Origin of the sequence: Labrenzia sp. 5N (assembly GCF_012395805.1) — a bacterium.
GTDB classification, from domain to species: domain Bacteria; phylum Pseudomonadota; class Alphaproteobacteria; order Rhizobiales; family Stappiaceae; genus Roseibium; species Roseibium algicola.
Window position 1 is genome coordinate 1 of sequence record NZ_JAAZTM010000009.1, and the last position, 56,025, is coordinate 56,025.

At 60.3% G+C, this 56,025-nt stretch carries 52 protein-coding genes, 1 tRNA gene and 1 pseudogene (1 of these 54 only partly in view); 25 read left to right on the top strand and 29 right to left on the bottom strand.

All coding sequences use genetic code 11. From position 1 onward, the window contains the following. Positions 1-321: 321 nt before the first annotated feature. From HEP89_RS09745 to HEP89_RS09765, 5 genes are all read right to left on the bottom strand, one after another. Positions 322-1,665, bottom strand: a complete 1,344-nt coding sequence (locus HEP89_RS09745) for a DUF5624 domain-containing protein (protein WP_062486544.1) — start codon at positions 1,663-1,665, stop codon at positions 322-324. Between the two features lie 398 nt (positions 1,666-2,063). Beyond that, positions 2,064-2,255: a Trm112 family protein gene (locus HEP89_RS09750; RefSeq protein WP_031270137.1), complete on the bottom strand. Its 192-nt coding sequence runs from the start codon at positions 2,253-2,255 to the stop codon at positions 2,064-2,066. Between the two features lie 41 nt (positions 2,256-2,296). Next, complete coding sequence (locus HEP89_RS09755) at positions 2,297-2,974, bottom strand: LON peptidase substrate-binding domain-containing protein (RefSeq protein ID WP_023002780.1); 678 nt, start codon at positions 2,972-2,974, stop codon at positions 2,297-2,299. An 84-nt stretch (positions 2,975-3,058) separates the two neighbouring features. Then, on the bottom strand, positions 3,059-4,060 hold the full coding sequence (trxA, locus tag HEP89_RS09760) for a thioredoxin (protein WP_168691920.1): 1,002 nt from the start codon (positions 4,058-4,060) through the stop codon (positions 3,059-3,061). Between the two features lie 139 nt (positions 4,061-4,199). Next, complete coding sequence (locus HEP89_RS09765) at positions 4,200-4,721, bottom strand: prolyl-tRNA synthetase associated domain-containing protein (protein WP_168691921.1); 522 nt, start codon at positions 4,719-4,721, stop codon at positions 4,200-4,202. Between the two features lie 244 nt (positions 4,722-4,965). Here HEP89_RS09765 and HEP89_RS09770 point away from each other — a divergent pair. Both HEP89_RS09770 and HEP89_RS09775 read left to right on the top strand, forming a co-directional pair. Beyond that, a tRNA-Gly gene (locus HEP89_RS09770) sits at positions 4,966-5,040 on the top strand. Between the two features lie 495 nt (positions 5,041-5,535). Beyond that, positions 5,536-6,567 (top strand): urea transporter, encoded by a 1,032-nt coding sequence (locus tag HEP89_RS09775; protein ID WP_168691922.1) that lies wholly within the window; start codon positions 5,536-5,538, stop codon positions 6,565-6,567. Between the two features lie 289 nt (positions 6,568-6,856). Here HEP89_RS09775 and HEP89_RS09780 read toward each other — a convergent pair whose 3' ends face one another. Both HEP89_RS09780 and HEP89_RS09785 read right to left on the bottom strand, forming a co-directional pair. After that, the gene (locus tag HEP89_RS09780; RefSeq protein WP_286201042.1) at positions 6,857-7,924 is read right to left on the bottom strand and encodes a Gfo/Idh/MocA family oxidoreductase; all 1,068 of its coding nucleotides are present in this window, start codon (positions 7,922-7,924) and stop codon (positions 6,857-6,859) included. Positions 7,925-7,994: 70 nt separating this feature from the next. Next, the gene (locus HEP89_RS09785) at positions 7,995-8,780 is read right to left on the bottom strand and encodes a ThuA domain-containing protein (RefSeq protein ID WP_168691923.1); all 786 of its coding nucleotides are present in this window, start codon (positions 8,778-8,780) and stop codon (positions 7,995-7,997) included. Positions 8,781-9,144: 364 nt separating this feature from the next. On the opposite strand from HEP89_RS09785, the gene HEP89_RS09790 reads away from it, so the two are divergent. From HEP89_RS09790 to HEP89_RS09795, 3 genes and pseudogenes are all read left to right on the top strand, one after another. Further along, positions 9,145-9,525, top strand: coding sequence for a hypothetical protein (locus HEP89_RS09790; RefSeq protein ID WP_168691924.1), 381 nt, complete (start codon positions 9,145-9,147; stop codon positions 9,523-9,525). 43 nt (positions 9,526-9,568) lie between these two features. Continuing rightward, positions 9,569-9,682: pseudogene (locus HEP89_RS29835) on the top strand (TetR family transcriptional regulator); the annotation flags it as partial. A gap of 12 nt (positions 9,683-9,694) precedes the next feature. Next, positions 9,695-10,084 carry a hypothetical protein gene (locus HEP89_RS09795; RefSeq protein ID WP_286201043.1) on the top strand — a complete coding sequence of 130 codons (390 nt, stop codon included), beginning with the start codon at positions 9,695-9,697 and terminating at the stop codon, positions 10,082-10,084. A 74-nt stretch (positions 10,085-10,158) separates the two neighbouring features. Here HEP89_RS09795 and ggt read toward each other — a convergent pair whose 3' ends face one another. Further along, the gene (ggt, locus tag HEP89_RS09800; protein ID WP_168691925.1) at positions 10,159-11,904 is read right to left on the bottom strand and encodes a gamma-glutamyltransferase; all 1,746 of its coding nucleotides are present in this window, start codon (positions 11,902-11,904) and stop codon (positions 10,159-10,161) included. Between the two features lie 188 nt (positions 11,905-12,092). Between ggt and HEP89_RS09805 the strand changes: the two genes are divergently transcribed. Then, positions 12,093-12,458, top strand: a complete 366-nt coding sequence (locus HEP89_RS09805; RefSeq protein ID WP_286201044.1) for a c-type cytochrome — start codon at positions 12,093-12,095, stop codon at positions 12,456-12,458. Between the two features lie 120 nt (positions 12,459-12,578). On the opposite strand, the gene HEP89_RS09810 is transcribed toward HEP89_RS09805, so the two are convergent. Beyond that, entirely contained in the window at positions 12,579-13,550 is a 972-nt protein-coding gene (locus HEP89_RS09810; RefSeq protein WP_168691926.1) for an endonuclease/exonuclease/phosphatase family protein, read from the bottom strand. Between the two features lie 109 nt (positions 13,551-13,659). On the opposite strand from HEP89_RS09810, the gene HEP89_RS09815 reads away from it, so the two are divergent. From HEP89_RS09815 to HEP89_RS09825, 3 genes are all read left to right on the top strand, one after another. Then, positions 13,660-14,058: a YchJ family metal-binding protein gene (locus HEP89_RS09815; RefSeq protein ID WP_168691927.1), complete on the top strand. Its 399-nt coding sequence runs from the start codon at positions 13,660-13,662 to the stop codon at positions 14,056-14,058. A 430-nt stretch (positions 14,059-14,488) separates the two neighbouring features. Further along, a complete protein-coding gene (locus tag HEP89_RS09820; protein ID WP_209014590.1) occupies positions 14,489-15,910 on the top strand; it encodes a lipopolysaccharide biosynthesis protein in 1,422 nt (473 codons plus the stop codon). Next, the gene (locus tag HEP89_RS09825) at positions 15,900-17,018 is read left to right on the top strand and encodes a GNAT family N-acetyltransferase (protein ID WP_168691928.1); all 1,119 of its coding nucleotides are present in this window, start codon (positions 15,900-15,902) and stop codon (positions 17,016-17,018) included. The genes HEP89_RS09820 and HEP89_RS09825 overlap by 11 nt, the downstream gene beginning before the upstream one ends. An 11-nt stretch (positions 17,019-17,029) precedes the next feature. On the opposite strand, the gene HEP89_RS09830 is transcribed toward HEP89_RS09825, so the two are convergent. Next, positions 17,030-18,658: an AMP-binding protein gene (locus HEP89_RS09830; protein ID WP_168691929.1), complete on the bottom strand. Its 1,629-nt coding sequence runs from the start codon at positions 18,656-18,658 to the stop codon at positions 17,030-17,032. Between the two features lie 413 nt (positions 18,659-19,071). On the opposite strand from HEP89_RS09830, the gene HEP89_RS09835 reads away from it, so the two are divergent. Continuing rightward, positions 19,072-21,078, top strand: a complete 2,007-nt coding sequence (locus HEP89_RS09835; protein WP_209014592.1) for a methyl-accepting chemotaxis protein — start codon at positions 19,072-19,074, stop codon at positions 21,076-21,078. An 86-nt stretch (positions 21,079-21,164) separates the two neighbouring features. Here HEP89_RS09835 and xerD read toward each other — a convergent pair whose 3' ends face one another. Then, entirely contained in the window at positions 21,165-22,088 is a 924-nt protein-coding gene (xerD, locus tag HEP89_RS09840; protein ID WP_168691930.1) for a site-specific tyrosine recombinase XerD, read from the bottom strand. 65 nt (positions 22,089-22,153) lie between these two features. Next, complete coding sequence (locus tag HEP89_RS09845) at positions 22,154-22,297, bottom strand: hypothetical protein (RefSeq protein WP_167579543.1); 144 nt, start codon at positions 22,295-22,297, stop codon at positions 22,154-22,156. 157 nt (positions 22,298-22,454) lie between these two features. Between HEP89_RS09845 and HEP89_RS09850 the strand changes: the two genes are divergently transcribed. From HEP89_RS09850 to HEP89_RS09860, 3 genes are read left to right on the top strand one after another with little or no spacing between them, the layout of a single operon-like run. After that, a complete protein-coding gene (locus HEP89_RS09850) occupies positions 22,455-23,102 on the top strand; it encodes a shikimate kinase (RefSeq protein ID WP_197923189.1) in 648 nt (215 codons plus the stop codon). Between the two features lie 18 nt (positions 23,103-23,120). Next, on the top strand, positions 23,121-24,269 hold the full coding sequence (aroB, locus tag HEP89_RS09855; RefSeq protein ID WP_168691931.1) for a 3-dehydroquinate synthase: 1,149 nt from the start codon (positions 23,121-23,123) through the stop codon (positions 24,267-24,269). After that, entirely contained in the window at positions 24,266-25,606 is a 1,341-nt protein-coding gene (locus HEP89_RS09860) for an HlyC/CorC family transporter (RefSeq protein WP_055659829.1), read from the top strand. Before aroB ends, HEP89_RS09860 begins: the two co-directional genes overlap by 4 nt. Positions 25,607-26,124: 518 nt before the next feature. Here HEP89_RS09860 and HEP89_RS09865 read toward each other — a convergent pair. Further along, positions 26,125-26,388, bottom strand: coding sequence for a BolA family protein (locus tag HEP89_RS09865; protein WP_023002803.1), 264 nt, complete (start codon positions 26,386-26,388; stop codon positions 26,125-26,127). 179 nt (positions 26,389-26,567) lie between these two features. Here HEP89_RS09865 and HEP89_RS09870 point away from each other — a divergent pair, with 179 nt between their 5' ends. The 4 genes from HEP89_RS09870 (at position 26,568) to HEP89_RS09885 (ending at position 31,190) form a co-directional block, all read left to right on the top strand. Then, positions 26,568-27,158 (top strand): DnaJ domain-containing protein, encoded by a 591-nt coding sequence (locus HEP89_RS09870; protein WP_023002804.1) that lies wholly within the window; start codon positions 26,568-26,570, stop codon positions 27,156-27,158. Positions 27,159-27,225: 67 nt separating this feature from the next. After that, positions 27,226-28,212, top strand: coding sequence for a cobaltochelatase subunit CobS (cobS, locus tag HEP89_RS09875; RefSeq protein WP_023002805.1), 987 nt, complete (start codon positions 27,226-27,228; stop codon positions 28,210-28,212). A 7-nt stretch (positions 28,213-28,219) separates the two neighbouring features. After that, positions 28,220-30,130, top strand: coding sequence for a cobaltochelatase subunit CobT (cobT, locus tag HEP89_RS09880; RefSeq protein ID WP_023002806.1), 1,911 nt, complete (start codon positions 28,220-28,222; stop codon positions 30,128-30,130). A gap of 19 nt (positions 30,131-30,149) precedes the next feature. Further along, entirely contained in the window at positions 30,150-31,190 is a 1,041-nt protein-coding gene (locus HEP89_RS09885; RefSeq protein WP_077293317.1) for an esterase-like activity of phytase family protein, read from the top strand. Positions 31,191-31,260: 70 nt separating this feature from the next. On the opposite strand, the gene HEP89_RS09890 is transcribed toward HEP89_RS09885, so the two are convergent. Both HEP89_RS09890 and rpmB read right to left on the bottom strand, forming a co-directional pair. Further along, positions 31,261-31,926 carry a VUT family protein gene (locus HEP89_RS09890; protein ID WP_023002808.1) on the bottom strand — a complete coding sequence of 222 codons (666 nt, stop codon included), beginning with the start codon at positions 31,924-31,926 and terminating at the stop codon, positions 31,261-31,263. Between the two features lie 116 nt (positions 31,927-32,042). Next, complete coding sequence (rpmB, locus tag HEP89_RS09895; protein ID WP_023002809.1) at positions 32,043-32,339, bottom strand: 50S ribosomal protein L28; 297 nt, start codon at positions 32,337-32,339, stop codon at positions 32,043-32,045. A gap of 340 nt (positions 32,340-32,679) precedes the next feature. Between rpmB and HEP89_RS09900 the strand changes: the two genes are divergently transcribed. The 3 genes from HEP89_RS09900 to HEP89_RS09910 all read left to right on the top strand — a co-directional run bounded on the left by HEP89_RS09900 (position 32,680) and on the right by HEP89_RS09910 (position 36,440). Then, entirely contained in the window at positions 32,680-33,513 is an 834-nt protein-coding gene (locus HEP89_RS09900; protein WP_208984624.1) for a DUF3108 domain-containing protein, read from the top strand. Positions 33,514-33,844: 331 nt separating this feature from the next. Continuing rightward, positions 33,845-34,804, top strand: a complete 960-nt coding sequence (locus HEP89_RS09905) for an acetyl-CoA carboxylase carboxyltransferase subunit alpha (RefSeq protein ID WP_023002811.1) — start codon at positions 33,845-33,847, stop codon at positions 34,802-34,804. A gap of 364 nt (positions 34,805-35,168) precedes the next feature. Beyond that, positions 35,169-36,440, top strand: coding sequence for a murein L,D-transpeptidase family protein (locus HEP89_RS09910; RefSeq protein ID WP_168691932.1), 1,272 nt, complete (start codon positions 35,169-35,171; stop codon positions 36,438-36,440). Positions 36,441-36,644: 204 nt separating this feature from the next. Here the strand turns inward: HEP89_RS09910 and HEP89_RS09915 are convergent, their stop codons facing one another. The 10 genes from HEP89_RS09915 to typA form a co-directional block, all read right to left on the bottom strand. Continuing rightward, positions 36,645-37,229: a class I SAM-dependent methyltransferase gene (locus HEP89_RS09915; protein WP_168691933.1), complete on the bottom strand. Its 585-nt coding sequence runs from the start codon at positions 37,227-37,229 to the stop codon at positions 36,645-36,647. Between the two features lie 204 nt (positions 37,230-37,433). After that, positions 37,434-37,865: a nucleoside triphosphatase NudI gene (gene nudI, locus HEP89_RS09920; protein ID WP_168691934.1), complete on the bottom strand. Its 432-nt coding sequence runs from the start codon at positions 37,863-37,865 to the stop codon at positions 37,434-37,436. Positions 37,866-38,060: 195 nt separating this feature from the next. Then, on the bottom strand, positions 38,061-38,663 hold the full coding sequence (locus HEP89_RS09925; protein ID WP_023002815.1) for an HD domain-containing protein: 603 nt from the start codon (positions 38,661-38,663) through the stop codon (positions 38,061-38,063). An 89-nt stretch (positions 38,664-38,752) separates the two neighbouring features. Further along, complete coding sequence (gene iaaH, locus HEP89_RS09930) at positions 38,753-40,234, bottom strand: indoleacetamide hydrolase (RefSeq protein ID WP_168691935.1); 1,482 nt, start codon at positions 40,232-40,234, stop codon at positions 38,753-38,755. 85 nt (positions 40,235-40,319) lie between these two features. After that, a complete protein-coding gene (locus HEP89_RS09935) occupies positions 40,320-41,093 on the bottom strand; it encodes a LuxR family transcriptional regulator (RefSeq protein WP_168691936.1) in 774 nt (257 codons plus the stop codon). Positions 41,094-41,169: 76 nt separating this feature from the next. Further along, a complete protein-coding gene (locus HEP89_RS09940; protein ID WP_062486615.1) occupies positions 41,170-42,222 on the bottom strand; it encodes a MaoC family dehydratase in 1,053 nt (350 codons plus the stop codon). A gap of 157 nt (positions 42,223-42,379) precedes the next feature. After that, complete coding sequence (locus HEP89_RS09945; protein WP_168687431.1) at positions 42,380-42,556, bottom strand: hypothetical protein; 177 nt, start codon at positions 42,554-42,556, stop codon at positions 42,380-42,382. Beyond that, the gene (locus HEP89_RS09950; protein WP_168691937.1) at positions 42,553-43,683 is read right to left on the bottom strand and encodes a YeeE/YedE family protein; all 1,131 of its coding nucleotides are present in this window, start codon (positions 43,681-43,683) and stop codon (positions 42,553-42,555) included. Before HEP89_RS09950 ends, HEP89_RS09945 begins: the two co-directional genes overlap by 4 nt. A 1-nt stretch (position 43,684) precedes the next feature. Beyond that, entirely contained in the window at positions 43,685-44,608 is a 924-nt protein-coding gene (locus HEP89_RS09955) for a rhodanese-like domain-containing protein (protein WP_055659805.1), read from the bottom strand. A 425-nt stretch (positions 44,609-45,033) separates the two neighbouring features. Next, on the bottom strand, positions 45,034-46,857 hold the full coding sequence (gene typA, locus HEP89_RS09960) for a translational GTPase TypA (protein ID WP_023002822.1): 1,824 nt from the start codon (positions 46,855-46,857) through the stop codon (positions 45,034-45,036). 204 nt (positions 46,858-47,061) lie between these two features. Here typA and HEP89_RS09965 point away from each other — a divergent pair, with 204 nt between their 5' ends. Together HEP89_RS09965 and HEP89_RS09970 are read left to right on the top strand one after the other, a co-directional pair. Further along, positions 47,062-47,523 carry a MarR family transcriptional regulator gene (locus HEP89_RS09965; protein WP_152505321.1) on the top strand — a complete coding sequence of 154 codons (462 nt, stop codon included), beginning with the start codon at positions 47,062-47,064 and terminating at the stop codon, positions 47,521-47,523. Next, positions 47,520-48,731, top strand: a complete 1,212-nt coding sequence (locus tag HEP89_RS09970; RefSeq protein ID WP_168691938.1) for a multidrug effflux MFS transporter — start codon at positions 47,520-47,522, stop codon at positions 48,729-48,731. The genes HEP89_RS09965 and HEP89_RS09970 overlap by 4 nt, the downstream gene beginning before the upstream one ends. 213 nt (positions 48,732-48,944) lie before the next feature. On the opposite strand, the gene HEP89_RS09975 is transcribed toward HEP89_RS09970, so the two are convergent. Beyond that, the gene (locus HEP89_RS09975; RefSeq protein WP_168691939.1) at positions 48,945-50,519 is read right to left on the bottom strand and encodes an alkaline phosphatase; all 1,575 of its coding nucleotides are present in this window, start codon (positions 50,517-50,519) and stop codon (positions 48,945-48,947) included. Between the two features lie 294 nt (positions 50,520-50,813). Between HEP89_RS09975 and folP the strand changes: the two genes are divergently transcribed. The 3 genes from folP (at position 50,814) to HEP89_RS09990 (ending at position 53,688) form a co-directional block, all read left to right on the top strand. Next, complete coding sequence (gene folP, locus HEP89_RS09980; protein WP_168691940.1) at positions 50,814-51,650, top strand: dihydropteroate synthase; 837 nt, start codon at positions 50,814-50,816, stop codon at positions 51,648-51,650. Further along, positions 51,647-52,162, top strand: a complete 516-nt coding sequence (gene folK, locus HEP89_RS09985) for a 2-amino-4-hydroxy-6-hydroxymethyldihydropteridine diphosphokinase (RefSeq protein WP_077291535.1) — start codon at positions 51,647-51,649, stop codon at positions 52,160-52,162. The genes folP and folK overlap by 4 nt, the downstream gene beginning before the upstream one ends. Positions 52,163-52,272: 110 nt before the next feature. Then, entirely contained in the window at positions 52,273-53,688 is a 1,416-nt protein-coding gene (locus HEP89_RS09990; RefSeq protein WP_168691941.1) for a sulfatase-like hydrolase/transferase, read from the top strand. Positions 53,689-53,751: 63 nt separating this feature from the next. Here the strand turns inward: HEP89_RS09990 and HEP89_RS09995 are convergent, their stop codons facing one another. From HEP89_RS09995 to HEP89_RS10005, 3 genes are all read right to left on the bottom strand, one after another. Continuing rightward, positions 53,752-54,444 (bottom strand): hypothetical protein, encoded by a 693-nt coding sequence (locus tag HEP89_RS09995; protein ID WP_168691942.1) that lies wholly within the window; start codon positions 54,442-54,444, stop codon positions 53,752-53,754. A 10-nt stretch (positions 54,445-54,454) separates the two neighbouring features. Then, positions 54,455-55,675, bottom strand: a complete 1,221-nt coding sequence (locus HEP89_RS10000; protein ID WP_023002831.1) for an argininosuccinate synthase — start codon at positions 55,673-55,675, stop codon at positions 54,455-54,457. A gap of 166 nt (positions 55,676-55,841) precedes the next feature. Continuing rightward, on the bottom strand, positions 55,842-56,025 hold the 3' end of the coding sequence (locus HEP89_RS10005) for a TetR/AcrR family transcriptional regulator (protein WP_152505326.1). It continues 437 nt past the right edge of the window; only the last 184 of its 621 coding nucleotides appear in the window; its start codon lies beyond the right edge, outside the window — the gene reads right to left on this strand; it ends in the stop codon at positions 55,842-55,844.

The following is a 56,025-nucleotide window of genomic DNA, read 5'->3' on the forward strand; positions in this document are numbered from 1 at the left end:
GATTACATCGCGCGTGCGGCAGAGCGACCCGCCTACAAGCGAGCATTCGACGCGCAGTACGAGGTGTTCCAGCAAGCCTCGTCGAAGTGAGAAAGCGGACGTTGCCCGCGACAATGTAGATGGCAGCTAAGTCCGCTCACTCGCCATTCAAGGCCCTCGGCTTTTATTAGTCCACGGTTCCAGCATGCTGAAACCACTCCGTACGGCAATTGGAGGATCAAGATCGGCGGCGCAGTCTGCGCGGTACTGCAGACCGATACAAAGCGACCGCAGCGATGGCGGTTATGGCATTCACCGCAGTTCCCTTGACCGCAGGATGCTCTAGCTTTTCGGCTTGGGGTATCGCTTGACACCCTTCGGGAACCCGGCGTTCACGCCGGGAATTTTCAGCGTGCTGGTGTCCCACCCGTTGGCTTTCAGCGCGCCTGGCAGCCAGAACCCAACCGAGTTTGACAGCAGCTGGTCACCGTTGATCAGCGAATACTTGAGCCGCATCATGAAGGCATCGATGTCATCCGCCGAGGTCAACGGGTAATCTCCGGGGATTTGCTTCGATAACACGGTTTCAATGTCGTCGACGTTGTAGAACGCATTCCGCGCGATCTGGGTGCGATTGTAGACACCCAGCCAAGCGGTCTGGGAATAAAAACCGTAAGTCGCGGCATTGAGATCACTGGTAAACACTTCAAGCGGGCACTGTGTGATCACCGAAACCTTCGTGCAGGGGGCCACCGCATAGGGCATGATCAGGATGTTCTCTGCCCCGATCTTGCCGTCGCTCAAGACAGGCAGGGCCGCCGCAAGCTGGTTGGTCGACAAGGTCAGCCCCGCCCCATAATTGGTGCCGATGGGCATGTGCACCACAACACGGGCGTCAGCCCAGTTGATTGTATCGGTGTTGTTGGCGATCATCATTTGCAACTCCTGGACACTGTTGAGTGCCGCCAGCATGAAGGTGCCGATCATCACGTTGTTGAACGGCACTTCATAGCGCTTGTCACCGCCATTGTAGAAATCTTCCGCGACCGACTTGGCGTCAAAATTCTTCACCGTCCCGGCACGGACACGTTGGACATAATCCAGCGCCATCCACATCCCATAGGTCATCATGGCGTTGATCTCGTCCGGGCGTTCCTTCCAGGAGGGCGCCTCCAGCTTGCTGATCCAGTCAGGGTCAAGCTTCAGCTGCGATGCAGCATGGGCGATGCGGGTCTCGAGGTCCGACAACAGCTTGTCAAAGAGCGGAGAGTTGTCTGCCTTCAGCGCCGCAAGATAGGCCAGGGCGGGGCCAATGTGCGACAGCGCCGTCGCCTGCACGAAACCTGTGGCCGGGTCGTTGCGGGTGAGCACATGGTCCAGCAGCTTGCCAGCGGAGGCCTGTTTGCCGTCATAAACAAATACACCGTAGCCATTCACGATGACCAAGGGACCATCGGAGGCAATAGGGCCTGCCCCGCCGTTCTTGGCCACCACCTGCGCCAACGCCCAGCCGATGCTGGGGTTGTCTGCACTGCCTTGGCTGCGAGGGAAGATGTTGAAAAGGCAGGTGAACGTGGAATCCACGCTTGGCGGGGCGGCACAAGGATCGGTGCTTTGCGCCCTGAGCGGCAGGGCCAGGCCAAGGATCAAAACGAGGGCGAGCACGGGAACCGAATACAGACGCATATCAAAACCCCTTTGGCTGACTATGCGCGCAATCATACACACTCAAGATTGAGTTGGCATGGGAAGACCACACAAAGTTGTCTTCAGAGTATGGTAAACCCAGTCGTTCCCTTATGTTGACTTCACATCAGGCTTGCTTGCGTTCTGACCCCAGGTCCGCTTTGTCCAGCTCTGCTGCCGTTCGTGCACGTCGCGACGAATGTCCGGTTCCAGTGCAACGAATGGCGGTTTTCAGGGCCGGGCAAGTCGCAGTTTCCTACTTGTTTCAGATTTTCAAAGCATGTCCGAACCCTGAAAGCCCTGCTGGACCAAGGGGTTCGGCTTAAGCTTTTCGTCTAAGCCCACAATTAGGTGTGGGACTGGGGTCAATCGCCCGGGTTTTTTGATGGCCGGTGGCTTCAGCCTTCCAGCTTGCGCGCCTCATCGGGCAGCATGATCGGGATGCCGTTGCGGATCGGGTAGGCAAGCTTGGCGGTGCGCGAAATCAGCTCCTTGGCGTCCGCGTCATATTCCAGCGTGGTCTTGGTCACGGGGCAGACCAGCAGTTCCAGCAGCTTGCGGTCAACCGGGCGTTCGGTCGGTTCTGTCATCTGGGAGTGTCTTTCAGGTTGGAGCGCCATGTTCGGAGCACTCACTGCAAGGTGGTGCCGCCGTCATTCTGCGAGCGGGCAATGTCCATTTCGGTGATGGCAATCAGGGTTTCGGCACGGGTCTTCAGGTCGCGGGCTTCCAGAAGGGCCTGCTTTTCCTGCGGGCCGTAGGGGCACATCATGCACAGGGCGTTGACCAGCACCTCGGTTTCGGCTTCCGACACGCTTTGCCAGTCGGCTTCCAGGTTGTTGGCGTCCAGATAGTCGCGCAAGGTTCTCAGAAGGCTCGTCCGGTCGACTTCCTCCTCGCCCTGGCCGCACTTGAGGTCATGTGCAAAGGCGGAGAAATCGCACTCGATCTGGCGGAACCTGCTGTAGTCCTCAAGCTCGCGCCCAACGGCAAACCTGGTGATGCCCTGCAGCGTGATCAGGTACCGCCCGTCGCCGGTTTCCTGAAAGCTGGTGAGCCTTCCGACGCAGCCGACGCTGGCAAGAGCCGGATTGTCCGGATCGTCCGAATGACGGTCGGGAGAAGGCTGCACCATGCCGATCAGGCGGTTGCCGGCCAATGCGGCATCCACCATGTCGATATAGCGCTGCTCGAAGATGTTCAGCGGCAGCTGTGTGCGGGGCAACAGCAACGCACCGGCAAGCGGAAACACGGGCAGGACCGGCGGCAGATCCGCGATGGTCTCGTAAATGGCATTTCCCGCCTGCATTCCAATGCCTTCTTTGTTTTCGTTATCGCAGCATGACTGCCAGCTTCGTGCTGATTCCTAAATGTGTGTCAGTTGCGGCGGTCGTCAAGAAAACAGCACGGAGGAAAGCTTGCGACGGCCGTAGGCGCTGGCCGGATCCTTGAAACCCCAGGCTTCGAAGAACTGCAGCAACTGCTTGCGCGCGCCGTCCTCGTTCCACTCGCGGTCGCGGCGAACGATCTCGATCAGTTCGTCGACTGCGCCTTCCTTGTTGCCCTTGCCGTTGAGGCCAAGAGCCAGGTCGAAGCGGGCCTGCAGGTCAAGCGGATCCTTGGCAATGCGATCCTGAAGCTCGGCAAGGTCGCCGAGGGAAGCTGCCTGTTCGGCCAGTTCCACTGCAGCCTTGGCGGCGACATAGGCTTCGTCGGAGTGTTTTTCTTCCGGAACCAGTTCCAATGCCTGCTTGGCCCGCTCCAGATCGTCAGCACCGATATAACACTGTGCCAGGCCGGCAATCGCTGTCACGTTGTCCGGTTCCATCTGCATCACGGCGCCGAAAAGCTGGGCAGCCTGACCATAATCCTTGGCCAGCAGAAGCTCTGCGCCCTGCTCCAGGAAGGTGTCGGTCTGGCTGACCGGGGCAGGGCCGGCAACGCGCTCGATAAATGCCTGGATCTGGCTTTCCGGCTGTGCGCCCATGAACCCGTCCACCGGCTGGCCATCCTTGAAGGCCACCACGGCAGGGATCGACTGGATACCCATCTGGCCGGCAATTTCCGGATGGTCGTCAATGTTCATCTTGGCCAGCTTTACGCGGCCGCCGGCGGCTTTCACCGCAGCTTCGATGATCGGTGTCAGCTGCTTGCACGGACCGCACCAAGGCGCCCAGAAATCAACCAGAACCGGTTGCTGGCGGGAAGCTTCCATGACATCGGCCATGAAGGTCTGCGTCGTCACGTCGAAGATGAGGTCGCCTGCAGGGGTGTCGCCACCACCGTTGCCGCCGCCCATGCTGCCACCGCCCGTTTGGCCGCCATAACCGCCACCCATGCTGGCGCCAAAGCCGCCGCCGACCTGGCCGCCGATGCTGTAATTGCCGTTGCTCATGTGCCGCCTCGAATTTTCCTGCCGGTGCCTGGGGCCTGCCGGCTCAAAGTGAATGCCGTTGAAGGGTTGATTTGGCCCATAACATGGAGCCACTGCGCGCGAAATACAAACGCCTTCGCCTGCCGAAAGCGGGTGACCGTTACAGGCCGGCTGCCTTGGCCTCTTCGCTGACCGCCAGAACCTGCGCCGTGTGGCCGCAAGCAGAGGCGAATTTCAGAAGGTCGGCGGCGGAGATCGACGTCGTCGCGTTGTTCTTCAACGGGTGATAATTCAGCACTTCATGTTGCATCATGGCTGCGTCGAACACGGGCGTGACCCTTTGGGCTTCGCGGTCGTTGATCAGCGAGAAGGGGGTCACCGAACCCGGTTCCACGCCCAGCACCTCCATCAGAAGATCGGCATTGCCGAAAGATACGCGCCCTTGAGCGCCGATGATCTGGTGCACTTTCTTCAGGTCGATTTCCGCGTCGTGCAGGGCAACGATCAGAAACAGCCGGCCCTTCTTGTCCTTCACGAACAGGTTCTTGGTGTGGCCACCGGGAATGCGGTCATGCAGGTCGCCGGACTCGGCAACTGTAAAGACGGGCTCGTGATCCACCGTCGTGACAGGGATCCCGAGTTCCTCGAAATAGGCCAGTAGGTCGTCGCGTGTCGCCGGCATGGGTTTTCCTGAGAATTTTGAGAGCTTTTGCGCTGTCTAACGCGATTTGGCTGCCGGCCACAAGAGGTGAAGGGTAGAAAAAGCGGCAGAAATCTGCGATTTTCCGGCTTTGATTTCACAGGAAATCCACAAATCGACGGCTAAAAAAATTTCTTCAATTTCGGTGTTGCAATCCGTCTCAGCATAGTTCATATACTGCGCCACCGACGCCGAGGCGGTCACCGCCACGGACCAGGGACGCTATGCGGGCGTAGCTCAGGGGTAGAGCACAACCTTGCCAAGGTTGGGGTCGTGGGTTCGAATCCCATCGCCCGCTCCAATTCGGCCGAAGGGTCCAGAAAACCAGCATTCGAAAGAATGCTGGTTTTTTTGTTTTTGCTCCGGGATTGGCGGCTTGCCGCGCGCTATCGGCAGTATTTCAAGGTTCGTCTAAACATTGATACAAACCCGGCTCCCAACCTGAACAAAGTTGCAGGGGCCAGGGAGTAATGTCAGCGAGCATTATGCGGAGAAGCCGGATACCGGTTGTCTCCGTCTTTTGCTTTGCCTCAAGTACCCAACTTGGCTGCAGTGGAACCATTCGGTTCCGCTGCAGTTCCAGTGCCTGCCAGCGCTTGGCGTCTCGCGCCGATCCATCCAGATCCTGCCTGGCACACCCGAAGCTTTTCGGGCCCAAAGAGACACGACCGGAACCGGCTGTCAGGCACGTCTGGTCGCGTTTCAAAAAAATGATCGCACCGCGGTCAATAGTTCCGCGCCTTCTGCCGGGCCGTGTTACCGTGCCCGCGTGCCGCTTGCAGTCGGGGGGAAGGCATTGAACGCATTGAAGGAACATCCGGTTTTCGGTTTTGTCGACTGGTGCCTGCGTGGCATCGGGCAGGTCGTGTTTCAGAACAATCCGGTCTCGGGTCTGATCATCCTGGGTGCGCTTTTCTTCAACTCGCCGATCTATGGCGCCATTGCCGTTTTCGGAGTGGTTATCTCCACCGCGACGGCGGTTCTGCTGCAGGCAGACAAGGGGCTGATCCGCGACGGGCTGTTCGGCTTCAACGGAGCGCTTGTCGCGCTGGCGTTGATTGCGTTTACAAGCGAGGATTTTCACTACGGCGCTGTTCCGTCCGTTTATCTGACGGTCTATATCGCGTTCGGTTCCGCCATGACGGCCATGGTCTTCACCAGTCTTGCAAACCTGCTTGGCCCGCATAGGGTGGCGCCGCTGACAATGCCGTTCGTGCTGGTCGGCTGGCTGTTCCTGTTTGCCGTCCTGAAGTTCCACAGCATCGATGCCGGCCCGCTCGCCAAGCCTGTCTCGCCCACCCAGTATGACGGCACGGTCCAGTACACTCTCGCGACCTGGTACAAGGGCATCGGTAATGCCATCGGCCAGATCTTCTTTCAGGACAACTGGATCAGCGGTTACCTGATTGTGCTCGGCATTGCGGTGAATTCACGCATCAGTGCGATCATGGCGCTGTTGGGTGCTAATGTGGCGGCCTTTGTCGCCGTTGTTTACGGTGCGCCGGAAGGGGCGATCAGTGACGGCCTGTTCGGCTATAACGCGGCCCTGACGGCGATCGCGCTCGGGGGCTTCTTCCTGGTGCTGACGCCAGCCTCCGCGCTCTACACACTGTTTGGCGTTGTTGTGTCGACCTGGCTCTGGGCGTCCGTTGCGATCTTTCTGGAGCCCATCGGCATGCCGGTGCTCACCTCGACCTTCGTGATCGTGACCTGGCTGATGCTGATCGGCGTCAACGGATTTGCAGCCCTTGTTCCCGTTGCACCGGCTGACGCCGTTACGCCAGAGGCCAACCGCAGGCGTTACCTTAAGGCGTTGCGGGAAGGTTGAGCCGGCAGACAGGTCAGGCTCCATGCAGGCCGAGAAGGCTGGGCTTGGATAGGTTGATACCTCCGACCAGCCTGTCGTCCTTCTCCAGTCTCTCCATCGTCGTCCCGGCCAAGCGTAGCGCGAGCCGGGACCGGGGAGGAAAGAGCCTCTCCTGTTTCTTGATGCTGCCTATTTGGCGCTCTCCGATCCCGAAAATTCGCGTCGCTGCGTCCGGCATGACGATCGAGAGGGAGGCGTGTGAGCGAGGCTTTGACGAGCGGCTCCGCTCACATTTCTCATGACGTCAGCCTCAGACTTTCAGAAAACAGCCGTTTTCAGCGTGTGAGCGTTCGGCAAGGTCGAGGGCGACCTGAAGCCGCGCGCCGTGTTCGAAATCCGGGTCGGCCGGAGCCCCGGTCAGGATCGCGGCGGCAAACCGCTGGTAGACTGTCGGAACAGCGCCAACTTCGATGTCGGTCCAGGTCGCAGAAGAAAGATCTTCGCCCTGGCAGATGCGCAGGCCTTCGATGCCCTTCTCGAAACGCACTTCCAGGCCGCCCTTGTCGCCATAAAGGCGCAGGCGCAGGTCGTTCAGATGGCCGGAGGCAAACCTGGTGGCGCTGATCGTGCCGAGCGCGCCGTTTTCAAGCTCGGCCTGCAGGGTGGCGCTGTCGTTGGCGTCGAGCGTGTATTCGCCGATCCTGCCGCCCTCTGCCTTGTCGAAGGTCTTCAGCCGGCAGGAAAGTTCGCTCACCGGGCTGCCGGCGGCGAAGATGACGAAGTCTAGGATATGGATGCCGACATCGCCGAGAACGCCCTTGGAACCGTGCGCGCTCGACAGGCGCCAGAGCCACTGGCTCTCGGTCTTCCAGTCCCCCCACGCCGGCTGTGTCAGCCAGCTTTGCAGGTAGGAAGCCTCGAAGTGACGAAGCGCACCGATGGCACCACCTGCAACCAGCTCGGCGGCCTTCTGCAGCACGGCAACATTGCGATAGCTCAGGTTGACCATGCCGATCAGCTTCTTCGTGCGGGCGAGATCCGCCATCTCCCGGGCGTCGGCAGCGTTGGTCGCCAGCGGCTTTTCACACAAAACGTGCTTGCCCGCCTTCATCAGGGCCATCGTGGTCGGATGGTGCGCCGCGTCCGGCGTCACGTTGGCCGCAGCGTCAAAATTGCCCCAGGCAATTGCCTCGTCCAGCGTTGCGAAGCGGTTCGGAATGGCGAAGGTGTCGCAGAACTGGGTGAGCACGTCCGGGCGCTGGTCGACGCCGCCGACGATTTCAACGCCGTCGATCCTTGAAAAGGCATCCGCGTGGGTACGCGCCATGTTGCCGGTGCCGACTATCAGGATCCGGAGAGGGTGTGCAGCAGAGGTCACGGGGATCTTCCTCAGCGTTTGAGGGCAGGACGGACCGGCGAAAGTCTACCGGTCCGGAAGGGAAAGTGGATCAGCGGAAACCTTCTTCGCCGTCGGCGTGCAGCTTCGGGCCGCGTTCCTCGATCTTTTCGGGAGCCGCTTCCACCGGCACATTGGGTGCAATGTTCGGATCGGCGATCCGGGTCATCGGGTTGAACGCCCATTTGACGCCGTTCCTCAGAACCGTCTGCACATGGGTATTGTGATAGGTCGGATAGGTTTCGTGCCCCGGGCGGAAGTAGAAGACGTTACCCGCGCCGCGCTTGTAGGTGAGGCCCGAGCGGAAAACCTCGCCGCCCTGGAACCAGCTGATGAAGACCGTCTCCAGCGGTTCCGGCACACCGAAGGGCTCACCGTACATTTCTTCCATCTCCAGCTCGAAGCTGTCGGGAAGACCGTTGGTGATCGGATGGTTGCGGCTGGTCACCCACAGGCGCTCGCGCTCCCCGGCCTCGCGCCAGGTGAGATTGCACGGGCTGCCCATCAGGCGTTTGAACGGCTTGGCGAAATGGGCCGAATGCAGAAACACCATGCCCATGCCGGACCAGACGGCGTCGCAGACGCGTTCCACCACTTCGTCGGAAACGTCGCCATGGGCGGCGTGACCCCACCACAACAGCACATCCGTTTCGGCAAGGCGTTCCTTCGTCAAGCCGTGTTCGGGCTCCTGCAGGGTGGCGGTGGTGGCGGTGATTTCGGGATCGGTGTTCAGCGTATCGGCAATGCACTGATGCATGCCGTCCGGATAGACACCCGCGACGATCTTGTTGTGCTGTTCATGGACGTTTTCGCCCCAGACCACGGCTCTGATCGGCATTTCAGCCTCTCCCGTTCTTCAGATGTTGGCAGAATTGTTGGCGAGCTAAGGATAGAAAGCGCTTTCTTTTGAAAAGTTCCTCCAAAGCGCTTTGGATAGCGCTAGCACCGAGGTTTTGTGCTGTCAATCGGAGGGGCTGTAATATTCGATCACAGTTCTCGCCGGTTGCTCCCCGGCCGGTACGCTCAATGTCGTCGACAGATGCTCACCGGTCAGGGCGGGCCTCAAGGGCGGACACAGCCAAGGCGAAGAAGGGGCCGATCGGAACGAGAAGGCTGGGGCTGTGACCTACCGCCGCATTTCCAGTCAGGTCAGTTCATGAAAACATACCATATGTTATGGTTTGTTTTGGAGGAGTGGTGAAATGAATGGTCTATTGCTTGCAGCCGCGGGTCTTTCGGCTGCCGTCTGCCTGCTGCATACATTCGCAGGGGGGCGGACGATTGCCTTACCGCTGCTGAAAGCGTCGGATCTGCACCCGGTGCCGAAATATGTCGCCTATTACTGCTGGCATATCGTGACAATCGTTCTGGCAATGATTGCCGTCATGTTTGCTATCGCAGGTGTGCGGGCTGAAAGCCTCGATCTTGGCTTGGTGGCGACCGTGTTGACAGCTTCTTTCTGTCTGCTGGGCCTTGCAGTGCCACCGCTGAAGAAGCAGAAATACAGCCAGATGCCGCAGGGCTGGCTGTTTCTGCCGATTGTTCTGCTGGGTGGTCTTGGTATTCTGGGCGGAGTGAGTTGACCTGAGGAAGCGTTTCGGAAAATCGGACTGGCTTGATCTCGGTCTGACGCAGCTTGCAAAGGATGGGCCGGCGGGACTGACCATCGAGGCTCTCTGCACCGCAGCAGACCGCACGCGTGGCTCGTTCTATCACCATTTTCAGGATCACGGGGCTTTCGTCGAAGCCCTGATGCTTGCCTGGAAACAGCGGCACACGCTCGACATTGCCGAACAGGCGCTGGCCGAAAAAGGGGAGATGCGGGCGCAGAAGCTGTCGGATCTCGCCAATCGTCTGGACCACCGACTGGAGCAGGCCGTGCGCCAATTCGCGCAATCAGACCTTCGGGCGCAGGAGATCGTCCGGGACGTCGATGATTTGCGAACCGGGTTTGTCGCGCGGCTCTACGAAGCCGGAGGGATGGAGCCTGCGCTTGCAGCAGATGTTGCTAAAATCGAATACGCGGCTTTTGTCGGCAGCCAGATTGTCTGGCCGGATATGCCGGCAGATGAGCGTGTTGCCCTCGATCGGCGCTTTGCGCAGCTGGTTGCAATGGCGACAGAAACAGGGTCGAGAAAGTAATCCTCGACCGGAGCTTCATATAAAAATCCGGGCGCTCCTAAAGCGCCCGGGGTAATGCGGAGGCTGTTTATGCCTCAGTAGCCGGCGGAAAGTGCACCGGGGCGCCGCGGGTCGGAAGCCCCCGCCAGAACACCGTCAACGAGCATGATCGACTGGGTCGACCCCATGGCGTTCTTGACTTCCACCTTGTGCCCACGGGCTTCCAGCAAGCGGATCGTGTCCGGAGAAAGACCTTCCTCGATGCGGATCTCATCCGGCAGCCACTGATTGTGGATGCGCGGAGCAGCCGTCGCCTCGGCGATGTTCATCCCGTGATCGACGACGTTGAGGATGATTTGCAGCGTGGTGGTGATGATACGGCTGCCGCCGGGCGAGCCTGTGGCAAGGAACAGCTTGCCGTCCTTGAACACCAACGTCGGGCTCATGGACGAAAGTGGCCGCTTGCCGCCCTCAACCGCGTTGGCCGTTCCGCCGATGAGGCCATAGGCGTTGGGCACGCCGGGCTTTGCGGAAAAGTCGTCCAGTTCATTGTTGAGCAAGACCCCCGTACCGTCGGCGGTCAGGCCGACGCCGTAGGAGAAGTTCAGCGTGTAGGTGTTGGAGACCGCATTGCCGTCCTTGTCGACAACGGAATAATGCGTGGTCTGGTTGCTTTCATAGGGGAAAGGATCGCCGGGCTTCATCTCTTCGGAAGGCGTTGCCATGTCCATTTTGATGGATTTCACCAGTTCAGCGGCATAAGCCGGATCGGTCAAACCCTTTACCGGAACATCGACAAAATCCGGGTCGCCCAGATACTTGGAGCGGTCCGCGTAGGCACGCCGCATGGTTTCGGCCATCACGTGGATGCTGTCTGCAGAGTTCGGACCATATTCGGCAAGCGGATAGCCCTGCAGCATGTTGAGGATCTGCACGATGTGCACGCCGCCGGAAGACGGTGGGGGCATCGATGCGATTTCGTAGCCGTGGTAGCTGCCCACGACGGGGTCCCGCCAGACCGGTTTGTATCCGGCCATGTCTTCCGTGGTCATGCCGCCTCCGGAGGCAGTTACTTTCTGTGCGATCTTTTCGGCAACTTCACCGGTGTAGAACCCGGCTGCCCCCTTGTCGGCGATCAGTTTCAGCGTTGCGGCAAGATCCGTCTGCTTGAGTGTCTCGCCCGGTACGAACGGCATGCCGCCGGTCTTGTAGAAGATCGCGGCGGTGGCCGGGTCCTGAAGAAGGCGTTTTGCGGATGCGGTCAGCGATGCCGCGAGATCCGGTGTCACTTCGATGCCGTTTTCCGCAAGGCCAATGGCAGGTGCGACCAGCTCTGCCCAGGTCAGCTTGCCGCTGCCGTGTTTTTCAAAGGCCTCGGCAAAGCCGGCGACCGTGCCCGGCACACCGACAGCAAGACCGGAAAAGCGGGATTTCTGGTTATCGGGTTCGCCGTCTTCTCCCAGGAACATATCCTTGAAGGCTGCGGCAGGTGCCATTTCCCGATAGTCGAGCGCCTTGGTGTCGCCGCTGTCCGCCAGGTGGATCATCATGAAACCACCGCCCCCCAGGTTGCCGGCGCGTGGCAGCGTGACGGCAAGCGCGAAGCCGGTGGCAATGGCGGCATCGACTGCGTTGCCGCCTTTCTTCAGGATGTCGACACCGACGCGGCTTGCGACGGCTTCCTGGCTGGCAACCATGCCGTTCTGCGCCGTTTCAGGCTGGAAGCGGTCTTTCAGCGAATAGATCGGCGAATCCTGCGCGGCGAGAGGTGCCGCGATGCCGACAACAAGAGCGGTCGCCAGGGAAACCGCGGCAAAGCTGGATTTGAGAAGATGTTTCATGTGTCTCTCCGGTCGCCTGGATGGCGGGAGTTGGCAAGTGGAGGGCAGGACGCGCAACGGGCGTGGCGCTCTGTCCGACAACTTTAAGTCGTTCTTGATTCAGCGCAAGGCTAGATGATCAGATAGGCTGCAGTCTTGAAGGGACAAGCTGCACGTGGGCCAGAACGCGACTGGTTGAAGGAGGATTCATGAGCAAGGCAATTGCCGTTTCGAAACCGCGTCTCCATTCGGGTGTGCGATCATTCCTGGGCGGGGCCACTCTTCTGGCTGTCGCCGCCCTCTTCGGTACGAGTGCAGCCGAGGCGGGCGATGCCGCCGCCGGCAAAGCGCTGGCGCTGCAATGGTGCTCTGCCTGCCACCTCGTGTCCGAAGACCAGGATCGCGCCTCCAGCGCGTCGCTGCCAAGCTTTTACGACATTGCGAAGGATCCCGGCTGGACGGAAGAAAAACTTGCGACCTTCCTTGCCGATCCCCATCCGCAAATGCCGAACATGACCCTCGGCAACATCGAAATCGCCAATCTCGCCAGCTACATCGAATCCCTGGCACCCTGAGGTTCTTCGCTACACCAGACCTCGTTGCAAGGGGGGGGCACGAAGCCCGTCCTTCGAGACTGCGTCTCGTGCCTCGTCAGGACGTGGTCTAGGGGCACCGCAATATTTGCCACTGGTCCCTTAAAACTCGAACTCGGCCAGCATCGCGGCGTGGAAGGATCCGGCATAGGCGTCTTCATCCGCGTCGAAGACTTCATCCGGAAGACCGACATTGAACACCTTGAAGTCAACCGTTCGGTGGGCGACGGATGCGCTGGCCAGAATGTGGTCCAGCGCCTGTCCCTTGCCCTTGTGAATGACGGTCTGGCGCTTTTCCGGCGGCAATGAAGCGTCCAGCTGGTAGAGGCGGCGCGCGGCAAGTTGCGGCGAACAGGTGTCGTCCGGGTCGGCGCGCAGCAGCCTCAAGGTTCCGGTTTCCCCGGTCGCGTTGAAATCACCCGCCAGGACGATCTGGCTATCCTCGTTTGCATCGAAAAGGTCTTCCACCGCAAGGCGCAGTTCGAGTGCCTGGGCGGTCTGTTTCAACACTGATAGCTGATACCCTTCCGCCCACGCGGAAACGGATGTCCACGTCCGGTCCTCTGCCTTGCCGCCGCGTATCATCGCGGCGATTGGCGCCCGCAAATGAACGCAGAAGACGTGCAGGGGGCGGCCGGTGCCGATGTCGATTTCCACCTGCAGAACGGGCCGGTCGAACAGGATCGTCTGCGGGCTGCGATAGGCCGGTACAGCGGTTTTGGGCTGCCAGTGAGGCGGGTGGGCATGTGCCTGGTAAAGACTTAAGCACCTTGTTATCGGAAAGCGCGAGAGAACCACCAGGTTATGGCGGTCGCCCGGCCCCTTTCCAGAAGGTCGTTCGCTGGTTGCCCGGTGAAATTTCTCGTACGGCGTTCCCTCCAGAAGAAGTTCCAGCGCCTGGAACTGCCGTGCTGGAACACCTTTCCGTTTCTGCGCGTTGACTTCCTGCAGACAAAGGATGTCGGCCTCAAGCTCCAGAATCTTTGGCCGAAGCGCGTCCAGCCGGGGTGTCAGTGCGTCCGGATCATGCCGGTCCGCACCAAAGGATTCCATGTTGAAAGTGGCAAGTCTCATTCAGCAGGCCCGAAGCTGGAAAGCGTACCTGAAACCATAGCCGCGCATCGGGCCAAGTGGTAGAGAGCGCAGATGCAGGAATGAGCCGACCAAAGACGGGGAGAGGCAAATGAGCGGAGAGGGATGCCCCTGTGGCAGCGGCAAGGGGTTCGATCTGTGCTGTGAACCTTATCTTGCCGGAAAGGCCCTGCCCGAAACCGCAGAAGCCTTGATGCGCTCGCGTTACAGTGCTTACGTCCGGCAACTCATTCCGTATCTGAAGGAAACGCTCTGGCCGAAGTATCAGCCGAGTTTCGATGCGCAAGGCACCGCGCGCTGGGCGGCGGAAAGCCACTGGACGGGCCTCAGTGTGTTGGCCACCGAAAAGGGCGGGCCTGCCGACAGGGACGGCACCGTTCTTTTCGAGGCAAAATACCTGTCCGCCGGCAAGCTTCACGTGCACCGCGAACTAAGCCATTTCCGCAAGAAAAGCGGTCGCTGGTATTACGTGGAGGCCGTGCCGGAATAGGTCGGCTAGCTGTCTTCATTTTTGACTTTGAAAAAAATCGTCCGGTCCCTGCGATTGGCGGCGGGAGCAGGGACCGGACCAATTTGCAGATAGAAGGGGAGGCAGCCCTCAACATCCGCAACAAGGAGATCGGGAAAGCCCGCGGCAGGGTCAGCCGAGGGTGGTCGACAGGGTCGAATCGAATCTCGTTCTCTATTTGTTCTCATTAGCATGATTCCCGGTGCCGGTGTCAAGCAGGGAAGCTGTCTTCATGGATGTCCGAACGCTGAGAACGGAATTGGCAGGATAGAAGGTAAAATCAACGTCTTGACCAACTTTCCATCGTCCTCACACATCTGTGAAACGTTGCTGGCTGCGTTTGACTGATCGCCATAGAATATTAAGTCACTCATGTCACAAATACGGAAGAGTACTCATAAGGGACCCCTACGTGCGTTTTTCCGCCAACTCCTGGACCAAGCGTTTGCAAGGCATCGCCTCGCCTCTGGGATTGGGGAAAGGTGCTGATCAGATCCTGGAGTTCCTGAAGGGAAGTGGAAGCGAACGGCACGCGGCGGGCCGGATGGCGGTATCGACGTTTGCGGTGCGGATCGCCGGTGCAGCGCTCGCCTATCTGTCGCAAATCGTGCTCGCGCGCCTGTTGGGCGCGCATGACTATGGCCTCTATTCGGTTGCCTGGACTTTCGTGATCGTTCTGGGCGTCATGGCCTGCGGGGGCTTTTCCACCTCTGCCAGCAGGTTCATCCCGCAGTATCTGCAGAACCGGGATATGGCGCGCCTGCGCGGGTTCTTGCGAACGAGCCGGCAAATGGCGTTTTTTCTCGGGGGAGCTGCGGCGGTCATAGGCATCGGCTGTCTCGCCCTGTTTCGCCCGCTTATTGATACGTCCTATTTCCAGCCCTTGTCGGTCGTCCTGCTGGCGCTGCCCTTCTTTGCCTTCGGACTGGTGCAGGACGGTATCGCACGCAGCTACGACTGGTCGTCGCTGGCAATGCTGCCAACCTATATCTGGCGGCCGCTGGCGATCCTGTTCCTGCTGGTCGGTGCCGTTCTGGCCGGGTTTCGGCCCGATGCACTGACAGCTGCCATCGTGGCCGTCGTGGCAACGGCGCTGGTCGCGCTTTACCAGTTTTTGCATCTTCGCAGGCGGCTGGGGCCAAGCGTTCCGAAGGGGCCGTACAAGGTCGAGTTCAGATCCTGGCTGGCGGTGTCCATGCCGATGCTGATGGTCGACGGTTTCCTGCAGCTGATCACCAGTGCTGACGTGATCATGGTGAGTTTCTTTCAGGATCCGGACGAGGTTGCGGTCTATTTCGCTGCATCCAGAACCCTGGCGCTGGTGCATTTTGTCTATTTCGCCGTAAGGGCCGCCTCGGCGCATCGCTTCTCCAGCTACACCCACAATCAGGATCTTTCGGGGCTCGCCGGTTACATGCGGCAGGCAACTCTCTGGACCTTCTGGCCGTCTGTGGCCGCGGGCGTTGGGTTGCTTCTGATCGCGCCGCTTCTGCTTGCTCTTTTCGGCAGCGATTTTGAAAGCGGCTACGAGCTGATCGCCCTCCTGATGATCGGCGTGCTTGCGCGCGCATCCGTCGGTCCGGCCGACGCGCTTCTGACGATGACAGGGCACCAGAACACCTGCGCCGGCATTTATGCCGGGACGTTTGTTCTCAATGTCATCCTCAATCTTATTCTGATCCCGCTGCTCGGCCTTGCCGGAGCGGCCATTGCCACAAGTCTTGCGATCCTTTTTGAGGCCACTGCCCTTGCGGTTGTGGCAAAACGGAAGCTCAATATCACGACGTTCGTTTTGCCCTTGCTTTTCGCCAGGAACCGTCCGGTTGACCAATGATACGCTCTCTTCCGTGCAGCTCGAGGTCTTGTCCCTCGATCCGTTGAGCGCCGCCATACCGCTTGAGGACTGGCAGACGCTTTGTGGGGCTGCCCTCAGTCCGAACCCTTTCTTTGGTCCGGATTTCCTTCGTCCTTTTCTGGAAAAGATGAGCAAACAGGCGGTACGACTTGTCGTGGTCCGGGAGCGGCCGGGTGGCCGCTGGCTGGTGGCGGCCCCCGTCGGCCGACGTCGTTTTGGATTGGCCGTTGCGGTCAACACCACCTGGGCAAGCGAATACGCGCCGCTCGGAACACCGCTGATCCACCCGGACGCTAGTGCCGAGGCAATCGCCGCATTCATCAATGCCGCCAGAGAGCCCGGGAATGCGCTCGCCATCCCCTATCTGCCGCTTCATTCTCAGTCGGCAACGCGCTTGAGGGCGGTGGGCGCTGGAAAGAAGTCGGTTCTGGCGAAGTCCTTCCGGGCGAGCCACGGGGCAGGAGCCACAGGCAAGTCACAACTTGCCGAGGCTGACAGCGGCAAGAGGCGCAAGGAAATGCGCCGGCTGATGCGCCGGCTGGGTGACCACGGCAAGACCTCCTTCCGCAGTCTGTCCGGATCTGATGCCGTTGCCGGGTTCGAAGCCTTTCTGGAGCTCGAGGCCTCCGGCTGGAAGGGCCGGTCCGGAACCGCGCTGGGCAGTCAGTCCGGGACGGCGGACTTTGCCCGCACGGCCGTCGCCAATCTGGCAAGTCGAAACGGGGTCCGGATCGACCAGCTCTGGTCGGGACAGACACTGGTTGCCGCCCTGGTGCTGTTTCAGCAGTCCGGCAAGGTGTATTCCTGGAAGATCGCCTTTGACGAGGAGTTTGCCCGCTATTCTCCCGGAGCCCAGATCGCGCTGCAGGCCTTGAAGTTCAATCTGGCCATTCCTGGCTTCAGGGGAGCGGATTCCCTGGCCATTCCTGGGCATTCGATGATCGAGCCCTTGTGGCGAGGCCGGCTGGAAACCGGCACGATGCTTTTTGCCGATGGCCTGAAGCGGTCGTTGTGCAAGACGGACCTGAAGCTTGAACAAGCCCTGCGCCGAGCTGCAAGGACACTGAGAAAGCGCCTGCGCGCCTGAAACGGGCGATCCTAGCCTTCAACGCTCTCCAGGTCCCGCAATTTCCTGCGAATGATCTTGCCGGTGGTGGTCATGGGCAACGAGGTGACGAATTCGATTTCCCGCGGATATTCATGGGCCGACAGACGTTCGCGGACGAAAGTGCGGATATCGTTTTCCAGAGCCGCGCTTTTTTCCGTGCCCGGCTTCAGGACGATGAAGGCCTTGACGATTTCCGTGCGCAGCGGATCCGGTTTGCCGACAGCCGCGGCAAGCGCGATCGACGGATGCTTCAGCAGGCAATCCTCGATCTCGCCGGGGCCGATCCGGTAGCTTGCCGAGGTGATGATGTCGTCGTCGCGGCCAACGAAATGGACGTAGCCGTCCTCGTCCATCAGGCCCTGGTCGCCGGTGATCATCCAGTCTCCGATGAACTTCTCCCGCGTCGCCTCCGGCTTGTTCCAGTATTCCAGGAACATTACCGGGTCCGGCCGGCGGATGGCGATCTGGCCGAGGGTTTCTGCCGGCAGCTCATTGCCGTCATCATCGATGATCGCAACCTGATGGCCAGGCGTTGCCTTGCCGATGGCGCCAGAGCGGCTGACGCCAAGGGCGGCCGCAGAACCGAGCACCGCGTTACATTCCGTCTGGCCATAGAATTCATTGACGTTGAAGCCGAATTCCGCAGCGAACCAGTCATAGGTTTCCCTGCCGAGGGATTCTCCGGCAGAGCCGACGCTGCGCCAGGTGAGGTCGAAGCGCTCGGCCGGACGCTCCACAGCGCGCAGCATCTTCAAAGCCGTCGGCGGAATGAAGGCATTGCGGATCTTCTGTCTTTCAAGCAGATGGAAGGCGAATTCCGGGTCGAACTTGCGAGACGCGTGGCAGACCACCGGCACACCGAGAGACAGAGCCGGAAACAGAGCATTCAGCAAGCCGCCTGCCCAGGCCCAGTCTGCGGGCGTCCAGAGCAAGTCGCCTTCACGGCCGAGGAAATTCTGCGAAAGCTCGATGCCGGGCATATGGCCGAGCAGCACCCGGTGGCCATGCAACACGCCCTTGGGCTGCCCCGTGGTGCCGGATGTGTAGATCATCAAAGCCGGATCGTCGGGTGTGGTCGCAAGGGTCCGGTAGGTGTCGGACGCCTTGTCCAGCAGATCGTCAAACCCGAACACGCCGGTTTCCGGTCCGTCGACCGAGATCACCAGATCAAGGCCGGGCAGGTCAGCCCGGATTTCCGCAAGCTTTGCCAGGCCGGCCGTGTCAGTCACCAGAACGCGGGCGCCGGAATCTGAGAGCCGGTAGCGCAGCGCCTCCAGCCCGAACAGGGCTGCCAGAGGCACTGCAATTGCGCCGGTCTTGTAGGCCGCCAGATGTGCGATGGCGGTTTGTGGGATCTGCGGCAGAAGCAGGGCAACCCGGTCGCCGCGGTTGAGCCCGAGGCCTTCAAGGGCGTTGGCAAGGCGATTGGCCGCCCGGTTCAGCGCAAGATGGCTCCAGTCCCGGCAGGAACCGTTCTCGAGAACCTGACGGATCGCGAGGCGCTCCGGGTCTCTTGCAGCCCATTCATCGCTGACGGCTGCGGCCATGTTGTAGGTTGCGGGCCGAGGCCAGCGGAATGTCTCTCTCAGCGCGTCGTAGTTGCCAGTAGGCTGCAGCATTTCAGAGCGTCCGGTGCTTCAATTTTGAGCAGCGGAGTGTAGGGCGGTCATTGCTGCAGCGCAATAGAGCCGAAATCCATCCTTTGAAAGCAGCGATGAAATCCTTAACCGGACTTCTGAAACACGCCGGCAAGTGTGGCTGGAATAAAATCTTATACTGTCATTATTCCTTATAAATTATCGGTTGTCCGAGTGGGTCAGCCATGCGCGATGGTCCTGAAATCGTTAACGCCCGCCTGCGTGAAACAGGGGCATAACGCCACCATTCCGGTTGGCCTTTGACTGCGATTTTGTGGTGAGAAAATCAGCATCCGGTAGCAACGTATTCACTAATAAATGCGAGATTTCCTTAACTTATGAGGATCAAAATCCCGCCAGGATAAAAAATAGTCCGGCTGGGGACCTGTAGATCCATGAAGATGTTTGGGCAGTCCGCGCTCGCTCGTGTCGGCGCGCTTTCCGTGAAACTGAAAATCCTTTCTCTAAGCCTTCTGACCGCAATCGGCATGTTGACGATTGGCGGGGTGTTCTGGTGGAGCCAGAACGAGGTGGCCGGAGCCTTCAACAAGCTTGATCAAAGCGCGGGACTGGCGCGCAGCGTCGCTGATCTTTCAGATATTGCGAACGGCATGCGCAACATCGGCAAGGGCTATCTGGCGCGGCCGGAGGAAAAGGATCACGAACTTTTCGAGGCCAGGCTCAGTGAGGCGCATGGGGTTCTGGATGACATCTCCGCCAAGCCTGTTGCCGCAGCCTTCAATGCGGAGATCGCAGACGTTCGTGACACGCTTGACGGGGCGTCGGGTGCTTTTTCGTCGCTCAATACCGTTCAGCGGGAAATCGGCTTCAATTCCGAAACAGGCCTTCGAGCAACGCTCAGCGAAAATGCCGACGAGGTGCTGAAGCGCCTGAAAAAGGAAATGCGCTTCGGTGGCGGTCCGGACTTCGAGAAGATGGTCACCACCATGCTCGATGTTCAGTTGTCGGAAAAGAAATTCATTCTCGACCGCAACGACGTTGCCCTCGGCAACTTCGAGGTGGCTTTCGGTCGGTATGAGCGCCTGTTGAAGAAGGCTTATCTGCCGAACGAGATCAAGGAAGACGTCGGCACCAAGATGGCGATCTACCGGGAAGCGTTCGACGCCTACACGGCGGCTGTCGCCGAAAAGGACAAGTCGATCGAACTTCTGGAAACGCTGTTCGATCTGGTGCCGCCACGCCTGGAAGCGCTCAACAACGCCGCGCGCGACGCCGAACTGGCAGCCGAGCAGGATCTTGAAACCGTCCGGGCCTACTCGACCCTCGCCGTCGTCAGCGTGATCGCCGCTTTCCTGGTGTCCGGCGTCCTGGCCGGAATGCTCATCGGCCGGTCGATCGCCAATCCGTTGTCGCGTCTCCAGAACGCCATGGAAGAACTGGCGTCCGGGCATGTGGACGTCAACCTGCCTGCCGCCAAAGGCAGTGTCGAAATCGCCGCCATGGCGCGCACCGTTTCCGTTTTCCAGGAAAACGCTGTCGAACGGCAGCGCCTCGCGGCCGCATCGGAAGAAGAAAACGCGCAGCGCGACGCCCGTGTGGCTCGTCTTGAATCGTTGATCGCCAATTTCGAGGCAACGGTCGGGCAGGCTCTGGAAAGTCTCGACCGGTCGACCTCTGACCTGACGCAGACCTCTGCCGCCGTCGAAGCCGCGGCGGACGATGTTGCCCAGCAGGCAGACCGGGCCGGCAACGCCGTGCGGGTGGCTGCTGAAAACGTCAACTCGGCCGCATCGGCTAGTGAGGAACTGGCAGCGTCTATCAACGAAATCTCCAACCAGGCGTCAAACTCCACGACGGTGGCCAAGAAGGCGGTTGCCAGCGCGGAAGGCACGTCCCAGACCATGGGGCAACTGTCCCGTGCGGCCGACCGGATCGGCGAAGTCATGGGCCTGATCCGCGACATCGCCAATCAGACCAACCTCCTGGCGCTCAACGCTACCATCGAGGCTGCACGGGCAGGCGAGGCCGGCAAGGGCTTTGCGGTCGTGGCCGCCGAAGTGAAGCAGCTTGCGGACCAGACCTCGCGTGCGACAGAAGATATCGCCAGCCAGGTGGAGGCAATCCAGATGTCGTCCAGCCATGCGCTTGATGCGATCGATGAGGTGACCGGTATCATCTCCGAAATGGAAGGCCTGGCCTCGGCCGTGGCCTCGGCCGTCATCCAGCAGGATGCCGCGGTTCAGTCCATCGCCAAGAACGTGGTCGATGCCTCGACCCGCTCGCATGAAGGGGCCGAATGCATGACCGCTGTCGGTTCTGCCACCGAACACGCCCGGGCAACCGGCGGCGAGGTCGAGCAGCTGGCAACGTCGCTGTCCGAACAGGCAGCCCTTATCCGCAGCGAGATCTCCAACTTCCTTTCCGGTGTTCGCGCGGCCTGACCGCGCGATAACACGACGAACAAGGCCAGCCTTCCCTCAGGAAGGCTGGTTTTTTGTTTTTCGCGAGGTTGTAGCTGCGGAAAGAATTACTTCTTCGCAAGTGGATGTGCACTTTCCACCAGTTCGCGCAGGCGTTCGTCCAGGACGTGGGTGTAGATCTGCGTCGTGGAAATGTCGGCATGGCCCAGCAACTGCTGCACCACTCTGAGGTCGGCACCGTTCTGCAACAGGTGGGAAGCGAATGCGTGGCGCAGCACGTGCGGGGAAATCTTGCCGGCATCGAGACCGGCGGCGACGGCAAGGTCCTTCAGGTCTCGTGCAAAATGCTGGCGCGTCAGGTGTCCGCTGTCGCCATGGGAGGGAAACAGCCACGGGCTTTTTTCGTATGCCCCTTCGGCAGCACGCAGACCGACGTAGTCCTTCATGGCAGCCTGGGCAGCGCGGGACAGCGGCACAAGCCGCTCCTTGCCGCCCTTGCCCCTGATTTCGATCAGGCGGGCGTCCCGGAGCGCAGCGGTAACCGGCAGGGCAACCAGTTCCGAAACGCGCAGGCCGGTCGCATAAAGCACTTCGATAAGTGTGTACATGCGCTGCGTACGCAAGCGTGCCGCCGCGCTTTTCTGGGGCTTTTCGGTTTCCGCCCTGGCGGTTTCGATCAACCTGTCGACGTCTTCCATCGACAGCACCTTGGGCAGGCTCGCGCGCTTTTTCGGGGCGGACAATGTGCGGGTCGGGTCATCTTCCCGGGAGCCTTCCGCGTAAAGGAACTTGTAGAACTGCTTCAGCGCGGACAAGCGTCTTGCCTGCGAGGTCTCGGCAAATCCGCGCCGGTTGAGATCGCCCAGGTAAGCCGAAATGTCTTGGGATTGCGCTGATGCAAGCATCTTTCGGCCGAGGAAGTCTGAAAAATCCTCCAGGTCGCGGCGGTATCCGGCCAGCGTGTTTTCTGCCGCGCCGCGTTCGGCGGCCAGCATTTCGAGGAAGTTTTCAAGATCGAAACCGGTTGCCATTGCGTATGCCTTCGCAAAGGACCTGAAACTTGTCCCGTTGATAACCCGCCATTTGAAAGCGTGTACTAGCGGCCGAAGCCGTCTTTCTTCACCCTAACCTCGATTTCCCGTTCACGCGGATCGACAAGGTTGGCCAGGGAGTAGATCGCGCCATAACCGAGCGCGCCAAGCAGCAGCAGCACGAGCAACAGGCGGGTCAGGGTCGGCACGTCGGCTGTCTCCAGGTCAGGGCGTCGGTCCGCTCACGGGCAAGCGAATCGGATAGGCGATTGTTTCAACAAGGCGGGGGCGCATGCAAGGCAAAGCAGCAGTCCGGCAGGCGGAGTTCCCCCGTGTCTTTTTTGACGAATATGCTAAAACGCCGCCATGATAGAACACGACAAGGCGCGGTCTTCCGAAGGAGGATCCGCGGAGACAGACGTAAAACCCGTTGATCTGGCCCGCCTGGTAGCTGCCCTGGGGCATCGGTCCATCGTTCTGGTGGGAATCATGGGCTGTGGCAAGTCGACCGTCGGCAAGCGGCTGGCGCACCGGCTGGGCCTTGAATTTGTCGACGCCGATACCGAAATCGAGCGCGCGGCCAACATGAGCGTGGCGGAAATATTCGCCGAACACGGCGAGCCTTATTTTCGCAGCGGTGAAGAACGGGTGATCGCCCGTCTTCTGCGTGAAGGACCGCAGGTGCTGGCAACGGGCGGCGGCGCTTTCATGAGCGAGGCAACGCGGGCGGAAATCGCCGAGCTTGGACTGTCCATCTGGTTGAAAGTCGATTTCGACACGGTCATGGCACGGGTCCGGCGCAGGTCCACGCGTCCGCTGCTGCAGAACCCCGATCCCGAGGGAACGATGCGCAAGCTGATGGCTGACCGCGAGCCCGTCTATGCCAAGGCGGCGCTGACGGTCACCTCCAAGGACGTTCCGCATGAGGCGGTGGTCGATCAGATCGTCGCCACCCTTGCGGATCACCTGTTCGAACGCGAGGCCACCAGCGCCGCGCAAACATCAATGAGCTGAATTTAGAAGCGTGACGGCATGGTAGACACGGTAGTGGCAAAAGCATTGTTGGGCCGGGACGAGAAGATCGTCCGGGTCGATCTTGGCGCGCGCAGTTACGACATCAAGATCGGTCGGGGGGTGCTTGAGGGAGCGGGAGCGGAAATCGCCGCCGTTATGCCCGGCGCGCGTCTTGCGGTCGTTGCCGATGAAACCGTTGCGGGCCTTCATCTGAAGGCTTTTTCGCAGAGCCTCAAGGCTGCCGGTCTGGAGCACACCGCCATCACGGTACCGGCAGGCGAAAGCACCAAATGTTTTCGTGAATTCGAGCGCCTGTGCGACGAGGTTCTGGCCGCCCGGCTGGAGCGCGGCGACGCGGTCGTCGCCCTTGGCGGCGGTGTCGTCGGTGACCTGACGGGCTTTGTCGCCTCGGCCGTGCGCCGTGGCATGGCCTTCATTCAGGTGCCGACCACGCTTCTTGCCCAGGTCGACAGTTCCGTCGGCGGCAAGACCGGCATCAATTCACGTCATGGCAAGAACCTGATCGGCGCTTTCCACCAGCCCGCCCTGGTGCTGGCCGATACTGCCATTCTGGATACGCTGCCGCTGCGTGACTTCCGCGCCGGTTATGCGGAAGTCGCCAAATACGGGCTCTTGGGTGATGCGGATTTCTTCACCTGGCTGGAGTCCAACTGGCAGGCGGTTTTTGCAGGTGGCGTGGAGCGGGACGAGGCCGTCGCAAGGTCCTGTCAGGCAAAGGCGGATGTGGTTGCTGCCGACGAGCTGGAATCCGGCCGCAGGGCGCTGCTCAATCTGGGTCACACGTTCGGCCACGCGCTTGAATCGGCGGTCGCCTACGAGACCGAGCGTCTTGTCCATGGCGAAGGCGTTTCCATCGGCATGATGCTGGCACATGAATTCTCTCAGCGCCTCGGCCTGATCGGCGAGGACACCGTCGAACGTGTCCACAAGCATCTGAGCGATGTCGGCCTGCCAGTGCGGGTGCAGGACATCCCCGGTCAGCTGCCGCCGGCTGAAACGCTTATGGATATCATCGCGCAGGACAAGAAGGTCAGCCGGGGGGCGCTGACCTTCATTCTGACGCGCGGTATCGGCGAAGCCTTTGTCGAAAAAGGCGTCGATCCCGCACTGGTCTCTGACTTCCTGAAGGAGAAACTCGAGGCATGACGGAAACGGCTCTCTGGCTGGCGATTGTCGCCATCTTCGTTCTCCTGTTCCTGTCCGGCTTCTTTTCCGGTTCGGAAACGGCACTCACCGCCGCATCGCGCGCGCGCATGCACCAGATGGAAAAAACCGGCGACTGGCGCGCCCGGGTGGTCAGCCTGCTGATCGCCAACCGGGAACGTCTGATCGGCGCGCTGCTCCTGGGTAACAACCTGGTCAACATTCTGGCGTCTGCGCTGGCAACCAGTGTGTTCCTGTCCCTTTTCGGCGACGCTGGCGTTGCGCTTGCCACCCTGGTGATGACCGCCCTCGTTCTGGTTTTTGCCGAAGTGCTGCCGAAGACCTGGGCCATTTCGAATCCGGAGCGGTTTGCGCTGGCGGTGGCGCCGATCGTGCGCTTCGTGGTGGCCGTGTTCGGTCCGATCGTGGTCGGGGTGGAGTGGATTGTCCGCAACATCCTGAAGCTGGTTGGCGTCAATATCGGCGACGACACCTCGATCCTGTCGCCGCATGAGGAACTGCGCGGCGCCGTCGATCTGCAGCATATCGAAGGTGGCCTGGAAAAGGGTGAGCGCGATCGCCTCGGCGGTTTGCTCGACCTGGCGGAACTGGAAGTCTCGGACGTGATGGTTCACCGCACCAACATGGTGGCGCTGAATGCGGACGATGCGCCGGACAAGCTGGTGAACGCGGCTCTGGCATCGCCCTATACCCGCCTGCCGCTCTGGCGCGGGGAGAGCGACAATTTCGTCGGCGTGCTGCATGCCAAGGATCTGCTGCGTGCGTTGCAGGCTGCCGGTGGCGATGCTGCGAAGATCAACGTTCTGGATATCGCTGCCCCGGCCTGGTTCGTTCCCGACACGACCTCGCTTCAGGATCAGCTCAATGCATTCCTGCGGCACAAGTCCCATTTCGCGCTCGTGGTTGACGAGTATGGCGAGGTGATGGGCCTGGTCACGCTGGAAGACATTCTGGAAGAAATCGTCGGCGAGATCGCCGATGAGCACGACGTGGAGCTGGAAGGCCTGCGGCCGCAAGCCGATGGCTCGGTGATTGTCGACGGCTCGGTGCCGATTCGCGACCTCAACCGCGCTGCCGACTGGAGCCTGCCGGACGACGAGGCGACCACGATTGCCGGTCTTGTCATTCACGAAGCGCGGATGATTCCGGACGAGCGCCAGATCTTCACCTTCCACGGCTTCCGCTTCACGGTGCTGCGGCGGGAGAAGAACCGCATCACGCGGCTGCGCATCATGCCGCTTGGCCAGATTCCCGGCGTCAAGATGCCGGCCGGAGCTGCCCAGGCCGTTGCGGGCGCGGCTGCGAAAGCGGGCGGTTAAGCAAGGCGCTTGATCGTTGAGCGAGTTAAGGGGCGCGTGTTGTCTTCAGCTGTGCTTGTGGATGCTTGCATCTGTTAACTTATAGAGTGCGTAAGAAAACAAATCTCAGTATTGCTCTGCTAAGTGCGGCGTATATAAGTAGAATTAAAGAAAAAAATATGCTGGCTAGAGCGATATTGGTGAACTCGAAAAGAGTAAGAAGCTCTGTTATTGCCGCCAATACGATCAGGGTAGATAGAAACAACACGCAGCAGCGCAAGAGATAGTTCCTTGAAATCGCTCTAAGGGTTGTTTTGACGATGAAATATCTTTTCACGTTTCCGAAAATCAGAAACAGGCTGAAAGTTGCGGCGAGTGATAAGCATCCGTAGTGTAAAAGTATTTCGTTAAATGTGAACGGTAGATCGTAGATCAGCATTGATGCCGAATATACTAAAAATAAACATATAACTACCGTGAGGCAGCTTATGTAATTTGCTGTTTGTCTTAGTTCATCCATCGGGAATATTAAACGAATCTCATTCTGGGCGTTGAACTTCGATCGCTAAAGCGTGCACGGTGGTCGCCAGTTCATGGGAGAGCGTCTCGTTGATCGCTCGATGTTGTGCAACCCGGTTCATGCCTTCGAAAGCGGCTGCGGCGATCTGTACCCGGAAGTGGGTTTCGCCGCCCTCGCGCCAGCCACCGTGGCCCCTGTGCTTTTCCGACTCGTCGATGACGTTCAGAAAAGACGGCGAGAAGGCTGCGGAGAGTTTGTCGGTGATCGTCTGCTTTGTGCTCATGTGTCTCACTTGGCGTAGCTGTTTTCGAAGTTCAAGTCTTTCGTGGTCCGGCCCTGCCTGATACAGTGCCGGGCTCTTCGACTTTCGAAATCCGGTGCGGGGAAATTAACTTTGGATACCGGGACAATGCAACGGCCTGCGGCTTGCCCGTCGGCCCTCACACTTCAATATTTCGGCGCATGAAACTGGACTCAAAACTCTTCGACAGCATCCGTGTGAAACCGGACAAGGAACGGGTGGAACAGGACCGCCATCCTTCGTGCGACCATCCGGGTTGCAAGCGGCCAGGCACGCACCGGGCGCCGAAAGGGCGTGACCGGGAGGGGCAGTATTTCAATTTCTGCGTCGACCATGTGCGCGAATACAACAAGTCCTACAACTATTTTACAGGTATGGGCGACGACGACGTGCGCACCTATCAGAAGGACAGTCTGACGGGGCACCGGCCGACCTGGAAAATGGGCGTAAACCGGCAGGCAGCCGAGGGGCCGGACGGGTTCGACGCCCGCTCCAGCATGCGCTCCAATGCGCAGCGGCGCACCGAGCAAGTTCGGCGTCCGCGCGAAAGAAAGCTACTAACGCTTGAAAAACGTTCCCTGGATGTGCTCAATCTGCCTTACACAGCCCGTGGCGCCGAAATCAAAGCGCGCTATAAGGAGCTTGTTAAATTGAACCATCCGGATGCCAATGGCGGTGACAGGTCTTCCGAAGACCGCCTGCGGGAAATCATTCAGGCGTATAACGTTCTGAAAAAAGCCGGTTTCCTTTAGAGCCTGCAGGGTCCTGCCGGCTTTTCCCAAACGACCCTTCCCGAACTTCCGGGACTGCGGAGGACTGATGACTGAGACGACGACTGCGGCCATGGCCATGCCGGACACTGAAATTTCCGTAGAAGAGGTTTTCGGTTTCAAGTCCGACCTCAAGGTACCTGCATTTTCCGCGCCGTCAGAACATGTGCCCGAGCGTGACGAAGACTACCTGTTCGACCGCGCGACCACGTTGGCGATCCTGGCGGGTTTTGCTCATAACCGGCGCGTGATGGTGACCGGGTATCACGGTACCGGTAAATCGACCCACATCGAGCAGGTGGCGTCGCGTCTCAACTGGCCGTGTATTCGCGTCAACCTGGACAGCCATATTTCCCGTATCGATCTAGTCGGCAAGGACGCGATCGTGATCAAGGACGGCAAGCAGGTCACCGAGTTTCGCGACGGGATCCTGCCCTGGGCCTATCAGCACAATGTCGCGCTGGTCTTCGACGAATACGACGCCGGCCGTCCGGACGTGATGTTCGTGATCCAGCGTATTCTGGAATCTTCCGGCCGCCTGACGCTGCTCGACCAGAGCCGGGTCATCCGTCCGCATGCCGCCTTCCGGCTGTTCGCCACCGCCAACACGGTTGGTCTCGGCGATACCTCAGGTCTTTATCACGGCACACAGCAGATCAACCAGGCGCAGATGGACCGTTGGTCGATCGTCACCACGCTGAACTACCTGCCGCATGACAACGAGGTGGATATCGTTCTGTCGAAGGCCAAGCACTTCCAGTCGGACGAAGGCCGCAATACCGTTTCCAAGATGGTACGCCTGGCGGACATGACCCGGAACGCCTTCATCAACGGCGACCTGTCCACGGTCATGAGCCCGCGTACGGTCATTACCTGGGCGGAAAATGCCCAGATATTCGGCGATGTCGGCTTTTCCTTCCGCCTGACCTTCCTCAACAAGTGCGACGACATGGAACAGTCCCTGGTGGCAGAGTTCTATCAGCGCTGCTTCGGTGAAGATCTGCCGGAATCCTCCGTCAACGTAGTCATGAGCTGAGGTCCCGATGGCACCGCGGCCGGGTCACAATTCCCTTCCGGGCAACAAGCCCGCACCGAGCACCGAGCCATTCAAGCAATCGGTGTCCGGTACCATGCGGGCGATTTCCGGAGAACCGGAACTGGAAGTCATCTTTTCCGGTGACCGGCCCGGTCTCAGCGGCATGTCCGCGCGCTTGCCCGAGCCTTCGCGCAAGATCAACGCGCGCGAGATCGCGATCACCCGTGGCCTGTCGGACAGCATCGCCCTGCGCATTGCCTGCCACGACAAGGCTGTTCATTCCAAGAACATGCCGCAGGGCCCGGACGCGCGGGCGATTTTCGAAGCGGTCGAACAGGCCCGCTGCGAAGCCGTTGGCGCACGTCGGATGCAAGGGGTTGCCGACAACCTGTCTGTGATGCTGGACGACCGGTTCCGCAAGTCCGGTGCGCCGGATATCTCCAGCCGGGAAGAAGCGCCGCTGCAGGATGCCCTGTCCCTGCTGGTGCGTGAACGCCTGACCGGTGCGAAGCCGCCGGAAAGCGCGACCAAGCTCGTCGACATGTGGCGTGGCTGGATCGAGGACAAGGCCGGTGCCGACCTTGACAGGCTGGAAGCCGAAGTCGAGGACCAGAATTCTTTCGCGGCCCGTCTGCGGGACGTCCTGAAATCGCTCGACATGGGCGATGAGCTTGGCGATCACGACCAGGACATGGACCCGGAAGAAAACGAGGACCAGGGCAACAACGACGAAGCTGAATCGGGCGACGACAGCGAAGAAGATTCCGGCGAACAGGAAGCCTCTCCGCAGGAGATGGAACTTTCCGGCGAAGAGCAGGAAAGCGGCGATACGGAAGCTGCCGAAGCCGATATGGAAGACTTCGCCGATCAGGACATGTCTGAGGATACCGAGGAACCGGGCGAAAGCGACCGACCCGATACGCCGTTTTCCAACCGGCCGGAATCCGACTACCGGGTGTTCACCACCCAGTTTGACGAGACGATTACCGCTGAAGAACTTTGCGACATGGCGGAGCTCGATCGTCTGCGCGGGTTCCTGGACAAGCAGTTGACCCACCTGCAAGGGGCCGTGGCGCGCCTTGCCAACCGGTTGCAGCGCAAGCTGATGGCGCAGCAGAACCGGGCCTGGGACTTCGACCTTGAAGAAGGGCTTCTGGACACCGCCAGACTGACCCGTGCCGTAACCGATCCGATGGCCCCGCTTGCCTTCAAGCAGGAGCGGGACACCAATTTCCGCGACACGGTCGTGACGCTGCTTCTGGACAACTCGGGCTCCATGCGCGGGCGTCCGATCACCGTTGCCGCCACTTGTGCCGACATTCTGGCGCGCACGCTGGAGCGCTGCGGCGTGAAGGTCGAGATCCTCGGCTTCACCACCAAGGCCTGGAAAGGCGGCCAGTCGCGGGAGAGCTGGATCGGTGCGGGCAAGCCGCCGACACCTGGCCGGCTCAACGATCTGCGCCACATCATCTACAAGTCCGCGGATGCGCCCTGGCGCCGGGCCCGGCGCAACCTCGGCCTGATGATGCGCGAGGGCCTTTTGAAGGAAAACATCGACGGCGAAGCCCTGCTGTGGGCTCATGACCGGCTGATGGCGCGGCCCGAACAACGTCGCATCCTGATGATGATTTCCGACGGCGCGCCGGTGGACGACACCACGCTTTCGGTCAACCCGGGCAACTATCTGGAGCGCCACCTGCGCTACGTCATCGAGGAAATCGAGACCCGGTCACCGGTCGAGCTGATCGCCATCGGTATCGGACACGACGTCACGCGCTACTACCGACGGGCGGTCACCATTGTCGATGCCGAAGAACTTGCGGGTGCCATGACAGACCAGCTTGCCAACCTTTTCGACGACGAGGTGGACACCTCCTTCAACACGCGTGGCCGCCGTCGCCGCGCGGGTCATCGTTAGTCGGCAGGATCTGGAAAACATGGGAGCAGAAAGGCGTCTTTCGGCAGGCAGCTTCGCGCTGGCTGCCGTCTTTCTCTCCACTTTCTGGTTTGCTGCGCCCGCCGCCGCCGGGGCGCCGGAGCTGCTTTCGGACGCACAGCCGGTCAAGGCCCGTACCCGGTCCATCGACACATTCCGCATAGGGCTTGCCGATACGACCTTCGGCAAGCTGACTTTTCTTGGCGGTCTGGAGCTGATAGCCGCGGACCGCAAGGTCGGCGGGCTTTCCGGTCTGATCAGTCTGGACGGGGGAAGCGCGTTTCTGGCGGTCACCGACAACGGGCATTGGGTCAGTGGCCGAATCGTGCAGACAGCGGATGGCAAGCCGACGGAGATCGAAGACTTGCGGTTCGCGCCGCTTTTGGGTGCCGATGGCAAAACGCTCGATGCACGCTGGGGTCATGATACCGAGGCACTGACGCTGTCGGGCTCCGGTCTTTATGTCACTGCTGAAACCCGCAACGCCATCTACCGATATCCGTGGCCGATTTCGACCGGCAAGGAAAGGATGATCGGTGAAGTCGCGCTGCCGCAGGATATTCGCGATCTGCCGCGCAACACCGGTCTGGAAGCTCTGGCGGCCGGGCCGGAGGACGGCCCGTTGGCCGGCAAGCTCGTGGCTGTCGCGGAATCAGCGCCAAGTGACCTGCATGATCTGTCTGGCTTCATCATTGGTCCGGACGGCACGGAACGCTTCACCATTCGCCGGTATGAGCGCTTCGATGCGACGGATGCGGCGTTTCTGCCCGGCGGCGACATGATTCTGGTGGAGCGCCGTTTCAGCCTGCGTGATCTGATCGGCCTGCGGCTGCGGCGGTTCAAAGGAGCCGACATTGCTGCCGGAGCCGTTCTGGAAGGCGAGTTGCTGCTGGAAGCCGACTTCAACTCCCAGATCGACAACATGGAAGCTCTGGGTATTCACACCAATGAAAACGGTGAAACAATCCTGACGCTTGTCTCCGACAACAACCGTTCGATCCTGCAGAGGACCTTGTTCCTGAGGTTTCGACTGGAAGATTGAGGCGCGGGAGCACTTCTGCCCGGCGAGTCGATTTCCGAACGACCAACCCCGCCTTTTTCGCGCCTGGTGCCTAGGCGGCAGTTCCCTTCGGCATGGCCTGAAACAGGCCGAGCACGATGCGGTAAGGGGCGAGCAGGGCGACGGCAACCAGCATCTTTACCAGGAAGTCTCCCACGGCCAGCGACACCCACAGCAGCGCCTGGGTATCGTCGCTGATGCCCAGGAAGGGCACCGGGAAGGCGAGCGAGCTGTCGTCCATCCCGAACAGGCCGTCGATGAAGGCAAAGCTGGCGGAAAAGGCGATGCCGAAGAACAGGAGCGTGTCGATTACCGAGCCGATGAAGGAAGAGGTGATCGGCGCTTTCCACCAGGCCAGCTTTCGCATGCGGTCGAATATCGTCACGTCCAGCAATTGCGCGACCAGGAACGCGGTGCCGGAGGCGATGGCAATACGGGGCGTCGCCAGCCAGATCGACAGGACCACGGCAATCAGGAAGCCGGCAATCACAACCTTGCGTGCGGCGGTCGGGCCGAAGCGGCGGTTGGTGAGATCGGTCACCAGGAAGGCGACCGGGTAGGTGAACGCACCCCACGTGAGCGTATCGGCAAGATTGACACCGCCGATGAAATGCTCGACTGGGAACTGGACCAGAAAGTTGGATGCAACGACAACGGCCGCCATCGCCAGAATGGCGACTACGTGATGGCTCGCGGAAAAGGTCCGGGTTTCGGTCATGTGTTCACCTCATAACGACAGACGCCCAACCGATATCGATTGGGCGTCCTGAAAAGGTTCTTTGCAAGTATGCGAGCTGCCTGCTGCCGGAACGAGCCGTGCAGGCGCTTCAGGCCTTAAGCGGCAGCGGCTTCAGCCTGCTTGCGCTTGATGTCGACCTTGATCTTGCGAGCAGCATCGGACAGGTCCGCGTCGCTTGCCTTCATCAGGTATGCGTCCAGGCCACCGCGGTGTTCGACGGAGCGCAGTGCGTGTGCGCAGACCTTCAGCTTGAAGGTTTCGCCGAGCGTGTCGCTGATGAGGGACACGTTGCACAGGTTCGGCAGGAACCGGCGGCGGGACTTGTTGTTAGCGTGGGAGACGTTGTTGCCCGTCATCACATCTTTGCCGGAGAGTTCGCAACGGCGTGCCATGATATCACCTTTTGTTTTCGTGGCTGGGCCGTTACTTTGAACCCAGCAAGTCCAACCGGAACCGGCGCGGACCTGAGGCCCGGCGACATCGTCTCCGGCATTTCTCGGAAAAAGTTGCCCCGCTATAATGGGAGTGAAGGCCAACGTCAAGACATCTCCGCCGCTTTGCGGAGATTCACTGCTTTTATTTGCAGGACGCCCGGCTGTTAACCACTGAGTTACCATAATTTAGAATGATTGGGGTCGTTCATCGAGCGGGATTTATGGTATCTTTCCGTCGCGGAACACTCATGGCGCGGGGGCGCAATTCGCTGCCAGACGGCAGTCCGGAGGTTTTGAAGTGTTTGGTTTGATGTCTCTCGGGCGGCTGGTCGCCCTGCCAATGCTTGCTGCGGCGCTGCTGACGACACCGGCGGAAGCCAAGAAAAACAGCGTCGGCGGCCTTTACAATATTTCGATTGCCGGCTTCAAGGTCGGGCGCGGAACGCTGTCGCTCGTCATGCAGGGCAATGCCTATTCGGCCAAGGTCAGCCTGGAGCCGGCAGGTATCGGCACGCTGTTCACCACCGGCAAGGGTGGGGCGGAAGCATCCGGCTGGATGGTCGGATCGCGGGTCGTACCGTCGAAATACAGGATGGCGTCGCACGCCTCCAATCTCGATTTCTACGTCAACCTGAGCCAGGGCTCAGGGTCCATCCGCTCAATGGAAGTCGCGCCGCAATTCAAGCCCAATCCGGAGCGGATCAAGGTGACGGACCGGCATACGCGCAATGCGATCGATCCGCTGAGCGCCGCTCTGATGCCGGTCGGCCGTGCCAAGGACAGCCTCGGCCCGAAGGCCTGTTCGCGTCGTCTGCCGGTGTTCGACGGCTGGACACGGTTCGATATCAAGCTGAGCTATTCCGGCACGAAGGAAGTCTCCGGCCACGGCTATGACGGCCAGGTCGTTGTCTGCAAGGCCCGCTGGGTACCTGTCGCCGGGCACCGCCCGTCCAAGGATTCGGTCAAATACATGGCTCAGGCCAACATGGAAGTGTGGGTTGCGCCGATGGGCCGTGACAACGTGCTCGTCCCCTACCGGATTTCCATCGACACCAAGAACGGCCGCCTGATCGTGGAAGCGGACAAGCTCAAGATCGACGGTGCCGGCAGCGATCAGGCATCCGTCGACTGATTACCGACCCTTCTTCGGCCCTTTCCGGCAAAAAAACCGGGAAGGGTTTCCCAGGCGCGAGAGGCTTTCAATCCCTGTTTGCCGGCACACCGAGACTTGCGCCCACTTGCGTCTCTTGATACAGCCCTCCAACTATGCGTTCAGGCACGCTTGCGTTGCCTGGAGCATCTTGCGTTGTTCAGACGCGGCAAAGATGCTTGAACGTCTTTGAAATGATCGACATTCGGGTGGCTGGTCGCTTTCGGCTGGTAATCCTTCGATCTTGTGACAGAATTTCCGGAGCGGCCGCCGGACGTAAGGCGGTGCCGGCTTGTTTCAGGTAACCGAGTAAATGCACAGCTATTTGGAATTCGAAAAGCCCGTTGCAGACATTGAAGGCAAGATCCAGGAGCTGCGCGCTCTGGCCGGGGAAGATGGCGAAGCCGTCAATGTCGACAGTGAAATCGACCGGCTGAAAACGAAATCCTCGCAAACGCTGCAGGACCTCTACGCCAAACTGACGCCCTGGCAGAAAACGCTCGTTGCCCGCCATCCCGATCGCCCGCATGCCGTTGCCTATATCGCCGGTCTGATCGAGGATTTTACACCGCTTGCCGGTGACAGGAAGTTTGCCGAAGATGCGGCGCTGATCGCCGGTATCGGTCGTTTTCGCGGTCAGTCGGTGGCTGTGCTGGCTCAGGAAAAAGGCCACGACACCGAAACGCGTCTGAAGCACAACTTCGGCATGGTCCGTCCGGAAGGTTACCGCAAGGCGGTCCGGGTTATGGAAATGGCCGAACGTTTCGGCCTGCCGCTGATCACCTTCGTCGACACCTCCGGCGCCTATCCGGGACGCGGGGCTGAAGAGCGCGGCCAGTCCGAAGCCATCGCCCGCTCGACGGATGTCGGCCTCGGCCTTGGAACGCCGTCCGTTTCCGTCGTCATTGGCGAAGGCGGCTCCGGTGGCGCGATCGCGATCGCGACCGCCAACAAGGTTCTCATGATGGAACACGCGATCTATTCGGTGATTTCACCGGAAGGCGCCGCCTCCATCCTGTGGCGCGACAGCGCCAAGGCGCAGGACGCTGCGACAGCACTGAAAATTACCGCACAGGATCTCAAGCAGCTCGGTGTCATCGATGACATCATCAAGGAGCCTGTCGGCGGTGCGCACCGTGCACGCGAAATCGTTATCGACAACGCGGGCAAGGCGATCGAATCTGCGCTGAAAGAACTGGCAGGCCTGTCGCCGGATGAAATACGCAAGCAGCGGCGCGAAAAATTCATCGCTATCGGCAGAACCCTGAGCTAGATCTTCCTGCTCGACCTGGTGTCTTCCGGTTGCCGGGTTCGGCGATATCGCCACGCTGGTAACCGCGCTGTTCACCAAACTGCTGTATTTCGGAAAAAAACGATGCAAGGCCGCCGTAAAAGCGGCCTTTTTGCCATCCTGTGGCCAGAATTTGCCGTCATTCAGGCGAAGTTGGGACGCACAAGATGACGCTTGGGCAAGTTTTTGTTCCTATCACCATTATTTTGGTCGCAGGCACAATCCGGTTTCAGTAACTTATCGTCAACCATCATTCCCTAGCCTTTGCGCGGGGGCGAGGACGCAGGAAGTGCGGCAAGGCAGTTCGTTCGCCTTTGTCGGTTTCCGCTTAGTTTGGGACAGTATCATGGTCTTTCGGCGCCTTATGAACACGCCAGCCGGCCTTCTTCTTGGCAACAACGGCCTGAGTGGCCGCAAGGCAGCCCGTCTTGGTGCGGCGCTGATGCTTGCCGGTGTGCTGGCGGCTTGCCAGGCAGACGAATTCACTGCAGGCCCCAACAAGGCGCAGCAGCCTGTCAGCGCGTCGATCAAGCGCAAGATGAACGATCTCAACATGAGCTCGACCTCGCCGATCATGATCCGGATCTTCAAGGAAGAAAGTGCTCTGGAAGTCTGGAAACAGACCCGCACGGGCAAATATCAGCTTCTGGACGAGTTCGAGATCTGCAAATGGTCCGGCAAGCTCGGCCCGAAGTTCAAGGAAGGCGACCGTCAGGCCCCGGAAGGCTTCTACGAGATCACGCCTGCCCTGATGAACCCGAATTCCAGTTATCACCTGGCTTTCAACCTCGGTTACCCGAATTCCTATGACCGCTCCCACGGCCGCACCGGCTCGCATCTGATGGTGCATGGCGCCTGTTCGTCCCGTGGCTGCTACGCGATGACGGACGAGCAGGTCCAGGACATCTACGCGCTTGCCCGCGACAGCTTCAAGGGTGGTCAGCGCTCCTTCCAGGTTCAGGCCTTTCCCTTCCGCATGACGCCGGAAAACATGGCTCGCCACCGCGACAGCGAGCACATGGAATTCTGGAAAATGCTGAAGACCGGCTACGACCATTTCGAGATCACGCAGACCCCGCCGCAGATTTCCGTCTGCGAGAAGAAATACGTGTTCGATGCCACCACGCTGGTGGAAGGCGTACCCTTCCGGGCCAGCGCCAAATGCCCCGACTATCAGGTGAGCCCGAGCATCGCCACGGCAGTTGCCTCCAAGCAGCGCCGCGACAACGAGAAATACCAGCAGCTTGCTGCCCGCTTCGATGCTCGTGACGAGCGCCAGAAGCGCTGGGAAGAGCGCTCCAACCGGCTTGCCGAAGCGCTCGGCGGTGGTGAGGACGACACCAACCCGGCTGTTGCCACGGCTGAGACGGCTGCGCCTGACGTACAGCCCGCAGCCGAAACGGCGACGGCTGCAGTTCCTGCAGAAGCGGCTCCGGCAGCACAGCGGCGTCCGGGCTCGGCGGTCGAGACCGCCTTTGCCCCGCAGGACCAGTCTGGTGGCAGCTCTGTCGGAAGCTTCTTCAAGCGCTGGGTACCCTTCGGTCCGAAAGCCTCGGAAGAAGGCGCTGGTGTTGGCCCGATCGAAACCGAAGTGGTTCCGGATACCAAGCCGAACTGATCGGTCCCGGCTTCAGCCTCATACCCGGTCTTCAGCTCCATGGAGATCCCGCCCCCCGGATGATGTCCACATCCAGAGGATTGCAAAGTCCTCAGGATGTGGAGGGAATGCGATCCGAACTGCGTGACGGTGGAGTGAGCAGAACTTGCGTGATGTGGGGAGCTCGCGGCGCAAGCCCGCCGGCACAGCCTGCCTCAACGGACGTTATTTGATCGCGGTGATGGCGGCCCATTGGGTTGGTTTGCGGTCGTAACCACTTCCCAACCAGGTTTCTGTTTCCAGGATGCGCCAGGTTGCCGCTTCTCGCCAGATCGCAGTCAGTTCGTCCTGAGGCAGAAGATTGTAGTAGCGACCAAACGCGTCTGTACCTTCGTTGGTGCCAACCTTGAAACTGGCCCAAACCACCCCGTTTTTGTGCAGCGCCCGATGAATTCTCTCAACCACATCGCCGAGCTCGGCTCTTGGAGCGTGGGTCAGTGCGGCGCAGGCATAGACGCCGTCATAAAGCTCAACCGCATCAAGCTCGTTAAACAACATGGTCTGAACCGGCTGGCCTAACCGTTGCGCAGCTATCGCAGCGAGTTCGGACGAGCCATCCGTCGCATCCAGGACGAAGCCGGACTTGAGTATGGCCTCGGCGTCCACACCGCCTCCGGTTCCCAGTTCCAGAATTCTGCCCTTTGCTTTGCATCGCTCCAGGAAGGCAGGCAATCTGGGATTAGGCGTCTCCTTGTCGGCAACATATTCCTTGGCGGTGGTGTTGTAAAAGTTCACTGTTTCGCTGGTCATTGATGACGCTCGCCCCTCCCCATTGGGTTCAATTTCAAATTCGCATAACTTGAAGTTGTGGCGGCTGTTTGCGGCGCAAAGTTGGCCTGAAAGGGCTGTCGTTGAAGAAGGAACCTATCGTGCCGGGATTTGAGCGGAGCATTCCTGGCGGGAGCGCTTGCTCTGGTCGAGAAGGTGGGCAGATCTCGGGATCCTCGACACCTGTCAGGACGGCAGCAGGCCCTTTGCTTCAAGCGTCATTCTTGTGGCTTCGTTGAGATCATATTTGCCGAGATCTTCGGGAAGGACCCATGCGAAGTCCTCGAATTCATCGTTGACGGAAACGCTGCGGTTCGCCGCCTTGCAATCAAATATGAGATAAATCATGTAAATCTGCTCGGAGGTGCCGTCCGGGTAGGTCTTTGTCCGGACATCGTCGCGAAACGTCCAGGGTTGGACTTCCGCAATCGTCAGGTCGGATCCCAGTTCTTCCGAGATTTCTCGAAGCAGCCCTTCTGTCATCCGCTCACCCTGTTCCAGACCGCCACCCGAAAGTGCCCATTGTCCGGGAAAGACACCCCGGTCGCTTGGCATCTTGCACAGAAGGTACGCGCCTTCGTTTTCGATCAAAGGGCAAACAATAATTCTCTGACGCATGTCTTTCTCGATCTAACTGATTTTACGAGGAAAATTCCGGCTACGATCCGCGGCGACGGCGGCATTCGTCGCAGCAGGGGGGCAGTCTCCCGAACCCTTGAAAGGTTCAGGGGGCGATGGACGGGTTGTTTGCGATGGAGTGTCGATCGGTGTTTTGAAAGACAAAAGCTACCGCGTCGATCACGTGCTTGTCTTTTACTGCAGCGGCGGCAATCCCCTTGAAACGCCTTCCTGCAGCACTGCCGGATCGTAGGCCTTTCGCGAGAAAACTTCGCGCACCAGAGGTTCGAAGCTTTCCAGCGTGTCCATCTCATAGTCGGGATCGAAGGAGGACTGGTCCCAGCGTTCGCAGAAATCGGCGCAGGCCTGGAAGTGCATGTGATCCTTGAACTGGTCGCGGGCGTTTTCGTCCCAGCCATAGTGACGGCCGTAATAGAGCATCTGGAAGATGCCGTGATGTTCCACCACCCAGGCAACCTCGTCCCGCACGAAGGGGCGGATGACTTCGGCCGAGAATCGGTCGTGGTTCTGCGGGGCCAGCCCGTCGCCGATATCATGCAGAAGCGCGCCGACGATCCAGTCGATGTCCGCCCCTTCCCGACGCGCCCTTGTGGCCGCCTGAAGGCCATGCTGCATGCGGGTGATCTTGTAGCCGGACAGCGTGTCCTCGTTCTGGCGCTTCAGCTCGGACAGGATCCGTTCCGGTGTCAGGGCGTGATAGGGCCGTTCCGCTTCCGCCAGCAGATCGTAGTCTTCCTTGGTGCCGTCTTTCATCTGGGTGAAGGACACGGTTTTCATGGCGCACGCTCCTGTTTTGCGGGAGTGTGCGCCAGGACTTCCGATAAAGTCCAGACAGGAAACACGCTGCTTCTGTGAAGGCCCTCTGCCTAGTTTGACGCTGGCGCCGGAAGGTGCGGCAGAACCGCTTCGACAGCCAGGCCGAGCGACAGCAGATGCCGGTCGGAATAGGCGGGGCCATCAAGCTCCAGGCCGACGGGCAGGCCGTCCGATGTCAGCCCCGCGGGCAAGGACAGGCCAGGAATACCGGCGACGGAACCCGGGTCGGTGTTGCGGATGAACGTGGGGAAGGTCGGTACGTCTTCTCCGTTCAGCGACACGGTTTCATCGGATCCGGTGATGGGCTGGGCCGGCAGCGGGGTTGTCGGGAAAACCAGCGCATCCAGCTTGTTGGCTGCAAAGACTTCAGCATATCCGGCCTGGATCAAAGGCCGCATGTCGTCCATTGCCTCCCGGTAAACTGCATCCGGGATCGCCTGGTTGCCCAGCACCAGATTGTCGAAGACGAATTTGACGTCGGGGCTGGCAACTTCATCGGCTATGTCCTGCAGCCCGAGCCCGGTTTCATGCGTCTCCAGAAAGGCGGCAAGATCCCGTTTCACTTCCCACAGGGCGATCGGGAAACCGGCTTTTCCGGCAAGTTCAAGCTCCGTGCTGATATCGACGGGAACAAGGGTCACGCCGGCGGCCTGCAGCTTGTCCAGGGCTTCCTTGAAGAGACGATCCGTTTCCGGTGAGAGGTTGTCCGTCAGCACGCCTGGAACACCCAGACGGACGGTGCCGAGGTCTGCAGGGTCGAGTGTCGCAGTGCTACCCGTGATCACCGCATCGAGGAGGACCAGGTCGGAAACAGTTCTTGCAATCGGACCGGGCGTGTCGCGGGTCGCGGAAATCGGCACGATACCTTCTGCCGGGTAGCGGCCTGTGGTCGGGCGTAGACCGGAAACACCGTTGAGTGCCGAGGGAATGCGCACCGAGCCACCCGTGTCGGTTCCAAGACCGGCGGGCGCCAGCCTGGCACCGATCGCAGCGCCGGTGCCGCCACTCGAGCCGCCGGCAAAGCGGTCCGGATCATAGGCGTTGGCAACCGCGCCGAAGGCGGCGTTGTTCGAGGTGATGCCGAAAGCAAGTTCGTGAAGATTGGTCTTGCCGAGCAGGATCGCGCCCGCATCGCGCAGTTTCTTCAAGACAGGCGCGTCTTCTGCAGGCACCCATCCTTTCAAGGCAGGCGTCCCACCAGTGGTTGGCAGGCCAGCGGAGGCAATGTTGTCCTTCACGACAATCGGCACGCCGTGCAGCGGTCCGAGGGGTTCACCGGCCTTCACGCTTTCATCGGCGGCTGCAGCGGCTGCAAGCGCGCCTTCGCTGTCGAACGTTATGTAGACGTTGCCCGGGTCATCGCCGGTTCTGGCGATGAGGGCGTTGACGAGATCCGTGGCTGTCAGCGTCTGTCCGGCTATGGCGCTCGCCGTTTCCGCCGCACTCATGGTGGTGATGTCGTCGGCGGCAAGGACCGGACCGGCAAAGGCGGCTGCGATCGCAGTCAGTCCTGCTGTGAGATGCACTTTCATGTTTGTTCCCCTTCTTTTGCATGAGGGAAACAGCAAACGCCTGTGCCTTTTCCGGCGCATCCTCGAAAATGAGGAGGCGCTTCGTTTATTGGAGAGAAAGTCGCGTGTTGACGCTGGCGAGCAGTTCCGCCCGGCTGGTCACCCCCGATTTTTGAAACATCGCCTTTAGGTGGGTGCGAACGGTCGTGACGGAGATTTCAAGTTCCGCCGCAATCTCGCGGTCGCGCTTGCCTGCACTCACCAGGCAAAGCACGTCCTGTTCCCGGCTGGTGAGCCCGTGGTGGCCCGCCCAGGCCGTCAAGCGCAATCGGGGGTCGGCATCGCGCTGTTTGCGTTCGTGTGCCTGCATGTTCGCAAGGGCATGTCCGAAGGACGTGCCGATCGCGTTCAGTATTTCCAGGTCGCGCTGCTGGAAGGTTTCCTTGCCGGCGCCGCGCCAGATGCGCAGGTCGCCCAGATGGCCGGTCGCCGCATAGGCATGGAAGTTCATGCCCTGATGCAGGCCGTCCCGTGCCAGAAAGTCGTTGTAGAATTCAGTGCGCAGGAAGTCTTCCCGGGAAATGACCTGGTCGAGGTGGGTGGCGCGCCGGCACATGCGGAACCTGGGTGTAATCGGATCGCAGTGCTGGAAATGGTGCTGGTAGGCGGCGAGATTACTCTCGTCCATGTTCAGGAACACGCCGTCCGTGTCGCCGTCGGTCCTTGTCCAGACGTAGGAGGCAAAGTAGTCCGCCTCCAGAAGGTCCAGCAAGCGGGTGCCAAGCTGCAGCCTGAGTTGCCGTGCGTCCTGGATGGCGATCATGTCCTGCATGATCGCGAAGATCAGATTTGTTTCCCGGCCCGAAAGCGTTGTCAGCATGCCAGACCTCCTCTTGCGTCATGGTAGCGAGGAAGAGGAGATCCGTCATCCAAAAGGATCGGGCCGGGTGTCATGCCTATTTCGGCATCAGGGCCCAGTAGTCGAAATCGAGAACCACTTCGGGCAGGTAGTTGTCCTCATGGTCCTGTCCGGGGAAGTCATGGCAGGTCCGGTTCTTGGTGGCGACAAGGCGCAGACGCAGCGCGCCGACGTCCGAGCGGCCGTCGATGTCTGCCTTGTCCAGAACTTCCGACCAGGCATAAACCGTGTCGCCTGCCGCCAGCGGGCCGACGTGGCGGCCGCCGTTGATGCCGGCAATGTGAAATGCGTTGGCCAGCCCGTTGAACGACAGCGCACGGGCAATGGAGATCACGTGGCCGCCATAGACCAGGCGGTGGCCGAAACGGTTGTGAGCTTCCGTGTGCTGGTTGAAATGCACCTTGGCGGTGTTCTGGTAAAGACGGGTTGCCAGCTGATGCTCGGCTTCCTCCACCGTCATTCCGTCGACATGGTCGATCTTCTCGCCAATCTCGTAATCGTCGAAACGGTACTCGGATCCGGCTAGGTCATTGTCCCAATTGGCGGTGTCGAGCAATGGCACGGCGGTGCCGAGAGACTGCGGATCGAGCGCTGAGGGAAGTTCCGGCACCACCGGTTCCGGCGCGGGATTGGCGGCAACGCGTTTGTTGACCATCACCCAGCGGACATAATCCAGCACCTCGGTGCCGTTTTCGGTGTAGCCGGTCGAGCGCACATAGACGACGCCGGTCTTGCCGTTGGAGTTCTCTTTCTTGCCGATCACCTCGGAGACAGTGGAAATGGTATCTCCCGGGAAAACCGGTGCCAGGAACCGGCCGCCCGCATAGCCCAGATTGGCGACGGCATTCAGCGAGATGTCCGGCACTGTCTTGCCGAAGACGATATGAAAGGTCAGCAGGTCGTCTACCGGGGCGTGGGAATAACCCAGGGATTTTGCGAAAGCGTCTGACGACTGAACCGCAAAGCGAGAGCCGTAAAGCGCGGTGTAAAGCGCCTGGTCACCGCTGGTGACGGTGCGCGGCGTTGCGTGGCGGATGACCTGTCCCACCTTGAAGTCTTCGAAGAAATTGCCGCGATTGGTCTTGCTCACCTGTGCCTCCCGGTTCTGATTTGTCGGAGAGGATTAAGCCCGCTGCGGTGCACACAAGCAAGTCAGACGTTTTGCCGATGACCTTCTGAAAGTAAGTCGAGACTTTGGCATCCCATGGCAACCCGGGAGCGGTTGCCGGTTGGCAGGGGCCGCTCGGCTATTTGCCGGCCGGGTCGGGCAGCGCACCGCAAAAGCCGCCGCTCGGGGCGGTGCCGGAGCCCAGAGCCAGAAGTTTCGGAGCCTTGTAGGGATTGGGCGGTGTCGCAGATGCATCGAGAGCAATCATTGCCGCAAGTCCGGCAAGGGCGACGGAAGCTGTTACCAACCGGGTCATGATCTTGCCTCCAGCTTCAGGAGCGGGCGCAGTTTCACGCCGTAGATCGATCCGGCAAAGGCGGCCGCGAACCAGACCCAGCCGTGCAGGCTGCCGGTCGAGATGCCGGAAAAGAACGCGCCGACATTGCAGCCGAAGGCAAGGCGCGAGGAATAGCCCAGCAGAAAGCCCGCGACAATTGCGGCGAGCCAGGCTTGGGCCGGCAGCGACTGGATTTTCTGTGACAGGCCGCCGGTGCGCCAGCTGGCGACCAGAAAGGCACCCAGGATAATGCCGATATTGGTGAGGGATGTGTAATCCGTCAGCAGGCTATGGGTCAGGCGCTCGACGGAGGCAGGTGCACTCCAGAAAGCTGATCCGGAAAGATCCGCCCCTGCTGCAGATGCCGCCTTTGCAGCCCAAAGGCCAAGGCCATAGACAACGCCCCAGGGTTGGCCGGCCACGATCAGGTTCAGAATGGCAAGGGCGGCCAGCAACACAGCTGCAACTATCAGCCGGCGAGGCAGGCGCCGGTTTTCGGGAGCAGCCAGTTTCCAGAGCACTGCGGCGATTGCCGAAAGTCCGAGGAGGGTAATCGCTGCGCCTTGCCAGCCGGACAGGGTCAGAACGGGCAATGCCCCAAGATCTGTCCACCAGATCAGGTGATAGGCCCCGGCAAAGCTGCCGATGGCAAAGAAAGGCAGGGCGACAAGAGAAACCGCGTTGCCGGACCCGGCATTGACCAGGGTGCCGGACCCGCATCCAAGCACGACCTGCATGGCAGCGCCGAAGACGAAGGCTCCCGCGATCATGGCAAAGCCGATCGGGCCCTGTGCGCCGCTCAGCTCGCCCTGGCTTGCGGCAAGCAGGGGAAAGGCCACCAGTGAGACAAGGGCGATCGACAGAAGCTGCGCCCAAAGGCCGCCCGGGTCCCGGCGCAGGATCATCGCACGCCAGGGGCCGGCAAAACCGAAGCGCAGGCCTTCCAGCACGATGCCGAAGCCAAGGCCGACGGCAAGCAACAGGCCATACCGTCCACCAACCAGAAGGGCGGTGGCCAGAACGGCTGCAAGGGCGGCCAAAACAAGACCGCCGCGGCGCCAGATCGGCGTCGCAGCGGTGGTGTGAATGTCTGCGGCTGTGGTCACGTCAGTTCAGTATCTGGTTTATCAGGTTCTGTACGAGACCCGGTGTGTTGGCCATCTCGTTTCCGGACTGGGAATATTCGACCATGGAGCCCGCGTAAAGCTTTGCGTTTTCCACTCCGGCGACTTCGGACACCGCAAACCAGTGAGCTGCGGCCCAGTGGCCGGTGTTGCAGAAGGAAACCGTATCCTTGCCGTCTTCGACACCAAGCGATGCTTTCAGCGCGGCAGGATCGATGGCGGTGGACATTGCCGGCGAGCCTTCCTTGAAGAACGCTGTGTAGGTGTGGTTGATGGCGGTTGGCAGGGTTCCCGGACGCGAGGCAGCTTCATGCGCCTTCTTGCCGTTGAAGAAATCCGCCGGGCGAGCATCTACCAGAAGCGCGTTCGACTCGCCGGCGGCGACGGCGGAAACGTCTGCCGTGGTAGCCAGCCAGGTGTCGTCAAAGGTCAGTTCCAGCTCGCTCGGAAAGGCGGACTCTGCCGTGGCGTTGACCGGAAGGCCGGCGGCTTTCCAGGACTCCAGGCCACCGTTCAGGATCGACAGGTCGGTGAAGCCGGTGGATTTCAAGGTCCAGTAGACACGCGCGGCGGAACCGAAGTCCGTATCGGTCTTGCCTTCGGACAGGATGACGATCGGCGTGTCCTGTTCCAGGCCGAGTTCTTCCAGTTCGGCTTCCAGCTTTTCAACATCCACAAGGCCACCCGGATTTTCCGCCGGTCCGCGGAACATGCGGTAGGGCGCAAACAGCGCGCCGTCTGCATGGCCTTTTTCGTATCCCTCGTTGCGGATGTCCAGAAGCACCGGCTCCACGGTGTCCAGCGACGCGGACAGCTCGGCAGCTTCGACCAGCGGGCCGAAGCTTGCGGCGGTGGCGGATGTGGCGAGGCTTGCGGTCATCGCCAGTGCGAGAGCGAAATGTTTCATTGGTTCAGCCTTCCTTGTGCGCGGTTGACCTGAGGCCAGGCGCTTCAATTCTCAGGCGGAATTGTAAGGAGTTCCCGGTCGGGAGGCGTGGGATGGCGTTTCAATTTCCGTCACCGGACTGACATTTTAAACCAAGGCGGACATGCGCCGTGGCAATTGGTTGCGGCAAAGGCTTGCGGGCTGTCTCAAGTCTTCTGGTCTGCCGGCGAAACAAGTGGGCCCTGAAAACCGGAAAAGGGAAACCAAAACCTCATTTTGAGGAAGCGCGAAGCGCTGTCTCGAAGAATGGGTGGCAGTCTTCGGAGCAAGTACCCATCCTTCGAGACGCCGCTGACGCGGCTCCTCAGGATGAGGTGCAATGGATACTGGCCCTCAGTAAAAAGCCCGGGACATTGCCCGGGCTTTTCTGGTTCGTTCTATCAGGCTTATGCCGATTCCTTGTTCGCCGCACGTTCCGCGCGCTTGCGCTCATGCGGGTCGAGGACGGCCTTGCGCAGGCGGATGGAGTCCGGCGTGACTTCCACCAGCTCGTCGTCTGCGATGTAGGAAAGCGCTGCTTCCAGGGTCAGCTTCTTCGGCGTGGTCAGCTTGACAGCGTCGTCCTTGCCGGCAGAGCGGATGTTGGTGAGCTGCTTGCCCTTCAGCACGTTCACTTCCAGGTCGTTGCCGCGGGTGTGTTCACCGATGATCATGCCCGGATAAACCTTGGTGCCCGGATCGATCATCATCGGGCCGCGGTCTTCCAGGTTGAACAGGGCATAGGCAACTGCCTCGCCGGTGCCGTTGGACAGCAGCACGCCGGTGTGACGGCCCTGGATCGGACCCCGGTGCGGCTCATAGCCATGGAACAGACGGTTGAAGATCGCCGTGCCGCGGGTGTCGGACAGCAGTTCGGACTGGTAACCGATGAGGCCGCGGGTCGGGGCGTGGAACACCAGACGGGTGCGGCCACCGCCGGACGGCTTCATTTCCAGAAGGTCGGCCTTGCGTTCCTGCAGCTTCTGAACCACGACGCCGGAATGTTCTTCATCAACGTCGATGATGACTTCCTCGATCGGCTCCAGGCGGTTGCCGGCATCGTCATACTGATAGACGACGCGCGGACGGCCAACACCAAGCTCGAAGCCTTCACGGCGCATGTTCTCGATCAGGATCGCCAGAAGAAGTTCGCCGCGACCGGAGACGACAAATGCGTCCGGCTCGTCGGTGTCTTCCACCTTCAGGGCGACGTTGCCTTCTGCTTCCTTCTTCAGGCGGTCGCGAATGACGCGGGACTGAACCTTGGAGCCTTCGGTGCCGGCCAGCGGGCTGTCGTTCACGCGGAAGGTCATGGACAGCGTCGGCGGATCGATCGGCTGAGCCTGCAGGGATTCATTGACCGACGGGGCGCACAGCGTGTCGGCAACGGTTGCCTTGGTCAGGCCCGCGATGGCGACGATGTCGCCCGCTTCACCCTTTTCGATCGGCTGACGTTCCAGGCCACGGAAAGCAAGGATCTTGGAGATGCGGCCGTTTTCAACGACGCTGCCGTCACGGGAGAGCGCCTTGATCGGCATGTTCGGCAGAGCGGTGCCCGACACGATACGGCCGGTCAGGATGCGGCCCAAGAACGGGTCGGATTCGATGGTGGTTGCCAGGATGCGGAAATCGCCCGGCTGGGCTTCCGGCGGTGACACCTTGTCGAGGACCATGTCGAAGAGCGGGTCCATGCTGTCCTGCGGGCCGTTCGGCTCCAGAGCCATCCATTCCTGCTTGGCCGAACCGTAGAGCACCGGGAAGTCGAGCTGGTCTTCATTGGCGTCGAGGGCTGCGAACAGGTCGAAGACCTCGTCCAGCACTTCATCGGCACGCTGTTCCGGCTTGTCGATCTTGTTGATGGCGACGATCGGCTTCAGGCCGAGCTTGAGGGCCTTGCCGAGCACGAACTTGGTCTGCGGCATCGGGCCTTCAGCAGCGTCCACCAGAAGGATCACGCCGTCGACCATGTGCAGGATACGTTCGACTTCGCCGCCGAAGTCGGCGTGGCCCGGTGTGTCCACGATGTTGATGCGGGTGTCTTTCCAGACCAGCGAGGTGACCTTGGCCAGAATGGTGATGCCGCGCTCACGCTCGATATCGTTGGAGTCCATCATCCGTTCTTCGGTGCGCTGGTTGTCGCGGAAGGCACCGGATTGCTTCAGAAGAACGTCGATGAGTGTGGTTTTGCCATGGTCAACGTGCGCGATAATGGCAATATTACGAAGGTTCATGAGTGGCTCCAAAAGACAGAACGGGCCCTTGGGGACCCGCAGCTTGTCTGGAAGTTGATTATGCTATGGATCGGCATCCGCGCCGAATTTGGCGCCTTTATACGTGGCGCGAGGGAATTGTGCAACGCAATGTCACATCTACGCATTGACAGTGCTTCCTGAAGCGCCGTATTCGTAAGGTAACCTTACTAAAATGGGGTGGCGATGGGAGTTCCAACTCCGAATGTCGGTGTCACCATGCTGGTCGTTGATCTGGCACGGTTGCTGCGGCGAAACTTCGAGGCGGAGTTATCCAAGGTCGACACTGGTCTGACTGCCGGAGAAGCGCGTACGCTGTTTTATGTCTGGCGACTTCCGGGTCAAAGGCAGGCCGTTCTGGCAGATGCGATGTATGTCGAGCCTATGACCCTGGTCGGGTACCTGGACACGCTCGAAAAGGCCGGATTGATCCGCCGCTGCCAGGACCCGAACGACCGCCGGGCCAAGATAATCGAGCTGACGCCGTTGGCCGATCCATTGCTTGAGAAAATTGGGACTGCCCTGCAAGAGGTGCGCTCCAGGGCGCTTGAGGACATTCCCGCCGACCAACGGCAGATACTGGAATCGCTTCTGCAGACCATGAAGGACAGCCTGCTGCAGGAGGTTTCCAAAGGGAAACAGAAATGACCGCCGACAGCTCAATCATGAGCGCAAGACGTACATCGCTTCTCGGGGCCGGGCTTGTCGCTATCGGCCCGATCTCGATGGCGCTTTATACCCCGGCCATGCCGGCCCTGGTCGAAGCCTTCGGGACCACCGATTCAGCGGTCAAGCTTACCCTGACGGCGTATTTCGCCGGTTTTGCCGTCACGCAGCTGGTTTGCGGCCCTTTGACGGACGCCTTTGGGCGCAAGCCGGTCACGATCGCCTTCCTGGTCCTCTATCTCGTCTCAAGCGTGCTGGCGACCTTCGCGCCGACTGTCGAGTTCATGGTCTTTGCCCGAGCCCTTCAAGGTGTGGGGGCCGCGGTCGGCATCGCGGTGTCGCGCGCCATCGTTCGCGACCAGTTTACCGGCCAGGCCTCTGCCAGGATCATGAATACGATCGCGATGATGCTGGCGCTTGGTCCGGCAATCTCGCCCACCATCGGCGGGATCGTGCTGGAACTGTTCGGCTGGCAGGAAGTGTTCTGGTGCATGGTGATCTACGGTGCATTGCTGATGGTTGCGGTGCTCGTGTTTCAGGTTGAAACCAACCCGCAGCCGGGCAAGCATCACCTCAATCCGCGGCAACTGGCGATCAACTACGGCACCTTGCTGAGGGACCCGAGGTTTCTGGCGCCAAGCCTTCTCATCGGTTTCGGGCTCGGAAACCTTTATGCCCTGGCGACCGTCCTGCCTTTCATCCTGATCTATGAGGTCGGTCTCACGCCGTCCGCCTTCGGGCTGACCATGATCATCCAGTCGGGCTCCTTCATTTCGGGAACCATCCTGACCGGGCGTCTCCTTCGCTTCTTCGAAGCCCGCAAGCTGGTGCCCTACGGGCTCAGCCTCTGGGTCGTTGCGTCAACGCTGATGTGCTATGTCACGCTCACCCATGAACCGACGATCCTGACGGTCATGGGGCCGGTGGCGCTGTTCACCTTCGCACTGGCGCTGGTTCTGCCGGCAAGCTTCACCGAATCCATGGCGCCGTTCCCGCATATCGCCGGTTCGGCAAGTTCCATGCTCGGCTTTCTGCAGTTCGGCGGCGGCATTGTCGCCAGCCTCGCGATCGCCGCACTCGGAGAGCCGATCCTCGGTCTCGCTTTCATTCTGCCGGGTATGCCCATCGCCGGCATCATTCTGTTCCTGATCCTGCGCAGCCAGATCCGTCAGCCGGCGGCGGCGGAGTAGGCGCACATTATCCGCCTCTCCGTCGTCATCCCGGCCAAGCGCAGCGCGAGCCGGGACCGGGGAGGCACAGCGCCGACTGATAAGTCTCCATCGGAAACACCTCGGCTCTCCGGTCCCGGATCTCCGCTTCGCTGCGTCCGGGATGACGAAGGTAGGTTTTTTTAAAACAAACGGGCCGGTTTCCCGGCCCGATCTTTTTTCTGGAAACTCAGATCAGGCCTTGCGAACCGGGTCCAGCGTGACGGTGTGCAGTTCGACGTCGTCACGGTCCATCAGGCGGACGGTGAGCTGCTCGCTCTGGCCGTCGATGTCGACCAGGCCGAAGAACTGAAGTCCCATGGACGGGGGTAGGTTGGCACCCTGTTCCGCAGTCGGGGCCTTGATGTACTTAAGCTCCGGGCCGAAGGTCATGTCGAGATCGTTCGGGCCGAAGGTGCCGGCATGGATCGGGCCGGAGACGAATTCCCAGAACGGTTTGAAGTCCTGGAACTGGGCCTTGTCCGGATTGTAGTAATGCGCGGCGGTGTAGTGCACATCGGCGGTCAGCCAGACGATGTTGTCGATATCGGCTGTCTTGATGAAGCGCAGCAGATCGGCGAATTCCAGTTCTCGGCCTTTCGGTGCGCCGTGATCGCCGTTGGCAACCGCTTCGGCGCCGGCCTGGTCTTTCCAGTTGTCCCAGACGATCAGGCCGATCGGCATGTCGCAGGCGATGACCTTCCAGGTGGCGTTGGAATTCAGAAGTTCACGCTTCAGCCAGGCAAGCTGCTCGGCACCGAGGATGCGCGAAGCCGGTGTCATGGTGTCTTCCATCGAGGCGCCGTTCGGCCCGCGATAGGAGCGCAGGTCCAGGAAGAATACGTCCAGCAGCGGACCATAGGCGATCTTGCGGTAGACGCGGCCCGGCTCGGCCGGGGTGTAGCGGATGGGAGCCAGCTCGTGGAAAGCCCGGCCGGCGCGGGCGGCCAGCAGGTGGATGTTCTTCTCGCTGTAGCGATCGTCGGACAGGAGGTCCTTGGAGGACGACCAGTTGTTGACGACTTCATGATCGTCCCACTGGAAGAAGGTCGGCACTTCCGCGTTGAACGCCTTGAGGTTCTCGTCCATGAGGTTGTATTTCCACTGGCCGCGATATTCGTCCAGCGTTTCGGCAACCTTGGATTTTTCTTCCGTGACGATGTTCTTCCAGACGGTGCCGTCCTTCAGCTCGACGGTTTCCTTCATCGGGCCATCGGCATAAATCGTGTCGCCGGAGTGGATGAAGAAGTCCGGCTGATGTTTTGCCATGGTGGCGTAGGTTTTCATGCCGCCGCGGTCGGTATCGATCCCCCAGCCCTGGCCGGCGGTATCGCCCGACCAGGCGAAACGAATGTTGCGGCGGGACGCCGGGGCGGTGCGGAAGCGGCCGGTCATCGGCTCGGATACGGCATTGACGTCGTTCAGGTCGGCAAAGGCGACGCGGTAAAAGACATCCTGATCGGACGGCAGGTTCTCAAGCAGTCGCTTGACGGCAAAATCCGAGTCGGGAAGCGCATTGATCGGGGCAAGGCGCCGCGGCGTTTCGAACGTGCCGGTGGTGTCGACCTCCACCAGCATTTGCGCCGGGCGGTCCGAGCGAGCCCAGATCATGCCGGAATTGGCATCAACGTCACCGGACTGAAGGCCGTGCGTGATCTGCGGACGCGAGGCCGCACGCGAGAGGCCCGGCATGGCCAGCGGTGAGGCCACTACCAGACCGGTAGCAACCGATGATTTCAGAAAATTGCGTCGAGAAACGTTTGAAGACATTTTCAAGCTCCGTGGCTGGGGACCGCAGGGGCGAGTCCCTTGGCAAAAACATCAGGTGCTGAAGCTCCGTGACAGACGGATGTCCGTTCCAAGACCGTTTCCCGAATTTTTGATGACGGCGTGTACGGATTGCCGGAAAACCGCCGCGGAACGATTGAACCTCCAAATTGCTTCCAAATCGTGATCGTCCACAGCCTTGGAGCGGGGTCAAGCAGGGCGAAGTCGCATTGGTGCCGCTTGACCGTCGGTGTCAGACGGGCCAAACACGTGCCTGACCGTCAAAAGGACGCAATGATGCCGACCCCGACAGCCTACGAGCCGCCGCGTTTCGACGCCGGACACCAACGCCCCCACGTGATGGGGATCCTGAACGTGACCCCGGATTCCTTTTCCGATGGCGGGCGCCACGCCAATGCGGATGCCGCCTTGCGGCGTGCACAGGAAATGATTCTGGAAGGGGCCGATATTCTGGATGTCGGCGGCGAAAGCACGCGGCCGGGGTCCGAACCGGTGCCGCTGGACCTGGAATGGTCGCGGCTCGATCCGATCCTCGATCAGGTGATCGACATGGGGACGCCCGTATCGATCGATACCTACAAGGCGGAGATCGCGCGCCGCGCCTGCGCGGCAGGGGCGGTCATCGTCAATGATGTGTGGGGTCTGCAAAAGGATCCAGCCATGGCTGAGGTTGTTGCCGAGGCCGGCGTGCATGTAGTTATGATGCATAACCGTCTTGCCGCCGATGCCGGACTGGACATTCTTTCGGACATCGACCGGTTCTTCGAAATCTCGATGGAACTGGCGGAAAAGGCAGGGATCGCCAGGGAAAAGCAGATCCTTGATCCGGGCTTTGGCTTTGGCAAGACCATCAACCAGAATTTCATCGTCCTGAACCGTTTCGAAACGCTGAAGAAACACGGCCTGCCGCTGTTGGCGGGTGCGTCGCGCAAGCGCATGATCGGTGCCGTGCTGGAAGCGGAAACGGAAGACCGGCTGTTCGGATCCGTTGCCGTTCACATGACGGCCATGCTGAAAGGGGCTGCGATTGTGCGGGCGCATGACGTAAGTCCACATGCCGATTGCGTGCGTATGATCGAGGCAACCCGCCTGGAACGGAACCCTGTCGAATGAATGCCGAAAATGCGATGGCTGACGCCCCGACCCGCTGTGCGCTCGGGCTCGGATCCAACCTTGGAGACCCGAAGGCCAATCTGGATGAGGCGATCCGCCGGCTGGAGGAAACACCCGGCGTCATGCTGGTGTCCAGGTCCTCCGATTACCGGACGCCGCCCTGGGGGCCGGTGCCGCAGGACGATTTCCGCAATTGCTGCGTGGTGATCGATACTACCATGAGCCCGCAGGCGCTGCTGAAGCGCTGTCTTGAAATCGAGACCGAACTCGGACGTGTGCGCGACGTGCGCTGGGGACCGAGAACACTGGATATCGATGTTCTGATCTACGGTCTGCAAAAGGTTGCCGAAAACGACCTCGAAATCCCGCACCCGCGCATGGGCGACCGGGCCTTCGTTCTGATCCCGCTCGCCGAAATCTGGCCCGACGCTCCACTGGGCGACGGCCGCACCGCGATGGAAGCATTGGAAACCTGCCCGGACCAGGATGGCGTGGTGAAGCTGGACGGGTGAAGTTTTGAACCGAGCGGCGATAGCGCCGGGGCGGCGAAGCCGACAGTTGGAACGTTAATTTAAACATTCTTGGACAGGATCCGGCTGGAGATTATCCAGGTCACGTATTCATGTCAGTTGTTCAAAGTCTGAAAAATGCTCTTGAGAAGCGGCATCTCCTGTCGGCGGATACGCTCACGTTTGCCTTTGGGGCTATCCTGATCCCGAACGCCGTCTTCATTTTTCTCAGCTTGTTCTACTGCCCTTTCCGGACGTTCTTCGTTCTGCTGTTGTCCTTGATCTGCCTGCTGGGTCTCTACCTGCATCGGTCTGTCTTCTTTGTTCTGCTTCTTGCGGTGATGACCGTTGACGTTCTTGTCCTGATTTCCAACTTTTTCCAGATGCCGTTGCCAATGCTGGTCGACTCCCTGCGTTACGCCGGCAATCTCAGCCTGATGAATTCGGCAGTCTACCTTGCGGCCGCCGTTGTTCTGCTGGTGTCCTTTGCCCTGACGTACAAAGTCGTGGTTCGCACCCGTCAGAACCGCCAGACAGTGAACCTGGCGCCTTTTTTCGTGGTGCTCGCGATATACGCCGGTATCGACTGGTGGGCGAACTCCCTGCCTCAGGAATATGCGCTGGCAGCCACGAGCGTTGAGGAAAGCTATGTGCCGACCGACGATGCGGCCAGTCTCTACAGCGGCCTGGAAGATCATCTGGACGATGCACAAAAGCGCAATGTGCTTGTGGTGATGGTGGAAGGCCTGGGCGCGTTTGCCTCTCAGGAACTGCGAGACCTGATCTGGCAACCTCTGTTGGAACGCGATGTTGCCGAGCACTATGTCGTTGAACAAGGCGACGCGGTGTATTTCGGGTCGACGACCTCCGGCGAGGTTCGCGAGCTTTGCAATCTCAAGGCGGATTATCGGGATTTTCGCGATCGGGAGAGTGGTGAGTGTCTGCCGCTGAAAGCCGTCAAAGCGGGATACCGCACAGCCGCGTTTCATCCCTTTACGGGTAACTTCTTCGAACGGTTCGATTGGTATCCGAAGATCGGCTTCCAGGACCTCTTCTTCATGGAAAACAAACTTGGGTTTGGCGGTGACCGAACCCTGCCCCTATGCGGGATCGCTTTCCAGGGATATTGCGATGAAGACGCTGCCGAAGCCGTTGGGAAATTTCTGTTGGAAGCTGACGGTGACCGCAAGTTTGCCTATTGGCTTACGCTGAATTCCCACAAGCCGGTCAATCCCGGTGAAGTGCCGCCGAGATTTTCCTGTGACGATGGCGGCGGTGTTTTTGGAGATGTCGAACTTTGCCGGATGGCGGAGCAGTGGGTGAATGTCTCACATCTGGTCAAGGCCATCGCGCTTGAAGAAAGTCTCGCGGAAACCGAAATTGTGCTTGTCGGCGATCACCATCCGCCTCTTTTTTCACGGAGCGCACGCAACAAGTTTGCTCCAGGAAGAGTTGCCTGGCTTCACCTTAAGCCCAAAAGAGACGAGCAACAGACACTTGCGGCAAAGTTGTCAGCTACCCAGAACTAGTATGGCTGTTCTGGGAGCAAGATCTGACTTGGGTGGTAATCTGTTACAGTTTGGCTGGTCGTTTCAACGCGTTGCCAGTCCAACAAAACTCTCCATGTGAAACCCGGCAGTTGCCTGGCTTTGCCGGTGTTCCTGGCCAAAGGGGCAGGCCCGTCTTGCCAGGCAGCCGGACCAGCAATCGAGGTTGCGGTTGGTCGCCAGATGGTTTCGGCAGTCAGTGACCTTGTAGCCTTCGTGCACCGTAACAGCACCGACCGGGCAAACCGTGAGGCAAGGTGCATCGGTGCAGGTCGGGCAGGGGCCGTCCATCGTGTCCGGCATCGGTCCGTCAAAGGGTTTCGCACTCAGAAATGCTGCGCGGAAGCCGGCCCAGGGGCCGAAGGTCCGGTGGGCGAGAACGCCGAGGGGGCTTTGGGAGAAGCCGCCGCATTTCATCGCCCATTGCTGGAACGGGTAATAGGGCGGGCCTTCGAAGGGAAACACCGGTTCGTAGCCGGATGTCTCGGCAAGGTCCAAAAGGCTGCGCCGCGTGTAGCGGTCGAGAGGATCCGGGTGGCCGTTTTTGTATTCCGGACTTGCCGTCAGGTGCGGCCAGATCGACGGACCGGTGCTGCCGATCAGGAGAAGGCTTCGGGCCTGCTTGCCGCTGGCAAGAGCTGGAACGGCAACGGTGCCATCAGGAGCAAAGCCGCCGAGCAACAAAAAACCGGCGGCAGCAAGGTTCTGTTCGAGCTTTGCTGCCGCCGGTGTTGTCATGTCAGAGATCTCAGCCGATCCGGTCGCGCTTGGCGAGGGTGCGCAGGCGCAGGGCATTCAGCTTGATGAAGCCGGCGGCGTCCTTCTGGTCGTAAGCACCCTGGTCGTCCTCGAAGGTGACCAGCTCTTCGGAATAGAGCGAATAGGGCGAGGACCGGCCAACGAGGATGACGTTGCCCTTGTAGAGCTTCAGCTTGACGGAGCCGGTGACATGCTCCTGGCTCTTGTCGATGAGGGCCTGCAACATCTCGCGCTCCGGCGAGAACCAGAACCCGTTGTAGATCAGCTCGGCGTAACGCGGCATCAGTTCGTCCTTCAGGTGCGAGGCACCGCGGTCGAGCGTGATGGATTCCATGGCGCGGTGCGCCGTCAGGAGGATGGTGCCGCCCGGCGTTTCGTAGATGCCGCGGCTCTTCATGCCGACGAAGCGGTTCTCGACCATGTCGAGACGGCCGATGCCGTTGTCGCGGCCATAGTCGTTGAGTTTGGCAAAGAGCGTTGCCGGCGACATCTTCTCGCCATTGAGGGAGACGGCGTCGCCCTTTTCGAAGCCGATTTCGATATAGGTGACTTCGTCCGGTGCTTCGGTCGGGTCGACCGTGCGCTGGAACACGTAGTTCGGTGCTTCCTCGGCCGGGTCTTCCAGCACTTTGCCTTCCGATGAGGAGTGCAGCATGTTGGCGTCAACGGAGAACGGGGCTTCGCCGCGCTTGTCTTTCGGAACCGGGATCTGGTGTTGTTCGGCGAATTCCAGAAGGTCGGTCCGGGACTTGAACGTCCAGTCGCGCCACGGCGCGATCACCTTGATGTCCGGGTTGAGGGCATAGGCGGACAGTTCAAAACGCACCTGGTCGTTGCCCTTGCCGGTTGCGCCGTGGGCAATCGCGTCGGCGCCGGTTTCCTCGGCAATCTCGATCAGGCGCTTGGAAATCAGTGGCCGGGCGATGGAAGTGCCGAGCAGGTAGACGCCCTCATAGACGGCGTTGGCACGGAACATCGGGAAGACGAAGTCGCGGATGAATTCCTCGCGCAGATCGTCGATGTAGATTTCCTTGATGCCGAGCATTTCGGCTTTCTTGCGCGCCGGCTCCAATTCCTCGCCCTGGCCGAGATCGGCGGTGAAGGTCACCACTTCGCAGCCCAGTTCGGTCTGCAGCCATTTCAGGATGATGGAGGTGTCGAGGCCGCCGGAATAGGCCAGCACGACTTTTTTGATGTCACCATGCGCCATTTTGGGAAAAATCCAGTTCGATGTTCCTAGCGGTTTCCCGCCGATGAAAATTTGCGGCAATTTAGCCGGTTCTATGCATGGCGCAAGCCCCGCGATGCACTCATTTCGTCGCGTTTCGCTCTACACGGGTCGATCTGCCATGTCGGGAAATTTTGGCGGGCGCCCGTTACTGCGCCGCCACCGTTTGCGCGGTTGCCCTGGCGCCGTATCGGGCCAGGAACATGTCGACGCTTTCCTCGATGATCCGTTCCATCTCGGGTCGGGTCGTCACGCGGCCGCTGTGTATGTTCGGGTAGAAGGATCGGGCCTTGATCAGGCCGAGAAATTGCGTGGCCGCCAGGGACGGGTCG

What these genes read in the sequence shown, in the direction of transcription:
- folP (WP_168691940.1), top strand. Translation starts at nt 50,814, where the DNA reads ATGCCGACCCCGACAGCCTACGAGCCGCCGCGTTTCGACGCCGGACAC.
- folK (WP_077291535.1), top strand. Translation starts at nt 51,647, where the DNA reads ATGAATGCCGAAAATGCGATGGCTGACGCCCCGACCCGCTGTGCGCTC.
- HEP89_RS09790 (WP_168691924.1), top strand. Translation starts at nt 9,145, where the DNA reads ATGAATGGTCTATTGCTTGCAGCCGCGGGTCTTTCGGCTGCCGTCTGC.
- HEP89_RS09850 (WP_197923189.1), top strand. Translation starts at nt 22,455, where the DNA reads ATGATAGAACACGACAAGGCGCGGTCTTCCGAAGGAGGATCCGCGGAG.
- HEP89_RS09805 (WP_286201044.1), top strand. Translation starts at nt 12,093, where the DNA reads ATGAGCAAGGCAATTGCCGTTTCGAAACCGCGTCTCCATTCGGGTGTG.
- HEP89_RS09935 (WP_168691936.1), bottom strand. Translation starts at nt 41,093, where the DNA reads ATGCTGACAACGCTTTCGGGCCGGGAAACAAATCTGATCTTCGCGATC.
- nudI (WP_168691934.1), bottom strand. Translation starts at nt 37,865, where the DNA reads ATGCGTCAGAGAATTATTGTTTGCCCTTTGATCGAAAACGAAGGCGCG.
- HEP89_RS09955 (WP_055659805.1), bottom strand. Translation starts at nt 44,608, where the DNA reads ATGAAACATTTCGCTCTCGCACTGGCGATGACCGCAAGCCTCGCCACA.
- HEP89_RS09945 (WP_168687431.1), bottom strand. Translation starts at nt 42,556, where the DNA reads ATGACCCGGTTGGTAACAGCTTCCGTCGCCCTTGCCGGACTTGCGGCA.
- aroB (WP_168691931.1), top strand. Translation starts at nt 23,121, where the DNA reads ATGGTAGACACGGTAGTGGCAAAAGCATTGTTGGGCCGGGACGAGAAG.
- HEP89_RS09745 (WP_062486544.1), bottom strand. Translation starts at nt 1,665, where the DNA reads ATGCGTCTGTATTCGGTTCCCGTGCTCGCCCTCGTTTTGATCCTTGGC.
- typA (WP_023002822.1), bottom strand. Translation starts at nt 46,857, where the DNA reads ATGAACCTTCGTAATATTGCCATTATCGCGCACGTTGACCATGGCAAA.
- trxA (WP_168691920.1), bottom strand. Translation starts at nt 4,060, where the DNA reads ATGAGCAACGGCAATTACAGCATCGGCGGCCAGGTCGGCGGCGGCTTT.
- HEP89_RS09885 (WP_077293317.1), top strand. Translation starts at nt 30,150, where the DNA reads ATGGGAGCAGAAAGGCGTCTTTCGGCAGGCAGCTTCGCGCTGGCTGCC.
- HEP89_RS09870 (WP_023002804.1), top strand. Translation starts at nt 26,568, where the DNA reads ATGAAACTGGACTCAAAACTCTTCGACAGCATCCGTGTGAAACCGGAC.
- xerD (WP_168691930.1), bottom strand. Translation starts at nt 22,088, where the DNA reads ATGGCAACCGGTTTCGATCTTGAAAACTTCCTCGAAATGCTGGCCGCC.
- cobT (WP_023002806.1), top strand. Translation starts at nt 28,220, where the DNA reads ATGGCACCGCGGCCGGGTCACAATTCCCTTCCGGGCAACAAGCCCGCA.
- HEP89_RS09995 (WP_168691942.1), bottom strand. Translation starts at nt 54,444, where the DNA reads ATGACAACACCGGCGGCAGCAAAGCTCGAACAGAACCTTGCTGCCGCC.
- HEP89_RS09785 (WP_168691923.1), bottom strand. Translation starts at nt 8,780, where the DNA reads ATGCCGATCAGAGCCGTGGTCTGGGGCGAAAACGTCCATGAACAGCAC.
- HEP89_RS09860 (WP_055659829.1), top strand. Translation starts at nt 24,266, where the DNA reads ATGACGGAAACGGCTCTCTGGCTGGCGATTGTCGCCATCTTCGTTCTC.
- HEP89_RS09890 (WP_023002808.1), bottom strand. Translation starts at nt 31,926, where the DNA reads ATGACCGAAACCCGGACCTTTTCCGCGAGCCATCACGTAGTCGCCATT.
- HEP89_RS09910 (WP_168691932.1), top strand. Translation starts at nt 35,169, where the DNA reads ATGGTCTTTCGGCGCCTTATGAACACGCCAGCCGGCCTTCTTCTTGGC.
- HEP89_RS09965 (WP_152505321.1), top strand. Translation starts at nt 47,062, where the DNA reads ATGGGAGTTCCAACTCCGAATGTCGGTGTCACCATGCTGGTCGTTGAT.
- HEP89_RS09830 (WP_168691929.1), bottom strand. Translation starts at nt 18,658, where the DNA reads ATGCTGCAGCCTACTGGCAACTACGACGCGCTGAGAGAGACATTCCGC.
- HEP89_RS09865 (WP_023002803.1), bottom strand. Translation starts at nt 26,388, where the DNA reads ATGAGCACAAAGCAGACGATCACCGACAAACTCTCCGCAGCCTTCTCG.
- HEP89_RS09915 (WP_168691933.1), bottom strand. Translation starts at nt 37,229, where the DNA reads ATGACCAGCGAAACAGTGAACTTTTACAACACCACCGCCAAGGAATAT.
- HEP89_RS09810 (WP_168691926.1), bottom strand. Translation starts at nt 13,550, where the DNA reads ATGAGACTTGCCACTTTCAACATGGAATCCTTTGGTGCGGACCGGCAT.
- HEP89_RS10000 (WP_023002831.1), bottom strand. Translation starts at nt 55,675, where the DNA reads ATGGCGCATGGTGACATCAAAAAAGTCGTGCTGGCCTATTCCGGCGGC.
- rpmB (WP_023002809.1), bottom strand. Translation starts at nt 32,339, where the DNA reads ATGGCACGCCGTTGCGAACTCTCCGGCAAAGATGTGATGACGGGCAAC.
- cobS (WP_023002805.1), top strand. Translation starts at nt 27,226, where the DNA reads ATGACTGAGACGACGACTGCGGCCATGGCCATGCCGGACACTGAAATT.
- iaaH (WP_168691935.1), bottom strand. Translation starts at nt 40,234, where the DNA reads ATGAAAGTGCATCTCACAGCAGGACTGACTGCGATCGCAGCCGCCTTT.
- HEP89_RS09750 (WP_031270137.1), bottom strand. Translation starts at nt 2,255, where the DNA reads ATGACAGAACCGACCGAACGCCCGGTTGACCGCAAGCTGCTGGAACTG.
- HEP89_RS09990 (WP_168691941.1), top strand. Translation starts at nt 52,273, where the DNA reads ATGTCAGTTGTTCAAAGTCTGAAAAATGCTCTTGAGAAGCGGCATCTC.
- HEP89_RS09975 (WP_168691939.1), bottom strand. Translation starts at nt 50,519, where the DNA reads ATGTCTTCAAACGTTTCTCGACGCAATTTTCTGAAATCATCGGTTGCT.
- HEP89_RS09795 (WP_286201043.1), top strand. Translation starts at nt 9,695, where the DNA reads ATGCTTGCCTGGAAACAGCGGCACACGCTCGACATTGCCGAACAGGCG.
- ggt (WP_168691925.1), bottom strand. Translation starts at nt 11,904, where the DNA reads ATGAAACATCTTCTCAAATCCAGCTTTGCCGCGGTTTCCCTGGCGACC.
- HEP89_RS09925 (WP_023002815.1), bottom strand. Translation starts at nt 38,663, where the DNA reads ATGAAAACCGTGTCCTTCACCCAGATGAAAGACGGCACCAAGGAAGAC.
- HEP89_RS09765 (WP_168691921.1), bottom strand. Translation starts at nt 4,721, where the DNA reads ATGCCGGCGACACGCGACGACCTACTGGCCTATTTCGAGGAACTCGGG.
- HEP89_RS09970 (WP_168691938.1), top strand. Translation starts at nt 47,520, where the DNA reads ATGACCGCCGACAGCTCAATCATGAGCGCAAGACGTACATCGCTTCTC.
- HEP89_RS09815 (WP_168691927.1), top strand. Translation starts at nt 13,660, where the DNA reads ATGAGCGGAGAGGGATGCCCCTGTGGCAGCGGCAAGGGGTTCGATCTG.
- HEP89_RS09905 (WP_023002811.1), top strand. Translation starts at nt 33,845, where the DNA reads ATGCACAGCTATTTGGAATTCGAAAAGCCCGTTGCAGACATTGAAGGC.
- HEP89_RS09835 (WP_209014592.1), top strand. Translation starts at nt 19,072, where the DNA reads ATGAAGATGTTTGGGCAGTCCGCGCTCGCTCGTGTCGGCGCGCTTTCC.
- HEP89_RS09755 (WP_023002780.1), bottom strand. Translation starts at nt 2,974, where the DNA reads ATGCAGGCGGGAAATGCCATTTACGAGACCATCGCGGATCTGCCGCCG.